Origin of the sequence: Cytobacillus firmus (assembly GCF_023715565.1) — a bacterium.
GTDB classification, from domain to species: domain Bacteria; phylum Bacillota; class Bacilli; order Bacillales; family Cytobacillaceae; genus Cytobacillus; species Cytobacillus firmus_C.
In genome coordinates this window covers 57,672-104,293 of record NZ_JAMBOJ010000007.1, presented here as the reverse complement: position 1 = coordinate 104,293, position 46,622 = coordinate 57,672, and the positions used below count along the sequence as shown (strand labels likewise).

The window sequence follows — 46,622 nt, the reverse complement described above, 5'->3', positions numbered from 1 at the left end:
CCCGTTGAATTGGATTATGTTTAGAAAGCATATTAATCACCTCAAGCATTGTATTACTTCTATTTTAAATCAAAAAAGACTCCCGACAAGTACGATTTTCATCGAGTTTGTCGACAGTCTGAAACTCTCCGTCCGGAGAGTTTTATTCCTGATCAGCAGGCTCTATCGCAAATTTTAGTTCCTCGTTCAGCTGGTTCTCAAAATTTCTTTCTTCAGCTTTATCCCATTTAAACGCATCAGCCATGTATGAAATTACTTGCCTTTGATAATTTTTTACTGTTTCGATATCAAAAAGCATCGCTCCTGTTCTGCGGTTGAAAAAGTCAACAGGAGTTGCAGCCATTTCATGTTTAATTGCATATTTCAATTTTGCCCACAATACAATCGGCAGACCATAATTCTCAGCTTCAGTTCTTTCCTCTTCAATCATATTAAAAATGATGCCAACATTAGAACCATACATATTAACAAGGTGTTTGGACTCTTCGGCTGATAAACCGATACTTGTTCCTTTTTCAGTTTGAAACCCAATGAATTCACGGAATTTGGAGGATCCCCCTACATTCCCTCCAGAAATAGGCAATGTTTTTGTAATACTGCTGCTAAATGTCCTATTCGTTTCCTGCTTGAATTTTTCAGCAAGCATATCAACAATGGTTTCGGCCATTTTCCGATAACCGGTCAGTTTCCCGCCGGCAATTGTCAGCAAACCAGTATCTGACTCCCAAATTTCATCTTTACGTGATATTTCGGAAGGGTCTTTTCCTTCTTCCCAAATAAGCGGACGAACACCGGCCCAGCTTGATTCAATATCATTCTCCGTCATTTTGACAGAAGGAAACATAAAGTTAATGGCGTTTATGATGTATGATCTGTCACTTGCAGTCATTCTTGGATTCACTGGGTCTGAATCATAGAAGGTATCGGTTGTCCCCACATATGTTTTTCCGTTTCTAGGTATGGCAAATACCATCCTTTTGTCTGGAGTATCGAAATACACAGCCTGTTTTAACGGGAATTTGGATTGGTCAATTACCAAATGAACACCTTTAGTCATACGCAGGGTCTTCCCTTTTTTAGAACCGTCTTTCTCACGAATGGAATCAACCCATGGACCAGCAGCGTTGATGACTTTTTTCGCTTTGATTTCATGAACCTCGCCAGTTAGCTGATCAGCAGCAGCTGCTCCGCATACTTTACCTTGTTCGTCATATAAAAGGTTCTCGACCTTCAAATAGTTAACTGGAAGGGCGCCTTTTTCTGCAGCAGCTTTCATTACCTCTATCGTTAGACGGGCATCATCTGTGCGGTATTCCACATAGTAGCCACCGCCTTTTAATCCATCTTTTTTTATAAGCGGTTCTTTTGATAATGTTTCCGGGACACTGAGCATACTTCTGCGTTCAGATTTTCTGACGCCTGCAAGAAAATCGTAAACTCTAAGACCGATAGATGTTGAGAACTTTCCAAAAGTGCCTCCTTTATGCATTGGAAGCAGCATCCACTCAGGTGTAGTTACATGTGGTCCATTTTCATATACAATCGCCCGCTCTTTTCCTACTTCAGCTACCATTTTAACTTCGAATTGCTTAAGATATCTTAATCCTCCGTGAACCAGTTTGGTTGAACGGCTGGAGGTACCCGCTGCAAAATCCTGCATTTCAACGAGAGCCGTTTTCATTCCCCGTGTTGCCGCATCCAATGCAATCCCGGCTCCGGTTATGCCGCCGCCAATAATCAGAACATCAAATTCTTCCGATGTAAGTGTATTTATCATGTCATTGCGATTTAAATTAGAAAATGTCATTTACTGTATCCTCCTTATTGAATAGGCTAGTAGTTGTAACCTACCCTTTTAGAGCAGGGAAATAGAAAAGCGTAAGCGCCTTTCCCACCCCTATCACCTCGAGGGGCTAAGCGCTGTAGCTAGACGTAAAAAGAGACCACAAAATACATTATCTATAAGACGATAATGATTTTGTGGTCTCTCCGCATCTCCTGCCGAACTATTAACTTAAGATCATTATAACATAAAAAATATGATTTGTGTAAAAAAACTTGCGTCTGATTATTTAAACGCAATGGCTGCCTTTACAGCCTTTTTCCATCCCTGATAAAGATTTTCACGCACTTGGTCATCCATCGATGGACAGTATGATTGGTCAATTGCCCACTGCTCAGCAATTTCCTCCTGAGATTTCCAGAATCCAACAGCCAATCCAGCAAGATAAGCTGCTCCAAGAGCGGTAGTTTCATTAATTACCGGCCTCTGAACCGGAACATCCAAAATATCTGATTGGAACTCCATCAGGAAATTATTCTTCACGGCACCCCCATCAGCTCTAAGTGTCTTAAGTTCAATGCCAGAGTCAGCTTCCATCGCAGAGAGGACATCTTTTGTCTGATATGCCAGCGCCTCGAGTGTCGCACGAATAAAATGCTCCTTGGACGTGCCGCGTGTTACACCGAATACTGCTCCCCTTACATCACTATCCCAATACGGAGTCCCAAGGCCTACGAAAGCCGGAACTACATAAACTCCATCTGTCGAGTTCACTTTTTTGGCATAGCTTTCACTATCCTTTGCATCTTTAAGCATTCTCATCCCATCTCTGAGCCATTGAATAGCAGAGCCCGCAACGAAAATGCTGCCCTCCAATGCATATTCAATTTTCCCTTCAAGTCCCCACGCAATGGTCGTTAGAAGTCCATGCTCAGACTGCACAGCTTTTTCACCCGTATTCATAAGCATGAAACAGCCGGTGCCGTAAGTGTTTTTAGCCATCCCTTTCTCAAAACATGCTTGTCCGAACAGCGCAGCCTGCTGATCCCCGGCCGCCCCGGCGATCGGTACTTCTTTCCCGAAAAAGTGATAGTCAATGGTTTTAGCATACACTTCAGAAGATGGCTTTACTTCAGGAAGCATCGTTTTCGGAACTCCAAGGATGTCCAGCAGCTCATCATCCCATTTAAGTTCGTGGATATTAAACATTAATGTGCGGGAGGCGTTTGAGTAATCGGTCACATGAGCATTCCCTCCAGATAGCTTCCAGATCAGCCATGTATCAATGGTTCCAAACAATAATTTTCCCTGTTCCGCCTTTTCCCTTGCTCCTTCCACATGATCCAAGATCCATTTAACCTTTGTTCCTGAGAAATAGGCATCAATTAATAGGCCGGTTTTTTTTCTGAACAGGCCGTTATAGCCCTTTCCCTTCAAGTCATCACAAACTTCACTGGTCTGCCTTGACTGCCATACAATCGCATTATAAATAGGTGTTCCCGTATCTTTATCCCAAACAACAGTTGTTTCCCTCTGGTTTGTGATACCAATGCCGGCAATTTGCTCAGGCTTTATGCCGGATTCTGAAAACACACCTGCAATTACCGATAAAATTGAACCCCAAATTTCATTAGCATTATGTTCAACCCAGCCAGGTTTTGGAAAATACTGTGTAAACTCTTTTTGTGCAGTGTGCACAATTTCACCTTTTTTATTAAACAGAATAGCTCGAGAACTTGTAGTCCCCTGATCTAATGATAAAATATATTTTTCCATAATGGTCTCCTCCCAATCTCGTTCAATACTCTTATTTATGCAGCCACTTTAGAAGAATCAGCTTCACCGGGCTGTTTTTTGCCAAAAATATACGAAAGAATTAATACTATTATATTAACACCCAGCACTGTCCAAACAATACCTGAATCTTTGCCATCGAACATTACTTGATAGAATGCTGAGCCCAATAATCCCCCAAGGATTGGCCCTGCTACCGGGATCCAAGCATATCCCCAGTTCGATTTCCCTTTGCCAGCAATGGGAAGAAGGAAATGAGCAATGCGCGGTCCCAAATCACGGGCCGGATTAATTGCATAGCCGGTTGTCCCTCCAAGCGACATGCCAATAACAACGATGAGAAGGCCAACAGCAATCGGATTTAGTCCTTCAGTAAATTGATTTGCTCCTATAAACATTAAACCCAATACAAGAATGAACGTCCCGATTATTTCACTCAATAAATTTGAAAAAGTATGTGGAATGGCAGGACTAGTTGAGAAAACAGCAAGCTTTGCTCCCTGGTCCTCTGTTTCTTTCCAGTGCGGCAGATAGTGAAGAAATACAATTACCCCTCCAAGGAACCCGCCGAGAACCTGGGCGAGAATATACCCGGGCACATCTTGCCATGGGAAATCACCGCTAAGCGCAAATCCTATGGTGACAGCAGGGTTCAAATGACCGCCGCTGATCGATCCTACAGCAAAAACCCCCATCGTTACAGCAAGCCCCCAGGCAATCGTAATAACAATCCACCCTCCATTGAAAGAGAAAGTCTTTTTTAAATTCGCTCCGGCAATAACTCCTCCTCCAAAAACAATCAAGATCATCGTTCCAATTGCTTCTCCCATAAATGCAGACATATGAAAATCTCCTTTCGATTTTGACTCATCGGACAAAAAAAGGAGATCCACGACAGATTAAGCCTAAAAAAGGCTAAACTGTGTGAATCTCCTAATCTCCGACACCTTGAATTAACTTGTTAGTCCTAGTATACAAATCTATGAAAACGTTGTCAAACAATACCCTAACATCTTCATGAAAACCTCTCCCATATTTCAATTTTTGAGGTTGTTATAGCAACCGCGCCTGCATCAAGTGCATTCTTCACTTCTTCTTCAGAACGGATGAGTCCTCCTGCAAAAATAGGGGTATTCAAACGCTCATTAACTTCTTTTATCATCCATGGCATGGCTCCCGGCAAAACTTCTATATAGTTAGGCCTCGTTTTCTCGATTAATTTATAACTCTTTTCAAGTGCGTGCGAATCGATTAGGAAAATCCTCTGGACTGCAATCACTCCCTTTTGCTTTGCTTTCAGGATGACGCTGGATTTAGTAGAAATTAACCCGTACGGCTTGTATTCCTGGCAGATAAATTCAACGGCATAGTCGTCGCTTTTTAAGCCATGAATCAGGTCAACATGATAAATCATTTTTTTGTTATGTGCTTTAGCCATTTGTGAAACATGTTTCAGCTGTGAAATATGCATATCGAGAAATACACCAATTTCATAAGGACTCTTCAGGAACTTTTCAAATTCTTTCATATTGGATGATGCCGGTAAGATTTTCTGTTTCATACTTCCCACTCCTGTTTCTGTTATTTCCCTATGTTATTAAGAAAGTGCATATTTCTCAATACCCATTATAAATTTTTTCGGTACTCATAATAACGGAAGCCAATAATCATGATGGTCAGCCAGGCACCCCCGGCTGCAAAACCAGCAATTACATCACTTGGAAAGTGAACACCTAAATATATGCGGCTTAGTCCAATCATCAGGATAAAGCAGCCAAGCACCACTGTCCATACAGCTTTCCAGCGCTTTCTTTTTGCCAGATGGATAATCATATAGGAAAGTGAGCCGTAAAAAATAAATGATCCCATAGAATGTCCGCTCGGAAAACTGAAGCCCTGCTCTGCAATCAGAGGTCTTATATCAGGACGTTCTCTTTTAAAAATCCACTTCAACAGCAGGTTAAAAAGTGCTCCGAGACCTGATGAAAGAACCATAAACCATGCAAGTGATCTCTTTTTAAACAGGAATAAAAGCAGCATTGCTGCAATTACGGAAAAAGCGAGCCACTTAACCGACCCCAAAAAAGTAACTACACTCATATACTCTGTGAGCCGGGGAGAAATAAATGCCTGTACATAGTGGATCACAGACTCATCAAAATGAATAAGCTCCTCTTCCTTCAGTTCATCCACTATTTCGATAAATAGCAGCAAAAATCCGCCTATAATAGTGGCCGCCAGGGCTAGGTATATTATGTTTTTACGTGTCATATTTCTCCAGTTCATTCACTCATATCCTTTTTAGTATAAGAATTACCACAAAGTATCATAAACGGAACATTTTTTTTCGGACAAGCGGGAGCCGTATCCTTCGCACAGTAAAAAACCAAACCTGCATCAGCAAATTCGGTTTCGGTTCATCAAGCTTGCTTTTTAGCCTTTGCTTTTGTTGAAGCACGTTTCTTTTTAGCTGCAGGTTTTTTCTTTGGTTCAGCATCAGCAGGCTTCGTTTTATCAATGGATGCCTGAAGGGCAGCCATAAGATCGGTAACATTTGCGGCAGGCTTTTTTTCAACAGGTGTGACGATATCTTTGCCAGTCCGTTTTGCTTCGATAAGTTCCAAAAGGGCGGTTCGGTAATCATCATTATATTTTTCAGGTTTAAATTCTGTGGTTAATTGATCAATCAGCATAATGGCCGTATCGAGTTCCTTATCTGTCACTTTGTCTTCAGCAGGCACATTTGGCACATCCGCTGCCTTGCGTACTTCATCAGGGTAATGGATTGTCTCCATGACAAGAGTGTTATCATAGACACGGACAACAGCCAGCTGTTCTTTGGAGCGGATAACGATCTTTGCCAAACCTACTTTTTCAGACGTCTCGAGCGCTTTTCTCAAAAGGGAGTAAGCTTTCCCTCCCCCGTCCCCTGGAGACATATAATAAGTGCGATTGTAATAAATCGGATCAATTTCCTGTATTTTTACAAAGTCCATAATTTCAACCGCTTTATCATCATTTTCTTGTTTAAGCTTTTCTAAATCATCATCATCTAATACGACAAATTTTCCTTTTGTGTATTCATAAGCTTTTACGATATCCTCGTTCTTAATTTCCTTTTCACAAACAGGGCATGTTTTCTCATACTTAATTGGCGAATGACATTCCTTATGAATATTTCTCAGCTTAATATCTTTATCTTCTGTCGCCGAATGCAGCTTAATTGGTATATTTACCAGCCCAAAACTGATGCTTCCTTTCCACATTGTATGCATAGTCAGACTCCCATTCTTTTTGATGTATTACTCCTAATTTGTGTATTAATAAAATCGGAAATACGCTAAAAGAATTGGAAACTGAGTAGTTTTAGCGGCAAATGCCAAAACTATAATGATGATTGCAAAGGAGGCCAAATGAATGAGACCTATGCTTCCTACATTAACTTTCGATGTTCCGAATGAGAAAGAATGGGTGTTTGAAGCAAAATATGATGGTTTTAGAGCGATTCTGCATTGGGAAAAGGAACCCAGACTGACAAGCAGAAACGATAAACCTTTATTAAATCTTTTCCCGGAGATTAAGGCTTTTATGGAAAAGCACAAAGATAAATTTGAACAATATCTTCCCCTTATATTAGATGGAGAGGTGGTCTTGCTGGAAAATGCCTATAAAGCTCATTTTGGGTCGATTCAGGTAAGGGGGAGAATGAGAGCTGAAAAAAAGATTCGTGAGAAAGCTAAAACATCTCCCTGCCGTTTTCTTGTTTTTGACATTTTGATGATTAATGGCAGAAAAATTGCCGATAAAGAGTACTCTGCCAGAAAAACAGAGCTTGAAGCGTTGTTTAAAAGCTGTGATTTGCCCTTAGAACCTGATGAGAAGGACTCCAGGCTGATACAATTAATTCCTCCATATCCAAGTTTTAAGGAGCTTTGGGAAAAAATCGTTCTTCATGATGGTGAAGGAATTGTGGCCAAGCAGATGAAGAATAAATGGGAAGAAGGAAAGAGATCCTCTTTATGGCTTAAATTCAAAAACTGGAAATACGTTTCCTGCTTTATCACCGCTTATGAAAAATCTAATGGATACTTCTATGCCGGTGTTTATCAAGGGGATGCTATCATAGGAATCGGACAGTTTCTTTTTGGCTTGAAGCCTGATGAAAAACAAGCCTTATTTCAAATTATTAAAGAAAATAAGGCTGATGAAAACAGCCAATTCATATATGTAGAACCTGCAATTTGTGTGGATGTTAAATACCTCGAGATCTATGAGGAGCAAATGCGGGAGCCGCACTTTCACAAGTTTCGTTTCGACTTGAAGCCTGATGCCTGCACATATGAACAATTTTTACAGCAGCAGAAAAACCTGCCTCGCGAGATAGAAATCACGCATCCGGAAAAACCATTATGGGAAATGCCGGCTATCCAAAAGATTGATTACATTCATTTTTTAAGAGGAATTGCACCTTATATGTTGCCTTTTTTAAAAAACAGGCTTTTAACCGTTATCCGCTACCCCCATGGGATTTTTGGCGAACCCTTCTACCAGAAAAATTGCCCGGAATACGCACCGGATTTTGTCGAAACAGAAATGTCAGAAGGTATCGATTATATAGTCTGCAATCATTTAAAAACACTGCTGTGGCTTGGCAACCAGCTTGCTTTTGAATTTCATATACCGTTCAAAACACTGGAAAGCTCCGGACCAAGTGAAATCGTTTTTGATCTGGATCCGCCATCCCGGGACGCTTTTCCCCTAGCCATTAAAGCAGCTATTTACATTAAAGAGGTGCTTGATCAGCTAAAATTAATTAGTTTCGTTAAAACATCAGGCAATAAAGGATTGCAGGTTTATATTCCTTTGCCGGAAAATACTTATACCTTTGATGATACACGGCAGTTCACAGAATTCATTGCCCAGTATCTCCTAAACAAAGACCCGGATTCCTTTACAATAGAAAGATTAAAGAAAAACCGGGGCGGAAGGCTTTATGTAGATTATATCCAACATGCAGAAGGAAAGACGATTATAGCCCCCTATTCACCCAGAGGAAATGAAACGGCTACGGTTGCTGCTCCGCTGTTTTGGGAGGAAGTTGGCGATAAGCTGTCCATGGAAAGATTTCAAATAACCAATATGGTCAAAAGAATCAACAGCGATGGCGATCCTTTTAACACGTACTTTCAAACAAAGAAAATTCAGCCTTTTTCACCAGTGCTGGACTTTTTAAAGCAGAACAATAAAAAAGGATAAGGCCCCATGCCTTATCCTACAACCACTCTTTAAGTACTGCTTGAGCATATTCCTGAAGTTTAGCATACTGCTTAATTTCTCCAGTATATTCCTCTTTAGGGGAAAGGGAAAACTCTGCAGGGTTTTCCCTGTTGATCTCTGCATCACAGCGGTAAACATAGCTGGCATTTCCAATTAAGTCAATTGTTTGCCTGCCATTCTTTTCATGGACTACACAGCGCACTTTTCCACCATTATTATAAACTTCTACAGGCTCTTCAATTTTATTCAGCCCATTCATGCAAGTGACAAGTGTCGAAGCGGACATGGCCGTGCCGCAAGCATTGGTAAATCCAACTCCCCGTTCAAATGTCCTGACATAAATTTGTCCTTTTTTTAACGGCTTCACAAAGCTGACATTAACTCCATCAGGAAAGAATTCATTCGGTCCGTTCAGAAATTCGCTAATGTTTTTTTGAAGGTCAGATGTTATTTGTTCTTTCTCCACTAAAGAAACAAAATGGGGATTAGGGACTGCTAAGGCTGTGAATTCTAATTCCTCTGATATTCCGCTTACTTTTTCATTAATGACAGTATCTTTATCAAGAACTAAAGGAAGATCCTTCAAGTCGAATGAAACAGGAGAGATTTCAACAAGATAAGTCGGAATGTCCTCAAAGATATCTTCTTGCTTTTTCACCTGTAAATCAGCTTTCATGGTCTCAATGATAGCTTCTTTCAGCCCAAGAAGTTCACAAACATAACGGGCAACGCATCGCAATCCATTCCCGCACATTGAGGCTTCGGATCCATCCGGATTAAAAACACGCATCCTGGCATCTGCTTTATCGCTTTTTAATATGAATAGAATTCCATCTGAACCCAGCTCAGTTCTGCGGTCACATATGGCTCTGGCTAGGTTCGCACGATTCTCTTCTGTAAACTGATACGTATTAGATATCTCATCTATAATAAAGAAATCATTTCCTGATCCATGACATTTCAATAGTTCAATCTTCAATGTAATACCTCCAGACCAATAGTAATTCAACATATAGATAAGAGTGCCATAAAAGCTTTTATTATTCAATAATGATTTCTTTTTATATAGACTCAAAGATTATAATACTGCACCTTTAACTTATAGTCTTTTCAGGGTTAAGCAGCTGACTGGACCAGGCTAATGCTTCAGAATAAATCTTAAAAATGTTTTTTTGATCTACTAACAGCTTATCGCACACTTCACTGATTCTGCTCCATTGTGCTTTCTCTACTGCAACAGCAAGATCAAGTATTTCTTTAAGATTATTATTTTTCCCGCGGAGCGCTTCACAAATATCATCCTGCAGGGGAAGCTCATTTATAATTTGGTTCATCGGGATCTTGAGTAATGAATCCATTAATGAAAACATTCCTGTCATAAAATAACTTGACGAAACGCTTTTCCCGGTCTTAAGTCTGCCAATTTCCTCACACATTTTTGCACGAATCATTGATAACCTGATGGTTTCTTCACCCATTTGAGAATTCCCAACGATGTTTTCCCTTACTGCCAATACATAGATCCACTTTTCGAGTTCTATCAGTCCAAGCAGAACGATGGCCTGCCGGATGGAATTTATCTTTTGCTTAGGACGGTAAGCCGGTGAGTTTATTAGTCTCAGCAATTTATAAGAAAGTGATATGTCACGTTCTATTAATTCAGTTATGCGGTCAAGACTGGGCTCCTCTTTTGACAGGTTTTGGATCATTTCATAATAGGATTGAAAATATGCCGGTACATCATGTGTAGACATAATGACAGGCTTTGAAAAAAAATAACCCTGAAAATAATCATATCCCTTGCTTTTCGCTTCCTCATATTCCTCTCTGGTCTCAACCTTTTCAGCTACTGTTTTGATCCTTAGCTGACTAACAAGAAATTCTATTTTTTCCCGCATCTCCTTTGGGGTGTTAAGAAAATCCACTTTGATGATGTCTGCATATTTCAGCAATTGCCTTGCAAAGGGATTGGTTTCATTGAAAACATAATCATCCAGCGCAATCTGATAGCCAAGCTCCTTTAAGTCTTTGCATATCCTGACAAGTTCCGCGCTCGGCTCTACCGTTTCAAGAATTTCGACAACAATTTCCCGGGGCCTAAAATAGGCAGGCACCCTCAGCTTAAGCAATTTTTCCGTAAAATTTATAAAACATGGCTTCCCATCAGATAGCTGATCAATTCCTATATTTAAGAAACTATTAATGATAACCTCAGCTGTAGCCTGATCTTCATCTATGTCTGGGAACGCGTTCACATGATTGTTTCTATAAAGAAGTTCATAAGCGAATACTTCTTCCTTTGAGTTAAAAATCGGCTGTCTTGCTACAAACACTTCCATTAACATACCTCCGAAAACACCTATTACTATAGAACTATTTTAACTCAGGAAAATTATTACGCTTGTCGAAACTTGTTGAATGATTAGAATTTTTTTATTTTTTTACAAGATTCCCCTTTTTTATAAAGCTGTTTTCGCAAAGTTTGTGCTATTCATAATATATTTACTGAGTTGATTGGAGCGGAAGGTGCGAGATCCTCGAAAATGCATTCGCATTTTCTTCGTGCGGTGTTTACTCAAGGTAGCCTATTCAACGTCCTACGGGAGTAGTGGGACAAGTGAGACCCCACAGACGCGCAGCGTCGAGGATGCTCACCGCCCGCCCCGTGGTTCGCTGAGTATCCTCTCACTGCAATCAACGGACAACATTAATAAGCGAAAAACAACAATTTATACGAAGAGAGCCTTTTATAAAGAAAAAAGATGCCCCAATATAAGGACATCCCATAATCTATATTAACTAATCACATGAAAAACAAAGTTGAATAAAAACAAAGCAGCGATGACATATAAAGCAACTGAAACTTCCCTTGCTTTGCCTATAGAAATCTTTAAGATTGGATAAAGAATAAATCCGATGGCAATTCCGTCCGCAATACTGTAAGTGAAAGGAATCATAGCAATGATAAAGATAGCCGGAAAGCTTTCGCTCATATCCTTTAAATCAAGATTGCGGATGTTTTGCAGCATCAATCCGCCAATAATGATCAAAATAGGTGCAATCGCGCTGTTGGGGATCAGCTTAATAACAGGAATAAAGAATGCGGATAGCACAAACAACATCCCGGTTGTAACTGCTGTCAATCCAGTACGTCCTCCGGCAGCTATACTCGCTGCACTTTCAACTGTTGCTACAGTTGGACTTGTCCCAAAAACACCGGACAATAATGCTGAAACAGAATTTGCCTGGAAAGCACGCTTAAACTGTTCCGGCCTGTTAATAAAACCGACATGACCATGGACTAATCCGATGTTTTCAAATACCAGAACCATTGTCAAAGAAAAAATGGCAATCCAAAAAGTGACCGAAAGCAAATTATCAAATGACATCGCTCCAAATACTTCCATATAATCAGAGAGTGCGAAAGACTTTTCATTAGTCTTCTGTATATCTATCAGCCCAAAAGCCCATGCGATTAGCGTTCCTGCCACAACTGTAATTAAAAAGTTGCCAGGTACGTTACGCATGAATAAAATGATGGCCAAGAGGAACGTCAAGATGGTTGCAAGCACTTGCGGGTCGCCAAGCTCACCTAAAGCAATAATGGAGTTTGTCCCTTTTTCAACGATTCCGCCTTTTTCAAGTCCGATCAGCATCAGGAAAAGCCCCAGTCCCACTGTAATCGCTTCTTTAAGTGAATGGGGAATCGATTCACTTAAAGTCTTTGCAAATCGTGAAAATGCCACGAAAACAAAAATCAGACCGGATATGAAGACTACAGCTAATGCTTCCTGCCAGGTTAACCCCATGGACTGGACCATAGTATAGGAGAATAAAGCATTAATTCCCATGCCAGGCACAAGGAGGATCGGTACATTCGCCCAAAAACCCATAATCAAACAGCCAACCACCGATGTTATAATGGTTGCAAAAATAGCTGCTTCCAAAGGTATTCCTGCTTCAGAGAGAATTAGAGAGTTAACTGCAATAATGTAAACAATCGTAAAAAAGCCGATTGTTCCAGCCATAACCTCCCTTTTAACAGTTGTTCCATTTGAATTCAGCTGAAAAAGCCGGTTAAACCACTTATTCATATATACTACCTATCTATTCAATTAGCCCTCTCCCTACCCGCTCTCCCCGCATATAAAATACGGGTGAGCCACAAGCAGTATTCTATCAAAAAAAATTCATTCTGCCAACAGAAAGGTCAGACGTCTGCTCAGAAAAAAATCAGCGTGAAATCTCACGCCGATTTGAAATGCCGCACCTTATTTTTCCAACAGCCATACTTAATAAGATATGAAGCCTTTATTCACCATCTGTTAACTGTCTATACAGATTGCCCATTTCAATAGCACCAACAGCTGCTTCCCATCCTTTGTTTCCTGCTTTAGTGCCAGCACGCTCAATAGCTTGTTCAATCGTGTCAGTTGTCAGAACTCCAAAGATAACTGGGACGCCGCTCTGCAATGCTATACTTGAGACCCCTTTTGCCACTTCGCCACTGACATAATCAAAATGCGGAGTTTCTCCGCGGATTACTGTGCCAAGTGTAATAACTGCATCAAATTTTCCGGATTGGGATAGCTTTTTAGCTGCAAGAGGGATTTCGAATGCTCCTGGAACCCATACAACTGTCACATCGTCTTCACTCACTCCATGGCGCTTAAGTGCATCTTCCGCACCGCTTAAAAGTTTGCCCGTAATGAATTCATTAAAACGTGACACGACAATCGCCATTTTCAATCCAGTTCCTACTAAATGTCCTTCGATAACCTTTTTCATTTTTAATCGCTCCCTAAAATTGTAATAAATGCCCAAGTTTTGTTTTCTTTGTTTTTAAGTAATTCTCATTTTCAGACTTGGAAGGCATTTGAAGAGGAACCCGTTCGGCTACCTCCAGCCCATAGCCTCCTAATCCTGCAATCTTGCGGGGATTATTGGTTAAGAGGCGCATTTTTTTTACCCCCAGATCCCTTAGGATTTGTGCCCCTACTCCATAGTCTCGAAGATCGTCCTTAAATCCGAGCTTATGATTTGCCTCAACGGTATCATATCCCTCTTCCTGCAGCTTATAGGCCTTCAATTTATTAATCAGGCCGATGCCGCGTCCTTCCTGTCTCATGTATAGAAGAATTCCCCGGCCTTCTGCCTCAATCTGTGCCAGTGCTGCTTCAAGCTGGGGTCCACAATCACAGCGGTTAGACCCGAATACATCTCCGGTCAGGCACTCAGAATGAACACGAAGCAATACGGGTTCATTTTCATCAATTTCTCCTTTTACAAGAGCAACATGGTCTTTTCCATCGACAGTGTTTGTATAGCCGACTGCTCTAAAATCTCCAAATTCTGTTGGAAGCTGAATCTCCACTTCCCTTTTTACAATGGAGTCATGTTTCAATCGATACTCAATCAATTGTTGAATCGTGATCATTTTCAAGTTAAACTTTTCTGCCACTTTTTCGAGGTCATCCACGCGCGCCATTGTTCCATCATCTTTCATGATTTCACAGATAACCCCGGCAGGCGCAGCACCGGCGAGACGAGCCAGGTCGACTGCCGCTTCAGTATGGCCTGCCCTCCTAAGGACTCCCCCTTTTTTTGCAACTAGCGGAAAAACATGTCCCGGACGGGAGAAGTCAGAGGGCTTAGCGTCATCCTCAAGCATTTCTTTTATTGTGAAAGCACGCTCAAAAGCACTGATGCCTGTAGTGCTTTTCACATGATCAATACTGACTGTGAATGCTGTACCATGGCTATCAGTATTTACTTCCGCCATCGGGTTCAGTTCCAGTTTTTCAGCCAGCTCCTCACATATGGGTGTACAAATCAGGCCTCTGCCTTCTTTGGCCATAAAGTTGATGGTTTCCGGTTTCGTATATTCCGCGATTGCCAGGAAATCCCCTTCATTTTCCCTGTCTTCATCATCACAGACTATGATGACTTTTCCTGCTCTTAAATCTTCCAAAGCCTCATTTATTTCACTGAACATGGTTTATTGCCCCTCCTTTTGCTAATTACAAAAAGCCATTCTCCTTAAGGAATCCTTCTGATATTCCTTCTTTAGGCGGTGTGGTCTCCCGATGCCTGTTCATGAAGGAATATAGGTATTTGGCAAGCATATCAAACTCGAGATTGACAATGTCTCCAACTGTTTTGAATCCTAGTACCGTTTCACTCGCTGTGTGGGGAATGATCGAGACGGTAACGGAATTGTCTTCATTGCCGAATACAGTCAGGGAAATCCCATCCACAGCGACTGAACCTTTCATAATAAGTAAATGGCTTAAGGCAGCCGGCACAGATATTTGTATATAAATAGCATTTTCACTCGATGTCTTTTTGAGGATCTGACCAGTACCATCCACATGGCCTGTCACAAAATGCCCGCCAAATCGTCCATTTGCCGACATCGCCCTTTCCAGATTGACTTTTGTTCGTTCTTTAATTGCCGATAGCGAAGTGCTATTGAATGTTTCGGGCATGACATCTGCTGAAAATTCACTTTTTGCATATTCCGTAACCGTAAGACACACACCATTAACCGAAATGCTGTCCCCCAATTGGACATCTGATAAAACTTTTGAGGCCAGTATCGTCAGTTTCATCGCCTTGCCTTGCTGAACTACTTTTTTTACTGTTCCAAGCTCCTCAATAATCCCTGTAAACATTATTCCTTGGCCTCCCTCAGCGGTTTTGCGGTAATTCTAAGGTCTCCGCCAATCCTTTTGATTTCTGTGAATTCCAATACTGGGGAGTCTTTTACATATTCGGCACCATCCCCGCCAATAAATGGAATCGCCTTATTCCCTCCAATAATTTTTGGAGCCATATAGAGAATCATCTGCTGAAAGAAACCTTCTTTAATAAACGAGGCATGGATCTCAGACCCGCCTTCAACAAATAAAGTCATTATATTTCTTTCACCTAAATTTTTTAATACTTCTTTAATCGGCACCTCATTAGCAGGAAAAGAAAAAACTTCTGCATTATACGTCCTTATTTTCTCTGCTTTTGTCGAATCTATTTCACTGCCGGTAAAGATTATGGTCTTAACAGACTGGTCTCGGATGACATTTGCGTCAGCCGGAATTCTGAGATTTGTATCTAAAACAATTCGAATGGGATTTTTTCCGCCTTGGGGCAGCCTGGCGGTTAAAAGGGGATTATCGTGAATGATCGTATTTACACCTGTAAGTATTGCGTCATGTTCATGCCGTAGACGGTGTACATCTTGTCTGGATTCTGGAGAGGTAATCCATTTGCTGTCACCGGTTTTTGCAGCTGTTTTCCCATCAAACGATGAAGCTGCTTTAATGGTTACGTATGGTGTCTTTGTTTTTATAAAATGGAAAAATGGTTCGTTTAGGGTATCTGCTTCTTCTTTCAATAGACCGGTTACCACTTCAATACCAGCGTCCTGCATCCTTTCGATTCCTTCGCCTGAAACCAGAGGATTGGGATCTGCAGAAGCAATAAAAACCCTATTAATGCCAGAATTAATAATTAAGTCTGCGCATGGTGGAGTCCTGCCAAAATGACTGCACGGTTCAAGAGTGACATAAATATCAGCGCCTTTTACCGCTTCGCCAGCCGCAGCAATCGCATGGACTTCTGCATGGGGAGTTCCCGCTTTCAAGTGAGCACCCATCCCCAGTATTTCACCATTTTTAACAACAACCGCACCCACCTGCGGGTTAGGACTGGTTTGTCCTTTGGCTGCCGCTGCCAGACTGATGGCTAACTTCATATATTCCTGGTGGTTCAAATTATATGAATCCTCCTTTCCTTACAATTTCTCCAAATTAAGTATGAAACGGCAAAACCCCGTACACCAGCTAGGCGTAACGGGGCAAAAACACATGACGAAATAAGCGTTAAAAAAAGGTTTTTTTGAACGCATTACTATACTCATTCCTTCTCCCATCCAGACTTTCACTGTCGGCTTTGGAGTTTCACCAAATCCACCGCTATTATTATGCACCTATCTCTCTTTAATAAAACCGGGTCACGGACTAAGAGGGCATACCCTCATCACCGCCGGTTGGGAATTTCACCCTGCCCCGAAGGAAATCCTATTCTATTAAAAGAATCTTACCATGAATAGTCGGAATATACAAAGAGAATTGGTTATGACAGATTTGAAACTTTTGCTTTTACCAAGCGTATAGTTAAAATATAGAAGAAGGACAGAAAGGGCGGTACTAATGATTGAGCCTAAAGAACAGCTGATAAATGAATTAAAGAAATGCGAAGAATGGGAAAAAGACCAAGGTGATTTGTGGTTTTGGGAGAAGCTCGGGAGGCTGCCTTTCAAACTTATTGATAGATTTACACCGGAGTTCATACAAAAAAAGGTTGGAGTTATTCTAGATGAGCTTGGCACGTACATTCAGTCAGGAGGAAGATATTTAAGTTCAGCAGATGCCTTAAAGAATTATTATCCTGGACAAAATATCCATACCCTGCAGGATGTAGAAGCCCTGACCATAGAAAAGATGGATGAAGCCGCGGAAAAGCTAACCTCAAATCGAAAAAGAACCGCTGCCTTGCAGGGTGCGGGTACTGGAGTCGGAGGGATTTTCACCCTGACCATCGATATCCCCCTTCTCCTCGGTATTCAATTAAAAACTCTGCAGGATATTGCGATTTGCTATGGATACGATCCCGAAGATAAAAATGAAAGAATGTTCATCGTCAAAATCCTTCAATTTGTTTCCAGTGATATTGTTGGAAAAGAAGCCATTCTGCAGCAGCTCACCAGGTTTGGCGCTATAGAAAATGAAACGAAGAGGGAAGTCGTTTCTGAGCTTCAAGGCTGGAGAGAGGTTGTTTTTTCGTACAGAGACCAAATAGGCTGGAAAAAACTTTTCCAAATGATCCCCATAGCCGGATTGCTTTTTGGTGCCTTTATAAATCGCTCAGCTGTGAATGATATTGCCGAAGCCGGCATAATGTTATACAGAAAAAGAGTAATCGTTAATCGGCTTCACAAGGATAGGATTGCAGATACAAAACCGGAGAGCTAGTATGGCTCTCCGGTTATTTTATGGAAGTTTTTTGATTTCCTTCTCCATATATTCTTCATTTAAGGCTCCCAAAACTTTTTCTCTTATAACTCCATCAGAGTCAATAAAATAGCTTGTGGGATAGGCCATAATATTATAATCCCCGCCAACAACGCCTTTGACATCCATGGGAATTGTAAAAGTCAGCCCCAGCTCTTTCACGAACTTCTCAGCATCTCCATTATTCTTTTCTGTGTTTGTGAGATTTACGGCAAGAATAACGAAGTTTTTATCTTTGTACTTTTTATACAGCTTTTCCATATGCGGCATTTCCGCTCGGCATGGAGGACACCAGCTTGCCCAGAAGTTCAGAAGCACCGCTTTGCCACTGTAGTCACTGAGCTTTACCGGATTTCCTTCCATATCTGTCAGTTGAAAGTCCGGAGCAAGGTTGCCTTTCTCCAAACCTATAGGCAAATCCTCAGGATCTTCAATTTTATCGTATTTTTTCATTTGTCCTGCTTGCTCAACTATGCCCTGTTCCTTAAGAATAGTCTTGTCAACAATGAACAGCAAAAGGACAATAACTACAGCTCCAAGTAAAAACTTTTTCATTCCAACACCTCTAAACTGATTTCCCTATACTTAAACTGAATTTATCATACTATACAGGGAATCCAGAATCTATAAATGTGCACATGGTTTTAATGATTGCGATAAAGAAACAAAGCCGCAATAATGGTATAAATACTGCGCTTTTCTTTTGCTTCCAGACTAATATCAAAAGAAAGGACAGGTGTGTTTGGATCCTTAAAGCGCTTCCCCCACTCAAATGGCATCCACCCTTTACGAAGACGGGCAATTCTATTCGATTGATCATCCAATACTTGCAGATCTGTGTGTAATAAAGTTTTAGGAACGGCATACTGCATGTCGCCATTCTGAAACAGCAGAGTGCTTCCATCCTTTTTAAATTCGATTATTTCCCTGGATTGGCTATCTGGAGACAAGACTTCGATTCCCTTGTTACGGATGATGATAGATGCCTCAAGATTTTCAGCATGGTCATAAATCCCCAGCCGTTTTGGGAAAAATCGGTCTATAAAATAAGGGAGAAACCAGCGAAGCTTACGCATTTTTATATCTCTGATTTCACCTATCATCATTCCTTCAGGATCAAAAATAACCATTCTGAGAGAAGGAGCCGGCAAAAAACCGATCAGCACACTTGACTGCTCTAGAAAAGATAGAGGGGCTTGTCCTTTATAGTAATAATTACTTACTGCCTCGGCTGCCCTTTGTTTATTCAGCAGATACATTTGATGACACAAAAAACTATAAATAACAAAAGGGATCAAAATAACAATGAAATTAACTCCTGGAAATTTGTTAAAGAATAACAATAGAAAGAAAGATGGAGGTATAAGTGCTGTAAGGCTTGCATTCAAAGAGATGTCAGCTGTTTTCAGGTAATAGTGCTGGATATTCATCAGAAAGTCTCCCCTGCATTATTTGATTCTCTCTATATTCTATTAATCAGGTCCAACAAAAATGAATTATGAGAGGAATTAATTATTGGGAGCTCTTAATGATTCATTTCAAAAATAAAGCTGACGGAAAGTTTCCGCCAGCCTGATTAACAACCGCAGGTATATTAGCTTTTTTTTCAACAAATCCTCTTATTCTTCCCAATCCTTATTGTCGAAGAGATAAGAGTTTCATCCTAATTAAAAAACCGCACCATGATAGATATGGTTAAAATTGATTGATTCTTTCAAATGAATTTCTGGCGTCATCATATCCCTGGAGATATAACTTTTCCAGTTTTTGAGGATTACGTTCCATCCGCCCCACTTGTAGTGGCTCCTGCGGCTGGACGACAAGAACTGTCCCCTTCTTTTCTTCCTGCTCTACATAGCGGAGAGTCTCGTTATAGGTCAGGTAACGTTCTGCCAGTGCTTTTTGCAGCCCGGTATAATGCGGATATTTCCTTTTTACCATAAAAGCAAATTTAGATGGTTTTTTGAAATAGCCCCGGTTTCTTGTCAGGACTACTATATTTTTTTTGAATCCATCCTGCTGTGCTTTTTTAATTGGAATGGGATCGCTTATTCCACCATCAAGGAGGATTCTTTTTTTAAAAGCAACCTCAGGTGCAATAAAAGGCAGGGAACTGGATGCTTTTAAGACCTTCAGCATATCTTTCCCATAGTCTGTTCTTTTGAAATAAACAGGCTTGCCTGTATGGCAATCTGTTGTTCCAATTACAAATTCAGACTGGTTTTTATTAAATTCTTCGTAATGATACGGGACAAGCTTATTCGGTATTTCATCAAAAATAAAATCCATTCCGAAAAACTGACGCGATTTAAAGAAATTGCGCCATGAGATATATCGGGGATCTGTTACATAATCCACGTTTACAATTCTGTTTCTGCCCTTTTGTTTGGACAAATAAGAAGCTGCATTGCAAGCCCCTGCAGAAACACCGATAACATAAGGAAAGCTGAAGTCCTGTTCAAGAAAATATTCGAGAACACCGGCGGTATACACTCCACGCATTCCTCCTCCTTCAAGCACCAAGCCCGTTTCACTGATCACCTTTCATCTTCCTTTCTATTTTCTAAAGCAATACTACCAAAATAGCACCATCCGATATACAAATATGCCCAAAGAAAGGAACTTGCATGAATTCAGGCAAGTTCCCTTCGTTTAAATATCGCAATGGATGCAAGTATGGAAAACATAATGGCAATCACAGAAACAATAATACTCGGCAATAATTCATCAGGGAAGTTACCACCGATGATAAACGTATTTGTATAAGCAGACAGAAGGGCCGGGCTCCACGCCAGCAGGTGAGAAAGCGAAGTGCTTAATAGAGTTGCTATGATTATAATGCCAATTGAGATAAATCCAACTGCCCCAGATGATTTTATAAAGGTATTTAACAGAATGACTATAGTAATTATAAGGGTAAGCCAGATGCCATAAACAAAGAAGGATTGAAGAAAATCAGCAAAAGGAATAAATTCAAATAATATGCCCACATAATACCAGGAAAGGAAGTAACCCAGAAAATATGAAAACCATATGAGCATCATCGAACTGGACCATTTAGCTGTTACAAACCCGGCGTAAGATACGGGTTTTACAAGGATTAGTTCTGTAACGCCGCTTTTCCTTTCACCAGCAATCGTTCCCATTGTAATTAAAACAATAATAAGCACACCAAGCGTATTGAACTGACTGAGACTTGCAGCAAGCGCTTCACCGGCTGAAGGAACAGGAAGCTCGATGACTGCCCCTTCTGGCAGCCCGCCAAGTGAATCAATAATTTGAGGCAAATAATATAAGACCAGAGGTTCTTTTACAGCTATCAAAACAAAAGTTAGCGGCACCCAGATCCATTTAAAGTTTCTGGCCATCTCGAGCATTTCTTTTTTAAATAACGTCACCAATTGTTTCATTTTTTCACCACCTTCATGAAAACATCCTCAAGGCTCGTTCTGCTGATTTCAAACTTAACCAGCGGCCATTTCCGTTGTGCAATTTCCGTTAAAAAAATCTTCCTGGCTTTCTCAATATCATTCACCAAAAAGCTTGCACTATCTCCATTCACTTCCATTGACGAAACTGGCGGAAGCAGAGATATCTCTTCAGCATATTCAGCAGTATTCGCTTTAAAAACCAGGTCAATCTTAGCCTGCTGATGCCTGGTTCTAAGCTCTGCCAATGTTCCGGATTCAATTAATTCGCCACCATGGAGGAATAATATTTCATCACATATTTCTTCTGCATCATTTAGAATATGGGTGGAAAACAGAATTGCCGTTTCTTTTTTCAGCCTGTTCAACAGCTCCAGCACTTCCCTGCGTCCAAATGGATCAAGCGCTGAAACCGGTTCATCAAGCATGACAAGCCTGGGGCGGTGAATGATCGCCTGTGCAATGCCAAGCCGCTGCTTCATGCCTCCTGAGTATTTTCCAATCCTGCGGTTCTTAGCTTCGGATATACCGGTAAGTTCAAGAAGATCCTTTGCTCTGTCTTTTGCTTCTGCCTTGGGAAGTCCTGCAAGCTGACCTGCGTATTCAAGAAATTCCCTGCCTGTCATCCATTCATAAAAAACAGGAAATTGAGGAAGATAGCCTATAAATCTTCGGAAATCCGCTTTTTCTCCCCCTTCATACACAATCGAACCGGAATCCGGCTTCACCAGGCCGGCAAGCATTTTGAGTGTAGTTGTTTTTCCTGCTCCATTTGCACCCAGCAGAGCAATACATTTCCCTTCATTTAATTGAAAATCCAGACCTTTTATGACCTCTTGTTCCTTAAACCGTTTTTTTAAGCCTGTTATGCTTACAACCGGCATATTCAGCTTCTCCTTCCGAAAATAAAATAAATGATTGGCCCGAGCAGATTTATAAATAAAATGACAAGAGCCCATATCCACTTCGGACCATTTGCTTTTTCTATTTTTATTAGGTCTATAATGGCAACGGCCATTAAAATAAGCTGAATGACGATAATTGGCGCAAGAATTGCCCAGTTAATGCTTTCTAATATTTCCATTTTGATGTCCTCCCTTATTGTACTGTCATTCATAAGACGTTTAAGTACAAAAATCGTTCAAAAGGATTTCAACTATTTTTCTAATGGAAAAGACACCCCATTATTGGAGTGTCTTTAAGTTCAAAAGCCGAGGTATATCCGTTTCTTTTTCATAAACAGCCATCATATTGAGGATTTCATTTGTTAGGTGATCAATGAGTGAGGATGGTGAAACGGCAACTAACCCTGGACTCTGTTCATCATTATAAAATCCTGAAAACTAAAGGTATCCGGTATTCCTTGCCTTCATATGCTTTGACAGCTGCTACTATTGTAAAGATAAAAGCAAGGATTCCCACGATCCAAATCGTAATGACCCCAATTAAAATGATCATTAGCACTACGCTGATGGCGCTGTAGATCGTATAAGAAATTAAAAAATTAAAATATTCCTTTCCATGGTAATCTACAAACTCCGAGTCGTTTTTTTTCAATAGCCAAATGATCAGCGGTCCGACAAAAGCTGTAAAAAAGCTGGTTACATAGATTGCTGCTGCTATAAGCCTTTCATCATTGGTAGGCATTTTATAATCATTCATTCTGTATCCTCCTAAGCTAACCTAAATATAAATGATGTTTCTTTTATATTATTTACGATATTCATTAAGAAAGGTTTCATGTATTTTTATATTTTTTTATATCCGCTCTGCAGCCTTAATTTCCTGTTCTCGATTGGGACAACTTGAATACACATGTTATTGACAGGCATTGCACATATACCTTTGCCTAATCTTATAGCTGCCTAGGAAGGTGATATACAGATGATGTCAAAGCTGGAGGCTTTCATCTTGGGAATCATTCAGGGGCTTACCGAGTTCCTGCCTATTTCCAGTACTGGACATTTATATTTGGGGAGACATCTATTTGGCCTTGATGAAGCAGGCCTTTTCCTTGATACAATGCTGCACATAGGAACTTTACTGGCCGTCCTGGTCGTATACAAAAATGAATTGCTTCAAATTATTAAGAAGCCCTTCGGCAAACTATCGATGCTTCTGATAATCGGAACGATTCCAGCCGTAATCGTGGGACTCCTGCTGAGTGACATGTTCGATTCAATTTCAAAATCCGGTGTTACAATCGGCTGGGAATTTCTGTTTACAGGGTTCATACTCTGGATTGCTGATGGTGTTAAAAAAGGAGCAAAAAAAATGGACAGCATCACGTACGGGGATGCCTTGTTTATCGGCTCCTTTCAGGCTGCTGCCATTTTTCCGGCAGTCTCAAGGTCCGGCTTAACCATTGCAGCAGGCCTCTTTAGGAAGCTTGACAGGGAAACTGCTGCCTATTTTTCATTTCTGTTATCCATTCCTGCCATCGCTGGCGGCATTGTCATGCAGTTTGGCGAATTAATGTCCGGTCACACAGAAGCCATAACCCTTGGCAGCATGTTAATGGCTACATTGTCATCAGCAATTTTCGGTTACGCAGCAGTTGTGTGGATGATTAATTTTCTAAAACGAAAATCCTTAAAGATATTTGCTGTATACGTTTGGATATTAGGGTTCATCATAATATTCCTTCAAATGACCGGGACTTTTTAATTTTCAAATGGGGAGGTATCCGAATGGAAGAGATAATTGCCGGCATTTTTGAATTACTCTCCCAGCTGGGTTATGCCGGCATTGCACTTGGGTTAATGGTTGAAGTGATCCCAAGCGAAATTGTCCTGAGCTATGGCGGCTTTTTAGTCAGCACCGGAAATATCCATTTTACAGGAGCCCTGCTTGCAGGGGTTGCAGGCGGAACACTTGCCCAGCTGTTTCTTTACTGGCTTGGCGCATATGGCGGAAGGCCTGTACTTGACAAATATGGAAGATATCTTTTGATTCAGAAAAAGCATTTGGATGCATCAGAGAAATGGTTCGAAAAGTATGGGACTGGGGTAATTTTTACGGCCAGATTTATACCTGTAATACGGCATGCCATCTCAATCCCAGCCGGAATTGCCAAGATGCCTTTGTCGGTCTTTACTGTGTACACACTAGCAGCTATGGTGCCTTGGACGGTTCTCTTTCTATTATTGGGGATGGAGCTTGGTGATCACTGGAGAGATATCAAAGAATATGCAAAACCATTTATCTTACCGATCATAGCTATAGCTTTGGTCTCCGGCGCTATTTACTTGTTTTATACGAAGAGGAAAAGTTAACATAGCAAATTTACCGAAAGTGTAGAATCCAATTTTACACTTTTTTTATTTAAGCAAGTGATCTTGAGAAATTTCTTCACACTTTCTATTCATTTTTGTAAAATAAAGCAAACACTTAGGATCAAAGGACGATATAGATGAAAATTTTATTGAAAAATGCAGTCATATATCCTGTGACTTCCCCCACCTTTCACGGGGACGTAATAGTAGAAAATGGCAAAATAAAGAAAATGGGCAAGAACTTAAAGTCTGATTCCAATGTGAAAATTATAGACTGTCATAGCCATCACCTGCTCCCGGGCTTTATTGATGTCCATACTCATCTTGGTCTTTATGATGAAGGCACCGGATGGGCAGGCAATGATGCCAACGAAACAATTGAACCCTTAAGCCCGCATATTAGAGCGATGGATGGCGTATACCCTCTTGACCCCGCCTTTTCCGATGCGGCGAAGTATGGTATAACAACTGCCCACATCATGCCGGGCAGCGCTAATGTAATTGGGGGTACAACCTCTGTTATTAAGACTTCCGGTAAAAATATCAGCAAGATGATTATTCAGGAGATAGCAGGGCTTAAGATTGCCCTTGGAGAAAATCCAAAACGGATTCACAGTCATGGCAACAAGGATTCGATTACAAGAATGGGAATAATGGGAATGCTGAGGGAAGCCTTTTATGAAGCTTTACAGTGCGATAATCCTGACTCTTTAAGATTTGCACCGCTTGTCAAGGCTCTTAAAAGAGAAATTCCCGTCAGAATCCATGCACACAGGGCGGATGATATCATTTCTGCCATTCGCTTTGCAGAAGAATTCAATCTGGATCTTCGAATCGAACATTGCACAGAAGGCCATTTAATTGCAGACGAATTGGAAGGACTGAATTTAAAGGTATCAGTTGGGCCCACTTTAACAAGGCGGTCCAAAATAGAGCTGAAAAACAAAACCTGGAATACCTATCAGCGGCTTACAGAGCATGGAGTTGAAGTCTCCATCACTACAGATCATCCATACACACCTGTACAATATTTGAATATGTGTGCAGCTATTGCAGTCCGAGAAGGCCTTTCCGAGCAAAAAGCCTTAGAAGGAATCACCATTTTGCCGGCCAAAAACCTCAGAATCGATCAACAGCTGGGAAGCATTGAGGAAGGAAAAGATGCTGATTTAGTTCTCTGGAATCATCATCCATTTCACTTTCTTTCCAAGCCAAAATGGACAATGATAGGCGGAAATTTTGTGTATATGGAGTCGTAGAACGGTGCCGAATATTGCTGGAGTTATTTGACATAAAATCGCAAAAAAATAATCAAAAAACCTATTTCCTTTTTTAATTTTTTTTAGTATTATACCTAAAGTAAAGTGAAAATTTTGCTTCTTACATGACAGACAATCAAATATCGGAAACGATAGTAATAGGGAAGGCAAATGGTGCGCCACCAGTTATCTGGTTCTAGTGGGTTCGATTCCCACCCCGAAATTTTTTAGCAGCATAATAAAAAATTTCGAGGGTGGACCGAAGGCTCTATTTGGCATGGAGTAGGACTGCCCTCAATTGGAGGGATAACCTATGCTCAAGAAACGTGATCTTCATGACTGCCATGCTTTGTTTGAATTAATGACGCACCCTGATGTCTTCCCTTTTGTTCGCCAAAAAGCCAATTGTTATGATGAGTTTATATTTATTACAAAGCAGACAATCGAATCAGAAGAGCGCGGTGAATTGATTTCACGTACAATTCTTGATGAATGGGGCGCTCCGATTGGGACGATTAATTTGTATGACATCCAGGAAAATGCCGGCTTTCTCGGCACATGGCTTGGCAAACCTTATCACGGCAAAGGGTATAACAAATTAGCAAAAGATGCTTTCTTTGAAGAGCTCTTTTTTGAAACAGGCATTGAAACTATTTTTATGAAGATCCGCAAGGAAAATATCCGCTCGCAAAAAGCTGCTGAAAAAATTCCATATGTCATTCTTGCAAATGAAACGAGAAAGTCTGTGTATGATCAGCTGAATGCTATTGGAGATATTTATAATTTATATGAGATCCCAAAAGATTTATATACTCTTCATGTTATGCGTCATGGAGCAGCAGTCCAAGAATCGTCCCAATTATTGGAGGCTTAAAAAACGCAAAGCACTTGCCTGCAGGCAAGTGCTTTTTTAAATTTCAGTTGATAATATCCGATTCCGATTCATCTGTTTTTTCTCTCATTCCATGCTCGGACAGCAATTCATCCAGCTCTTCATTGGTAAGTGTTTCAAAACGTCCGTCCAAGAATGAAACTTGAGTCTGATTTGGATTAATCCTATTTGTATTGAAGCTCATCATTCTGCCTCCTTCAATCCGTATTTTGGAAATGGCTGTTTTTACTATTTATACTCGCCGATTGAAGGATTTTTATTCCCATTTTGCAAAGGTTCACATAATTGAAACATTTATTAGGGAGTCACTAACTGAAGAAAATACCTGCTTGAGGCCGGCTTCTCTTTAGTATGATATAATTCTCTAGTCAAATTATAGAAAGAGGATAAATTCATGAATCAGACATACAGCAAAAAACAAAAACTGCATCAGCTGCTGGTTATTTTAGTTCCAATACTAGTAACCCAGCTGGCGATGTACTCTATGACATTTATTGATACTTTAATGACCGGCCGCTATAATTCTGAGGACCTTGCAGGTGTAGCGATTGGATCCTCGCTTTGGGTACCTGTGTTCACTGGTCTAAGCGGCATTCTCCTTGCAGTTACACCGATCGTGTCCCACCTCGTCGGTGCAAATAAACAGAGTGAGGAAGTTTCCTTTTCTGTTCTTCAGGGTGTTTATCTATCCATCATTATGGCCGTCATTGTTTTTGCCGGAGGAGCACTTTCCTTAAATCCAATCTTAAGCGGAATGAACCTGGAAAACAGGGTTCATGATACAGCTTTCAACTACCTTGCAGCCTTAAGCACAGGATTGATTCCCCTGTTTGTCTACAATGTATTAAGATCGTTTATTGATGCTCTTGGGAAGACCAGAGTCAGTATGATCATCACCGTTCTTACACTGCCAATTAATGCTTTTTTTAACTATATACTCATTTATGGCAAATTGGGATTTCCGGAACTCGGAGGTGCAGGTGCAGGCTATGCTTCCTCTATTACTTACTGGCTGATCATGGTTATTTCGATTATTATTATTCATAAAAATTCCCCGTTCTCGAAATATGGAATTTTCACAAGAATGCATGCTGCTTCTTTCGGCAAATGGAAGGAAATCCTTCTTATCGGTATCCCGATCGGCTTATCAATTTTTTTCGAAACCAGTATCTTTTCAGCCGTTACTTTATTAATGAGCACATTTGAAACTGCCGTTATCGCAGCTCATCAGATTGCCCTCAATTTCGCATCACTTCTTTATATGATCCCGCTAAGCATTTCAATGGCATTAACAATTGTTGTGGGCTTTGAAGCGGGTGCTAAGAGATTCAGGGATGCTAAAGAGTACAGCTGGATCGGTGTTGGGATTGCTGTATTTATGGCCTTAATATGTGCAGCTGTTCTTTTGGCTTTCCCAAAAGAGGTGGCATCGATTTATACAAAAGACGACCATGTACTGCAATTAACAGCCGCTTTTTTAATTTATGCCATGTTCTTTCAACTTTCAGATGCCATTCAGGCACCCGTCCAAGGAGCGCTGCGGGGATATAAGGACGTTAATGTCACCTTCATTATGTCGCTTATTTCTTATTGGATCATCGGACTGCCGTTTGGCTATTACCTGGCCAATCATACGGATTGGGGAGCCTATGGTTATTGGATTGGTTTAATTACAGGGCTTGCAGCTGGGGCCATTACTTTAACAAGCCGGCTGATCTATCTGCAAAACAGAAAATACCATGCATTTACGGAAGCGAAGTAAATATATAAAAGGCAGAAGAACACGGTTCTTCTGCCTTTCACTTTCATTCCTGATAAATTTTACCGAGGACGTCTTTTCCTCCAGTAACAGGGATTATGCTGCCAGTGATAAAGTCAGATTTTTCATCGGTCAGAAAACTGATTACACGAGCAATATCCTCACCCGTTCCCGGCCTTCCGACTGGTGATGCTTGATCATGAACCTTCGCAGCCTCTTCAATATTTCTTTCCTTCCATTCACCGATAATATCTCCCGGACAAACCATATTTGCGGTAATTCCGTTACCGGCCTCTTCAAGTGCAATGGATTTCGTTAAAGACGCAGCCCCCGTTTTTGCAGCTGCAAATGCAGAACGGTATATCCACCCAGATGCTGATTCGACACGATCAAAGCCTATCGTGATAATTCTTCCCCATCTATTTTCCCTCATTTTCGGTATAAACAATTTGGATAAATAAAAGATTGCATTTAAGTTTCCATTAATAAGGTAATTCCATTGTTCAAAAGAATAATCCAGCATCTCTTTTCTTTCGTGCACATAAGGACCGGCATTATGAATGACTATATCGATGACTTGAAATTCATCAAGCGCTTTTTTAGACATTTTAATACAGTCTGCCAATAAAGAAATATCTCCCTGCAAAGCAATGTTTTTAGTGCCAAATTTTTCGGTCAGTTCCCTGCATAATGAGACAGCTTCCTCTTGACTGCTACGGTAATTGATCACCAGATCGATGCCTTTAGCGGCAAGCATATTCGCCGTTCTTTTTCCGATCCCTGTTGCCCCTCCCGTGATTAAAGCTGCTTTATTTCTCACAAAATTACCCCTCAGTATTTAATTATTTTATATATATCGATACCAATATAGTAGTAATTACAGTGTATTAATGCAAATAATAAGAAGCTTTCGCCTATGGTGAAGCGGGTACAAGCAAGAGAATCCATTATTAACAGTTAGGCGTTTATCTGCATAGAATATATGGCTTAGTATTGAATCATTAGCCGTTGCGGCAGTTTAGCAAGGAAAGGATGAGAAGGATGTTCCCGTGGAATCTTTTTCCGTTTAATAAAGATATGAAGAATCCTCCCAGCCAAATGAAACCAGAGGAAATTGATAAATATATTAAAAATATTATGGGGCAAATGTTTCCACAGAATATGCAGGGAATGACTGGAGCACCGGATTTTATGAAAGGCTTTAATGCTGCAGCCCCCGGAACTAATCAACAATCAAATTCTGCACCACTTAATTCATCCGTCTTCGAAACCCATGATTATGTTTTTGTAAGATTTCCAATAAAAAACGAGGAATGGTTAAAAGAAATGAAGCTTTATCATACCTCCAACCAAATGATTATCGAGCATATTCCCGATAAAGACGATAAACATATTATTACCCTCCCTGCCATTGTCAGGAAAAAAGGATCATCCGCCAGTTGCAAAGAGGGCTATATGGAGATAAAAATACCTAAAAATGTCGATATGCAATATTCAGAGATAGATGTAACAGAAATATTATAAAGGAGGCCTCCTTATGGAACTGGAAAAGTGGAAAGATTTAATGAAAAAAACCGCGCAATATCAAGATCAGGATTTCTGGGAAACGCTAATTTCAACAGGAGATTTCAATCAGAATAAGAAACTTTCCTTTTCAGGTCTGGAGCAGGAAAAAATAAATCATTTTCTATCAAATCAGGATATTTTTCCGCGCTGTGACATGTATGAGAAAAATGGCAACATCAAAATTGAAGCAGAGCTCCCCGGTATAAGCAAAAGCGATATTAAAGTATCTCTTGTGCAAAATGAACTAATTATAAAAGGAAAATGTTCAGCATTTCAGCAGCACTTGCGCTACTTTCTGAAAGAAAGACATAGTAGAACTTTCGAAAAAGTTCTCACCCTCCCTATGCCTGTTGATAAATATTCGATAGAATCATCATTTGAAAACGGGATACTTTCCATTTCTCTTCCCGTCCTATTCGAAGAGAAAGAAATAATACCCATTATAGTAAAGAATGAAGAGCAGCTTTAATCAAGCAGCTTATCATAGCAGTAAAAAGGATTTTCCCGATCCATGAAGATTGTACCTGCTTTAACATATCCATTTTTCTCAAATAAACTTTGAGCCTTTTTGTTCAGCGAGTATGTATCTGTTCTCATATAGTATATCCCGTTATTCATTGCATGATCTTCAGCAAATGTAATTAACCTGCTCGCAATCCCCTCCCCTCTTATATCAGGATCCACGGCCAGACGGTGAAATACAAAGCAGGGCTCATCTTTTCTCCATGAACCATTTTTATATTCCTCCGCCTGGATTTGATCAACAGTAATGGAACCTGCAACATTTCCTTCAAAGATGGCAGTGTACAAACTGCCGGCTTGGATATCAGCTGAAAAGTCTTCCTTTCGGGGATATGTTCTGTTCCATTGATCATTCCCCTCAGATTCCATAATACTGACCGTCTTCTGGACAATTTCCATTATTTCCTTCAAATCGTCTTTAGTTCCTTTTCTAATTTCCATTTAAATCACCTGTTGTCATTCAATTTTAACAGCTATTATTAATGTTCCAATGAATGATTGAATACATACATGGTGGGAAAGCCCATACTATAAAGAATAATAGTACAAAAAAAAGACAGCCTGAAGAGGCTGCCTTTTATTCGTTCAAATATTATTTTCCGATGAACATCTGTGTCCAGTAGTTACCATCAGCAACATGGCCAACACCAAGGTGTGTAAAGTTGGCATTCATGATGTTTTTGCGGTGGCCTTCACTATTCATCCAAGCTTGTACAACTTCTTCAGGAGACTGTTGGCCCATAGCAATGTTTTCTCCTGCTGTAGTGTATGAGATGCCGAATTGCTTCATCATATCGAAAGGTGAACCGTAAGTTGGGCTGTTATGGTCAAAGTATCCTTTAGACTTCATATCACGTGATTTTTCACGAGCTACCTTGCTTAGTTCTTCGTCCAATTTAAGCGCAGGCACTCCAGCTTTTTCACGTTCCTGGTTCGTTAATTCAAGAACTTTTTTCTCGTAAGCACTTACTTCAGAAGATGCAGGTGCAGCTTCTTTTGTCTGTTCAGCAGGTGCTTTTGCTGTTTCTTGTGCTTTTACAGGCTGCTGTGCTGGAGCTTTTGCAGGCTGCTCTGCTTTTGCAGGTGCAGGTGCTGCCTGTTTTTGTGCTGCCGGTTTGTTTACTTGTACATTATCAATATTGTAGTTTTTAAGATATTTTTGAAGAATATTATTAATTTGTTCCTGGCTTAGGTTACCAGATTGAGAAACTACCATTTTCTTAGCTTGCTCAGGAGTAGGACAATTTGAAGCTGCGTCCGCCTGGTTAGCTCCCGGTGCTGATACTAGTAATGCCGCTGCCGCTGCTACTGAGTAAATAACTTTCTTATTCATGTATATAAATCCTCCCTGTGTTTGTTTTCTTTGTTGTGTGGTGCTGTGTGACTTGCACAATCATCATAACACAGGGTTTTTCGTAATATTTTTGGACAGATTTTACAAATTCTTGAATCCAGCTATTGAGATAGACTTAGGTACTGGTAGATATCAGCCTTCAAGTTTCATAAATACTTATTTTAATGGGTTTATAAACGTTTATAAACACTTAAATTGGGTAAATAGCTTTCTGTCTTTTATTGTCTTTAATGGAAGCTTCCTTATCCAGTACCATTTATATACTAAAAGATCAGTATTGACAGGTTTTTATCCTTATTCTTTTTTTTACTTTTATTACACCAATGTAACAAATGTGATGGGTATATGCACCCACAAATGGGTATATATACCCCTGAAAGAATAATTTCTGCAGAATTACTCGATTTCAAAATAAAAAATCAGCCTAATGCTGATTTTTAATGGCTGCCATGCTCATTGTCATCCATATTTTCTTCCTGGCTGCCTGAATCTATTTCAGGTGGACTGGGACTGCCGATAACAAATTCCTTTTTAGGCATATTGTGCATCCTGCGCGCCGTAACGTGTGAATATATATAATAGGTACCTTCTTCTTTAAAGCTTTTCTCCAACCGATAGATTCCGTATTCAGCATGTTCAACAAGTACTTTTTCATGTTCTTCGGCATTTGCTTTCCAGATCTCAAACTTCACTTCGTCTGCATCAGTAACCTCTTCATCCCCATAAGTAACCTTTGCTTCAAAAACAACCGGTTCATTCACTTTTGCTTTTTCAGGTTTTATAGATAACTTTACATCCAGGAATTGCGGCTCTTCTTCGGCTGCATTATTATTGCTGCAGGCAGCGAGGCTAAAAATTATCATTATCGCAAGCCAAATAAACATTAGTTTTTTCATCAGTAGATCTCCTCTATATTTACTTCAATTCAAGCAGTGGCAGCATGATTCTAACTGTAGTCCCCTTATTTAATTCACTGAACACAGTCAGCTCGCCTTGATGGAGCTTAACCAGCTTTTCTGCAATTGCCAGACCAAGACCTGTGCCTCCATCTGATCTTGTTCTGCCTTTATTCACTCTATAAAACCTTTGTTTAATTTTGCTTAAATGTTCTTCTGAAATCCCTATTCCTGTATCCTCTATTTCAATCAGGCATTGATCTCTCTCTTGAGATAAACGGATGCAGATTCTGCCATCTGCTGTATATCTGATGGAATTATCCATAATATTTTGGATAACCTGCTCAATCCTGCCTTCATCACCGTTAATGATTACTTCAGGATTCAGGCGATATTGCAGATCAACATTTTTTTCACGGAGGACCGGCTTATATTTCTCAATAGCGTCCTCTATTAACTGCGCCAATGGCAGCGGCATTTTTTCGAGTTTGTATTCGTCAGATTCAAGTTTGGATAAATCAAGTAAATCTCCAACGAGACGTTCCATCCTTCGAGATTCTCTAAGTATCAGCTGCAAGTATTTTTTTCTGTCCTCTTCGGATTTTTCCATTCCGGAAATGATCGCCTCACTGTAGCCTTTTACATAGCTGATAGGGGTTCTTAACTCATGAGATACATTCGCGAGAAATTCCCTTTTCTTTTCGTCTTCTTTTCGTATAGAGGAGGACATATAATTGAAGGCGTTGGCCAGCTGGCCAATTTCGTCCTTTGAATCAATCTTTAAATGAACATCATAGTTTCCCTGTGAGACATGTTCAGCTGCATCTTTCATATCCAGTAAAGGCCTTGTCAGTTTTTTAACAAGCATGGTACCTAAAGTGATGCTGATAACAGTAAATACCGCCGCAGCAGCGAGCCACAGATAGGCAAAATCCCGGGTAATCTCTGAAATCTTCGCGAGGGGAACATATAAATATATAATGCCTTGAAGCCGATTATCATCAAGCAGCGGAATAATGACACCCATAATATTTCGGTCAAACCTTTTTTCATAGCCCAGTTTTTCAACTGGAATGCCTTTGAGAAGCTCTTCACGCTCTGATTTACCAATTAGTGTCTGATAGTCAATTTCAAAAGGCAGACAGGCACTAAGCTCTCTGGGATTACTGACTATAAAAATCTCTGTTTCGGACTTTGAATTATACCATTCGATTTTTTTCCTGATATCCTCTGTTAAAGCACCTCCGTGGTACTCTGAAGCCAGGCTTCTCCCCTCAGTCAGCAGGGAATCCCTGACATTATCCACATAAATCTTTTCATAAAATAAGTAAGACAATAAATAGGAATATAGGATCGTAATAATAATTGCGGCTGTTACAGTCAGCCACATTTTTTTAGCCAGGCTATTGGTCAGGAATTTCATTAATCCGGCACCTCTAATTTATAGCCAACTCCCCAGACTGTTTGAATATAATCTCCAACCCCAAGCTTCATTCTAAGCGTTTTTATATGAGTATCCACTGTTCTCAAACTCCCTGTATAATCAATGCCCCATATATATTCAAGAAGCTGCTCCCTGCTTAATACCTGGCTTTTATGTTCGATTAAAAACAGAAGCAATTCATATTCTTTTAGAGTTAGCGTGACATGCTTTCCCGCAACTGAAACTTTTCTCGCCTTCATGTCAATTGCAATCTTTCCAATTTGAATAGAATCCATGTCACTTTTTAATCCGCCTGTTCTTCGAAGGACAGCATTGATTCTGGCGACAAGCTCTCCTGGACTGAAAGGTTTGACAATATAGTCATCCCCACCTAACTGCAGGGCTTTCACTTTATCCCACTCTTCCCCTTTAGCAGAGAGAAATATAATTGGCACATTTGATTTTTCCCTTATTCTGGAACAAACTTCAAATCCATCCTCCCCAGGCATCATGATATCCAAAATAATTAAGTCCATTACATTATTTTCAAGTATTCCATATGCTTCAAAGCCGCTTTCTGCTGAAAAGCATGCAAACCCTGAATTCCCAAGGTACATTTCAATTAAATGCCTCATATCTGCTTCATCATCTATAATCAGGATATTCAGCATGTTATTTCACACTCTCCCTAATGACTATTTTAAAAGGACCCTCTCCAACCTTGATACTTTTAAGCGTTTTTAAACTTTCCGGATCCAGTATATGTAAATCATTGCTGTCATAACCGGCCACTAATAGCTTATGTGCTGCAAAAGTCATTTCAAAAGGATTTGCTGCAATCGAAACAGAGGCTGTTTCTTCACCTGATTCATTAATTTTATATAACATATTTGAACCATGGCTTAGAACATATACTTGATTTTCTTGTCCCAGAAAATTTATCGGCATCGAAGCGGCTGGAATTTTCTTCTTTAACTTTCCCGTTTCTTCATCATATACGTGGATATTTTGTTCAATCTCTACACCTTCTCCATGTCCCCCGACCCAGATTTCACCGTTTTTCTCATTAAGCCACGCACCGGCTGCTGAAGGATGGATCGTAAACTCCCCGCTTTTCACTTTAGATTTAAGGTCGATAATTCCCATTTTTTTATGATTGAAGCTTAGAACAAATAACTTATTCTTTTCACGGGATTCCAGCAGGGTAAGCGGATCTATCTCAGATTCGACCTGTTTTTCTTCTTCTCCATTTAAATCAAAGAACCTGATTTTGTTTAAATGCTGATCTGCTAAAACGATTTCATTCGTATCAATTAGGATTCCATTTACGATTCCTTCTCCTGTTTCCCAGCTGTCAATCATTTTGCCTTCCTTTAAGGAATAAAGATCAGCTGTTTCAAGGTGTTTTCCATAAAGGAGAATGGAATCATTATCCGGGAGAATCAAAGCGCCAGTATACGGTTTTTCCATAGACCATTCTCCCACCAGCTCCTTTTTTTTCAGGTCGACAAAAGATATCGTCATATCCTTGATATTTACTGTGGCAGCAAAGCTTATATCCTCTGGTATTGCAGGCTGTTTCTTTTCTGAACAGGAAGTAAGGAAGGCCGCTATGATCCATAAAAAGAAAAGCCCATACATTTTTTTTGACATACGATTTCTCCTCATGTCTATCTTATCTTTATCTTACATTAATTTTGTGAGATAAATGTGAAAGGATCTTGAAATCTGCAGTAAGCCTAATAAAAAGGCTCTTCTCGCATTAAATGTTGCTTTGGCTAACAATTAACAATGTTGTCCGTTTGCAGCAATAGGATGCTCAGCGAACCGCGGAGCAGGCGGTGAGCTTCCTCAACGCTGCGCATCTGCGGGGTCTCTCACCTGTCCAGCTACTCCCGCAGGACGTTAGTTAAGCTTACCTGAGTAAACACCGTACGAAGAAAATGCGATAGCATTTTCGAGGATCTCGCACCCTCCGCTCCAATCAACTCAGCTAATAAGTAAAAAGTGACGACAAACGTTGAGAAAAAAGCGATTAATAAAAAGGAGGTTTGAACCTCCCTATTTCAAGCCTTCTGCTTCATGGATATGGATTTGGATAAGTGCTGCCTTGGATTTATCATCCAGGTCTGACTGTGCAATTCTCTTAATAGCAAGGTAAAATTTTTCATAGATAGTTTTACGGACTCTTGGATGGGAGTTTTCGTCCCTTAGTTCCCTGGAGATTGCTTCCTTCAAAATATTTTCTGCGTTAGTATCTTCTTCGAGTTTCCGGTTATTCCATAGCTTCCTGTATTCATTCAAAAGCTTTTCATAGTCTGGAACCATAGCTTGCCACATCCCTTCCAAAACAGGAAACAAATATATTTCCTTAGATGTATTTTTACATAAATAAATTTATAAATGCAAAAAATACAGCTAATATGCGAGAAAGGAGAATGAGGTATGAATTCACCTTACCGGTGCCCAAACTGTAAAACAAACAGAAGCCGATTCAATATTATTCAGCAGGTGCCTCAATCAATTAAGATGGATCCTCAGACAGGAAATGTTTTGGAAGAGTACAGCAGTGAACAGTTGTCCCCCTTCCATATGCCTTACAAAGGTCCTGATAAAAGGGTTCAATGTGCAGCTTGCGGCCTTGTTGAAGACGAGCGGACATTCATCAAATTTGGCGAAAAACAGTAAAACGAATAAAGGTCTGAGAGTCTATTCTCAGGCTTTTATTCGTTCACTAACTTATTTTCCTTTAAGAACCTTTTATTATCCACTTTCCATGGATCAGCCTGTGAAAAGCGCACAAGATATATGCTTCCTCGAAAATGCTGTCTGCCGAGGTTTTTTATAAGCCAATCTGCTTCCACCGGCACCTCCATGCTCAGCTCATCTGTCAAATCCTCAGCCGGAAGGACGGGCATCGCACTTAGCCTTACCTTCTCAATTCTGGGCAGGACTTTATTCCATGCTAAAGGCTGGAGGGAAATTGACTGGACAATCCTGGTATCCTGCTGTTTTAGTCCTGCCATGAATGCACTGATTACTTCATATGGATTGGCATTATTGAGATATCCATCAAGCTTTCCTGCCGCTTTCAAAATCATTAGCTTGTGTGATAAGTCCATAAAGTTTGTCCGATGTGTAGTACTCCCAAAGAAATGAATGCAAAAGTGCCCTGGAAAATTATTTTTCAGTGCACCTCCTCCGTGGGGCATACCATGCATGGAAGCCGCTATCCATTGATTTCCATTAATAACTATGATGGCGCGCCGTTTCCAGCTCCATTTTCCGCCGTAAATGCTTTTCATGATTTTTGTTTCTTCAGCATTTAATGGCTGAACATCTGCATGATGGCTTCCGGCACGCCGCTGAACCTTAAACTTCTTGCCTGTTTCAACATCCAGAACGGTAAATTTACTGTATTTCGGCAATATCCTATTCACTTTCTCCCATGGCAGCATCTCAATCCGCCAGCTAATCCCCTCTTCTTCTGCAGAAGTATGTGTGCCGCCTGCAAAAAGAAGAAAGATGAATACCATGATGATGTGTAAAGTTTTCATAAATTCCACTCATTTATAGGTTTTTTCGGTGAGGCATTATATAATGAGTTTCCCAAAAAAAGGTTTTCTTCATTCACTCAGACAATAAAAAAATCGCACCATATGAGTGCGATTTACTTTAACTATCCTGATTAATTAGTTGCTTCCAGAATTTTTAACCTTTGTTCGATTTCTGCCCAATCAAGATTCTCCCCAATAAACACCATATTCAGGGGCATATTAATGTTTTCCTGCATATAAAGCGGCATTCCATAAGAAAACTGAAAAAGATACGGATACTGTGAAGAGTTCAGCTTCATATACCCTTTTATTCTATACACAGTGTCTGGAAGTCCTCTAAGAAAATCCTCAAAATCAGTCTGATTGACAGCTTTTTGAAACCTATAAACGAACGTGCTAAGCTTTAAATCAGAATAAACATGTGTCCTGGATACCTTGGTCCTTTTCCCTGAGGACATACCTCTTACCTGCTTCACAGAAATCTTTGAGTATGAAGTTAAGATGGTGGACGCCTGGCTGTTTAGACCCTGAATCTCCATAGTAAGCCGCGCTTGTTCCGCATCAGAAAGTTCATCTGCTTTATTCAAAATTATTAAGTCTGCATGCCTTACCTGCTCAATTAAAAGCTGCTGCACCTGAGGGCTTAACATATTTCTATTAAGCCATCTTGGACTGTCAACAACAGAAATAATGCCTTTTACCTGCATCCTGTCTGCAAAGAGCGGGGAAAGAATGCTATCCAGAACTTCAATGGGATGAGCAGCACCTGTAGTTTCAATATAGATCGCTTCCGGCTTTTCAACCATCAGTAGTTCCTGAAGCTGGGCCTCAAGTTTATCTGAAATCGTACAGCATATACAGCCGTCAAGCAGCTCTTTTAAAGGCACTCCATCATCAACTGCGTCCGAATCAATTGAAACTTTCCCAAGCTCGTTCATCATGACTGCCACTTTTCTGCCTTGCTTTTTTTCATCCTGGAGCAGCTGCTTTAGCAGCGTCGTTTTCCCGCTCCCAAGAAAACCTGATAGTATATATATTTCTGTTTTATTCATAGTTTTCCCCTTCTATACGATCTGCCAGCATTTCTTCAATCATAAGCAGCAGTTTCTTCTCTATTGAATCAATATCCAGGTTGGTTAAATACCCAACTGAATGAAACATTTCCTGTTTGCATTTCCAGATGGGAATATAAGCATTCGGAAAAAATTCCTCCTCCGTCTCAATTCCCAGTTCCATAATGGATTCATAATCATTTTCAAACACATCGTTTTCTGAAGCATGCCTGCCTTTAATCGTTCTGACCAGGTCTACTACCAGATTTTCCTCTTCAGTTTGAAAGTCTGTTTTATACTTATTAAGAAGTTCTTCTGAAAGCTTTTCACATTTTTTTTCAATATCCGATATTTGCCTGCGGGTCTCTTCATTAAGGTTTACTACCTGCTTCAAAGGATCACCTCATTATAGCTATCCTGTCTAATGACCCATTTTATATGATTTTAGCAGTCCATACAAACCATAAGACATATTTGCTATAATTTCTATTAAGGATGGTGGACAAAAATGCTCGATAATACTGGAGAAAGAATCATACTGGAGGAAATGCCGGTTACTAATGGAATGCTTCTGGAACATTTGGCACGTTACTATTTTTCCCTTTATTACGCTAAAGGAAGAGTGCTTGATATTGCCTGCGGAACGGGGTACGGTTCAAAAATCATGGCTAAAGCCAAGAAAAACGAAATTAGTGAAATTGTAGCAGTGGACATTGATGACGATACACTGAAATATGCCAGACAGCATCATTATCACCCTCTCGTGCAATACATTAAAGGCAACGCGGAAGATGATTCCCTCCAAGAACAATTAGGATTCTTTGATGTGATAACGAGTTTTGAAACGCTTGAACACCTGCCATCAGAAGAAATATTCCTTAACAGTCTTTTTAAGATGCTAAAACCGGGCGGGACTCTCATTTTATCCACGCCCTTTGGTGCCGGGCGGGGGAAGCCAACTAATGAACCCTTCCATTTTCACCAGCTGACTGAAGATGAATTTATTGAACTGTTCAAGTCATACGGAGAGACGGAATTTTATTATCAGCGAAGTGTTCTCATTGAACCGAAAAGAGAAGGCAAACACTACCCTTTTGGGATTGCAGTCTGCAGAAAAAGTAAATGAGGAGCCCGCGGGCCCCTCATTTACTTTTAAAAACGCCTTTTTAATTCCGCTATTTCTTTTCATCATCCAAAAACTGCTTAAGCGCTTCTGAATTTTCTTCAAAATCAAGCTGGAGAACCGAACCCGCATGTTCATATGTTTTATTTTCATAACTATCTTCAACAGGTACCCTGAGTGTTTCAATATCAGTAACAGGGTTCATTAAAAACTTCACACCAAGTGATAAAGCTTCATTAAGTTTTAGGTCAGTCTCAACGTACTTCATTGCCTGGCTGATAACTTCCGGAAACCTAGCTAAACCGGCAGGTGATGAGAATTGGTTCATCACTTCATCTTTAAGAGCAATCAAAATTTCCTGCTGTCGGCCTACTCTGCCAAAATCATTTTGTCCATCATGGCGAAATCTTACATATGATAATAAGTCGCTTCCTTTAAGCTTTTGTTTTCCCGGCTCCAGATTAAGTCCCATATCTTCAATCATGGCGGAACTGACTTCAGCTTCGATTCCGTCCGGTGCTATAGCATCAAGCATTGCAGTAAATCCCTTAAAATCAATTATAGCAGTATGATCGATATGAACTCCGAAGTTTTGTTCTATTGTATTCTTTAACAAATCCTTTCCGCCTATATAATAAGCATGATTCAATTTGCTGTACATATATTGATAATCCGGTATTTTTACATAGCTGTCCCTCATTAGAGAAACCAATTTAATGGATTCTCCTAAAGGGTCATAGCTGGCCAGCAGAATGGCATCCGATCGTGATTCCTTTTCACCTCTGCTGTCAACACCAATCAGCAAAAAGTTTTTCGTTGCATTTTCACTCGCCGATGGCTCTTTATTCTCCTTGTCGGACTGACCGATTTCTGTCTCCTGCCCTGCATTCCTGTTATCTTTTTGCTGAAAAGACGTGCAGCTGGAAAGTATAGCTGCAGCAAGTAAAAATAATATGATTATTTTTTTCAAGAAAAATCACCCCTGCGCTGCTTTATAGAAAAGTTTACTACCATTGTGGGAAAGAGGAACGCTTTATATACCCTTTCTGTAACAGTGTCACTTAAACTATCCCCCACCTGCTATGCGCACCTGAAGAAGGGGTTTCCCCGATTGACAAAGACTAAAAAAGCTCTCCGAATCGGAGAGCTTTTGAAATTAAGACCCTATTTCTTTCTTCAGCACTTCAGCTGCTTTTTGAATTTGCGTGTCATTTTGATCAATTTTTTCACGAAGTTTCTCCATCAGCCTAAGAGTAGACTGCCCTGATAATACTCCATTTTGATCAAGCTTTTCAGCAGCCTGGAATTCCTTGACAGCTGCTTCCGTTTTTTCATCAAAGAAACCGTCTTCTCTTCCAGGATTATATCCCAAAGCTTTCAGCATAGCTTGAGCTGCTTTAACCTGAGCTGAAGAAGCAGAAAGCTTTAATTCAGTGTCTGGATTAATAAATGGCAGCGAAGCGTATTCCGGTAAGGCCACTTTGTGGTCAGGTGTTATCCCCTTTTTATGAATCCAATTTCCCTCCGGTGTCAGCCATTTTTCAGTCGTGAATTTCATGTTTGACCCATCGGAGAAGTCCTGTGCACGCTGGACGGTGCCTTTCCCAAATGATTTTTCACCAACAAGCGGCACATCTGCGGATTCGTGTACTGCCGCGGCAAGAATTTCTGAAGCACTGGCGCTTCCTTTATCAATCACAACGACTAATGGAATATTCGGATTTTCTGCTTTCTTTGCTTTAATTTCTTCTCTGTTTCCATTGCGGTCTTCAATTTGGAATAATATCTCGCCATCCGGGACAAACAGGCTGGAGATTTCCACTGCCTGATCGAGAAGGCCGCCTGGATTCTGGCGAAGATCCAGAACTAAACCTTTCATGCCCTGTTTTTGCAGTTCATTTAAAGTTTCCACCAGTTCTTTAGAAGTATTTTCAGAGAAAGTAGTAATCTGTACTTTAGCAATACCGTCTTCAAGCATTTCCCCATAAACGGTTTCAAGCGGGATAGTATCACGTGTAATGGAAATATTCATAGGCTCATCTGTGCCGGGACGCTGAATTGCAAGTTTTACTTTAGTCCCTTTTTCGCCTCTGATCAGCATAACGGCCTCTGTAGAGCTCATCCCCTGAAGGCTTTTCCCATCAACAGAGAGCACCTTGTCATTTGGCTTAAGCCCAGCCTTTTCAGCAGGTGAGCCTTTCAATGGGGACACAATGACTATGTTGCCTTCCTGTTCCTGAATTTCAGCTCCGATTCCTTCAAAAGAAGAAGAAATACTCTGGTGGAAGCTTTTGGCTTCTTCTTCATTCATATAGTCCGAATATGGATCATCCAGCGCCTCAAGCATACCATTAATAGCGCCATTAATAAGATTATTCTCATCCACTTCCTGGAAATAGTTTGCTTTAAGGGTATCATAAGCTGTATATAGCTTATCAAATTCCCTTCTTTCGCTTGTTCCCACATCTACCGCCTTTTCATCTCCAAAAGCAAGTGCAAAGGTAGTAATTCCAGCTGACAGGAACACAATAAAAAACAGCAGCATAACAAAATGAAACTTTTTCATGCGGATAAAACCTGGATGGTTATTATCTGGTGCTTCAGAAGTTTCCTTGTTTAAATCTTCATTTTGCAAACTCTTCACCACTTTCGTCACCGTAAAATAACTATGTACAATCCTTAATGATTAGAATAACATTTATCGAAAAAATAACAAAGAAAAATGTGTGTAAAGCTTTGAAAGAGCGCCAGCAGAATATGCTTGGCGCTCTTTCTTTTATCAGGCAACTCCATAGCCCTGGTCTTCTATCACTTTTATCAAATGTTCCTTATCAGTTTTTTCAGGTTCGTAGACGATTTCTGCATGTTCATCATGAAAGGCAATCGCGATGCTTGCCACACCATCGATGGAGAGAATGGCATTTTTGACTGCCTCTTCACAATGTCCGCAGGTCATGCCTGCAACTTTAAACGAAACTTTTTCCAAAGCATGTGCCTCCTTTTTACAAGTAACCTTACTTTTATAATTACCTCATTATGGGAGGTTTATAAACATCAGGAGAACAGACAGCCGGCCAGGCCATATTACACTTGAATTAAAACGGCTATTACATCAGAAAAATAAAACATTAATGTTTTACCGATTTAAACATATTTTATTATAAAGCCATTCTTAAACCCTCTATCAAGCCTTTTCATCTTCCCGCCAGCAGCTCTCCCAGCACTTTCTTAAGGGGTGAATTTATGTTGTTAACCGTAATATTATGGATAAGCTTTGCACTTTCCCTAATCAGCCTAATTGCCGGAATCATGAATCAGTCATGGAAATTTGCACTAATAAGCTTCTTTCTTCTGCTGCCATTAGGTTATTCCCTAACAGGGACAGAAAATGTGCTCCGCTTTCTATCAGGCCTCCCCGCTGTTCCCTTCATTTTAGCGGTGATATTCTATTTCCAACCAGGAAAAAGCAGTCTGAAGCAGAAAAACAAATAAAAGAGGCCTTTTGGGCCTCTTAGATTTTTTTAACCATATCAAAGTACTCTTCCAAAGTACATTTCTTTTCATAAATGACTTTCGCAGCTTCAACGCCTACATAACGGAAGTGCCAAGGTTCATATTTATAACCCGTTATGGTTTCTTTTCCTTTTGGATAGCGTAGAATAAAACCATAGCGATGCGCATTTTCAGCAAGCCACTTTCCTTCCTTTGTTTCCCCAAATTTTTCAGAAAGCTCAAGGCCTGCACTTCTGCTCGAAATATCCATGGTAAGCCCTGTCTGATGTTCACTGCTTCCGGGAATTGCAACAGCCTGTACCGCTTTTTCTTTACCAACTCTATTTACTTCTGCATCAAAAACTTCCGATTGCCGTGTAAATGAGCGATAACCGGATACAGCAAATAATTCCACACCTTCATTCATTGCACCTGCAAACAGCTTCTCCAGCCCTTCAGCAGCATCCTTTCGCATATAGCTTTTTTCCAAATCTAATTTCCCGTAAGAAAATGCTACATCCGGAATCACTAGCTTGGGGGGCTCATAACCATCCGGAAGGCTGAATTGTTTATTCACCAGGACCATCACATTATCAGGGTTTTGGATAATATTTCTTCCATCCACAGCTTTTATATCATTAAAATATGCAGCTTCTAATGAAAGGGGATCCTTTTGAATGTCTTCTTTGACTTCATTGCCTGCTTCTCCAGCACTGTCTTCTTCTTTTTTTAGTGATTCTTCTTCCTTAGGGGGTTCATCAACGCTTTGCTCTTCCCCAAGGAACGGAATCTTTTCAATAAAAGGCTTTGCTTTATCCAAATACGGATCTAGCTGGCTGCAGCCGGAAAGCAGGAGGCTCAGGGTCCCTGCCATAATTAAGATCTTCTTCATTCAAACTCACCTGTCTTTTTATTTCTTTGCAACATTACTATTTTAACACTACACGTCAACTAGTCCATAATCGTATTAAAAACAGGACAAACGCCACAAATATCCTTTTTAATGATTTCAACACACACTCCTCAAAAAAAATAAAACTGGCTCATGTAAACCAGTTTCATTCTATATTATTCCTTAGTAGCAGCCTCAAGTGCAACTTCGATCATTTCATTAAAGGTGGTTTGTCTTTCTTCAGCAGTCGTTTCTTCACCTGTCAGGATGTGATCACTGACTGTTAAAACAGATAATGCTTTGCGGTCAAACTTCGCAGCAAGCGTATATAAAGCAGCGGTTTCCATCTCAATTGCCAGGATCTGATATTTTGCCCATTTTTCAAGTTCAGAATTGTCATTATAGAACATGTCTGCTGTAAAGACATTTCCGACTTTAAGGTTTAATCCTTTTTCAACACCTGCATCATAAGCTTTTTTCAATAGATCAAAATTAGCTGTCGGAGCAAAGTCAACTCCTCCGAAAGTGAGCCTGTTCATTTGGGAATCTGTAGAAGAGCTCATCGCAAGGATTACATCGCGAACCTTTACATCTTTTTGAATCGCACCACACGTTCCGACTCTAATCAGGTTTTGAACATTATAGCTTTGCATCAGTTCATTGATATAGATGGAAATGGATGGAACACCCATACCTGTACCCTGAACTGATATGCGCTTCCCTTTATACGTTCCTGTGTAGCCAAACATGTTGCGGACTTCATTATAGCACTCCGCATTTTCTAAAAATGTTTCTGCAATATATTTTGCACGCAAAGGATCTCCAGGAAGCAGAACCGTTTCCGCAATTTCATTTTCTTTAGCAGCAATATGTACGCTCATTAATCTAACCTCCAAATTAATTCTGAAGCTGATGTAAATGCTTCCAAGTCAAACTATACCATATGTGACACCAGTTAGAAACAAATAAGACAGGGATGTTTTTTGCCTGTGCGGGAAAGCTAATTTTAGCTTTTCCAAAGGAGGTTGTAATCATGCCGCAAAAAGGAATGAGCAAAAAACTCAGACAGGCAGTCCAGCATGCCATTGAGACAAATCCATCTTCGAGGGCTAATACTGAGCCTAATACGTCAAAAACAGTCAAAACAAAAAGCAATCGATAACCGGAGGGACTTAATATGGGTAAAAAGCACCGCAACCGTATAAATTCACCCAAGAAAAATAATCATATTCCTGCTGAAGCCATTGTTGCAGAGCAGGAAGCACATGGCAAGGAATTCACAGCCAACAAACGCAAAAACAGTCCGGGATCTAACATAACAGAATAAACTATTTAATAAATAAGAAAACAGGAGAGCTATTATGCCCTCCTGTTTCTTTATTTATCTAATATGTATCCGGTTTACTTCTTCCCAGCCGCCCGGCTTCAGCTGATAATAAAATTGCCCTCTTCTGCCTTCATCAATATAGAGTATATCTCCTGTGGAAATAAACCGGCCATCAAAATCTCCGGGAATCCGGTCATGCACATTAAACTTGCTAAAAACTGATTCAAGGCATTCATCATGAGTCAAAGCTTCGACATTTAGACGATATACTTGCTGAAAGCCTTTTTTGCCTCTGAATTCAGGTGTTTGAAAGATGGTAACATCATATTCTCTTCTTCTGATTCTTGTTAATTCCTTCAGCATATGGCATCCCCCTCTTATTCCAGCATCCGCTATTTTTCGCTGTTTTAATACACCAAGTGACCCATCAAGTATCGATTAAGGTCCTCAAAAGCATTTTTATGACGTTTTCCTGCCAAATGCCTAAATTTCCGTGAACAATTTTTATTACTGTTTAATTAGCCATTTTTGTTGTCGTTTCCTTCATCAAAAAAATTCTATTTTTGTCGATTAACTGTTTTTTTCTCCAAGTAAACGCTTTCAAAAATATTTATTCTGCATATTATGTATAAAAATCTTATCTGGAGGTGATGAAATTGCTGGTATCGAAAAAGCCTGTCTTGCTTTCAGTCGTGATTGGAATGATATTAATGACTATATCTTATTTTTTTCAGCCTCTCATGCCGTTTAAGTCCATCGCACACAGAGGCGCATCGGCACTTGCACCCGAGAATACACTTGCATCGTTTGAAAAAGCTATAGAAATGGGCTTTGACTATATCGAGTTAGATGTAAGGCTGAGCAAGGATAAACAGCTGGT

The 46,622-nt window shown here is 40.2% G+C and carries 52 protein-coding genes and 1 riboswitch (1 of these 53 only partly in view); of the genes, 14 read left to right on the top strand and 38 right to left on the bottom strand.

The annotated features are described in order from the left end of the window. Nucleotides 1-142: 142 nt before the first annotated feature. From M3205_RS04425 to ku, 6 genes are all read right to left on the bottom strand, one after another. Nucleotides 143-1,807: a glycerol-3-phosphate dehydrogenase/oxidase gene (locus M3205_RS04425; protein ID WP_251168828.1), complete on the bottom strand. Its 1,665-nt coding sequence runs from the start codon at nucleotides 1,805-1,807 to the stop codon at nucleotides 143-145. Between the two features lie 261 nt (nucleotides 1,808-2,068). Further along, nucleotides 2,069-3,559 carry a glycerol kinase GlpK gene (glpK, locus tag M3205_RS04420; RefSeq protein ID WP_251168827.1) on the bottom strand — a complete coding sequence of 497 codons (1,491 nt, stop codon included), beginning with the start codon at nucleotides 3,557-3,559 and terminating at the stop codon, nucleotides 2,069-2,071. Nucleotides 3,560-3,594: 35 nt separating this feature from the next. Next, nucleotides 3,595-4,419: an MIP/aquaporin family protein gene (locus M3205_RS04415; protein ID WP_251168826.1), complete on the bottom strand. Its 825-nt coding sequence runs from the start codon at nucleotides 4,417-4,419 to the stop codon at nucleotides 3,595-3,597. Nucleotides 4,420-4,592: 173 nt separating this feature from the next. After that, nucleotides 4,593-5,138 carry a glycerol-3-phosphate responsive antiterminator gene (locus tag M3205_RS04410; protein ID WP_251168825.1) on the bottom strand — a complete coding sequence of 182 codons (546 nt, stop codon included), beginning with the start codon at nucleotides 5,136-5,138 and terminating at the stop codon, nucleotides 4,593-4,595. A 65-nt stretch (nucleotides 5,139-5,203) separates the two neighbouring features. Then, entirely contained in the window at nucleotides 5,204-5,863 is a 660-nt protein-coding gene (locus tag M3205_RS04405; protein ID WP_251168824.1) for a phosphatase PAP2 family protein, read from the bottom strand. Nucleotides 5,864-5,997: 134 nt separating this feature from the next. Continuing rightward, complete coding sequence (ku, locus tag M3205_RS04400) at nucleotides 5,998-6,852, bottom strand: non-homologous end joining protein Ku (RefSeq protein ID WP_251168823.1); 855 nt, start codon at nucleotides 6,850-6,852, stop codon at nucleotides 5,998-6,000. Nucleotides 6,853-6,994: 142 nt separating this feature from the next. On the opposite strand from ku, the gene M3205_RS04395 reads away from it, so the two are divergent. Continuing rightward, complete coding sequence (locus M3205_RS04395; protein WP_251168822.1) at nucleotides 6,995-8,833, top strand: DNA ligase D; 1,839 nt, start codon at nucleotides 6,995-6,997, stop codon at nucleotides 8,831-8,833. 16 nt (nucleotides 8,834-8,849) lie between these two features. On the opposite strand, the gene dapF is transcribed toward M3205_RS04395, so the two are convergent. The 7 genes from dapF to ribD all read right to left on the bottom strand — a co-directional run bounded on the left by dapF (nucleotide 8,850) and on the right by ribD (nucleotide 16,625). Further along, nucleotides 8,850-9,833, bottom strand: a complete 984-nt coding sequence (dapF, locus tag M3205_RS04390) for a diaminopimelate epimerase (protein ID WP_251168821.1) — start codon at nucleotides 9,831-9,833, stop codon at nucleotides 8,850-8,852. 115 nt (nucleotides 9,834-9,948) lie between these two features. After that, complete coding sequence (locus M3205_RS04385) at nucleotides 9,949-11,193, bottom strand: EAL and HDOD domain-containing protein (protein ID WP_251168820.1); 1,245 nt, start codon at nucleotides 11,191-11,193, stop codon at nucleotides 9,949-9,951. 456 nt (nucleotides 11,194-11,649) lie between these two features. Further along, nucleotides 11,650-12,948 (bottom strand): NCS2 family permease, encoded by a 1,299-nt coding sequence (locus tag M3205_RS04380; RefSeq protein WP_251168819.1) that lies wholly within the window; start codon nucleotides 12,946-12,948, stop codon nucleotides 11,650-11,652. A gap of 217 nt (nucleotides 12,949-13,165) precedes the next feature. Then, nucleotides 13,166-13,642, bottom strand: coding sequence for a 6,7-dimethyl-8-ribityllumazine synthase (ribH, locus tag M3205_RS04375; protein WP_251168818.1), 477 nt, complete (start codon nucleotides 13,640-13,642; stop codon nucleotides 13,166-13,168). A 13-nt stretch (nucleotides 13,643-13,655) separates the two neighbouring features. Beyond that, nucleotides 13,656-14,849, bottom strand: coding sequence for a bifunctional 3,4-dihydroxy-2-butanone-4-phosphate synthase/GTP cyclohydrolase II (locus M3205_RS04370; RefSeq protein ID WP_251168817.1), 1,194 nt, complete (start codon nucleotides 14,847-14,849; stop codon nucleotides 13,656-13,658). Nucleotides 14,850-14,874: 25 nt separating this feature from the next. Beyond that, entirely contained in the window at nucleotides 14,875-15,528 is a 654-nt protein-coding gene (gene ribE, locus M3205_RS04365; RefSeq protein WP_251168816.1) for a riboflavin synthase, read from the bottom strand. Beyond that, complete coding sequence (gene ribD, locus M3205_RS04360; RefSeq protein WP_251168815.1) at nucleotides 15,528-16,625, bottom strand: bifunctional diaminohydroxyphosphoribosylaminopyrimidine deaminase/5-amino-6-(5-phosphoribosylamino)uracil reductase RibD; 1,098 nt, start codon at nucleotides 16,623-16,625, stop codon at nucleotides 15,528-15,530. Before ribD ends, ribE begins: the two co-directional genes overlap by 1 nt. A gap of 143 nt (nucleotides 16,626-16,768) precedes the next feature. Further along, a riboswitch (FMN riboswitch) is annotated at nucleotides 16,769-16,932 on the bottom strand. Between the two features lie 132 nt (nucleotides 16,933-17,064). On the opposite strand from ribD, the gene M3205_RS04355 reads away from it, so the two are divergent. Further along, nucleotides 17,065-17,886: an EcsC family protein gene (locus tag M3205_RS04355; protein WP_251168814.1), complete on the top strand. Its 822-nt coding sequence runs from the start codon at nucleotides 17,065-17,067 to the stop codon at nucleotides 17,884-17,886. A gap of 18 nt (nucleotides 17,887-17,904) precedes the next feature. Here the strand turns inward: M3205_RS04355 and M3205_RS04350 are convergent, their stop codons facing one another. The 7 genes from M3205_RS04350 to M3205_RS04320 form a co-directional block, all read right to left on the bottom strand. Beyond that, nucleotides 17,905-18,480 carry a TlpA disulfide reductase family protein gene (locus tag M3205_RS04350; RefSeq protein WP_251168813.1) on the bottom strand — a complete coding sequence of 192 codons (576 nt, stop codon included), beginning with the start codon at nucleotides 18,478-18,480 and terminating at the stop codon, nucleotides 17,905-17,907. Nucleotides 18,481-18,569: 89 nt separating this feature from the next. After that, a complete protein-coding gene (locus M3205_RS04345) occupies nucleotides 18,570-19,355 on the bottom strand; it encodes a hypothetical protein (RefSeq protein WP_251168812.1) in 786 nt (261 codons plus the stop codon). Between the two features lie 265 nt (nucleotides 19,356-19,620). After that, nucleotides 19,621-20,466 (bottom strand): patatin-like phospholipase family protein, encoded by an 846-nt coding sequence (locus M3205_RS04340; RefSeq protein ID WP_251168811.1) that lies wholly within the window; start codon nucleotides 20,464-20,466, stop codon nucleotides 19,621-19,623. A 92-nt stretch (nucleotides 20,467-20,558) separates the two neighbouring features. After that, a complete protein-coding gene (locus tag M3205_RS04335; RefSeq protein WP_251168810.1) occupies nucleotides 20,559-21,335 on the bottom strand; it encodes an ABC transporter permease subunit in 777 nt (258 codons plus the stop codon). Then, nucleotides 21,332-22,237 (bottom strand): ABC transporter ATP-binding protein, encoded by a 906-nt coding sequence (locus tag M3205_RS04330; protein WP_251168809.1) that lies wholly within the window; start codon nucleotides 22,235-22,237, stop codon nucleotides 21,332-21,334. Before M3205_RS04330 ends, M3205_RS04335 begins: the two co-directional genes overlap by 4 nt. Before the next feature lie 2 nt (nucleotides 22,238-22,239). Then, complete coding sequence (locus tag M3205_RS04325; protein WP_251168808.1) at nucleotides 22,240-22,437, bottom strand: PLD nuclease N-terminal domain-containing protein; 198 nt, start codon at nucleotides 22,435-22,437, stop codon at nucleotides 22,240-22,242. A 242-nt stretch (nucleotides 22,438-22,679) separates the two neighbouring features. Then, complete coding sequence (locus tag M3205_RS04320; RefSeq protein WP_251168807.1) at nucleotides 22,680-23,015, bottom strand: DUF4870 domain-containing protein; 336 nt, start codon at nucleotides 23,013-23,015, stop codon at nucleotides 22,680-22,682. A 225-nt stretch (nucleotides 23,016-23,240) separates the two neighbouring features. Between M3205_RS04320 and M3205_RS04315 the strand changes: the two genes are divergently transcribed. The 4 genes from M3205_RS04315 to M3205_RS04300 all read left to right on the top strand — a co-directional run bounded on the left by M3205_RS04315 (nucleotide 23,241) and on the right by M3205_RS04300 (nucleotide 26,761). Beyond that, entirely contained in the window at nucleotides 23,241-24,020 is a 780-nt protein-coding gene (locus M3205_RS04315; protein ID WP_251168832.1) for an undecaprenyl-diphosphate phosphatase, read from the top strand. Nucleotides 24,021-24,043: 23 nt separating this feature from the next. Then, nucleotides 24,044-24,628 carry an undecaprenyl phosphate transporter UptA gene (gene uptA / locus M3205_RS04310; protein WP_251168806.1) on the top strand — a complete coding sequence of 195 codons (585 nt, stop codon included), beginning with the start codon at nucleotides 24,044-24,046 and terminating at the stop codon, nucleotides 24,626-24,628. Between the two features lie 137 nt (nucleotides 24,629-24,765). Further along, nucleotides 24,766-25,887 (top strand): amidohydrolase, encoded by a 1,122-nt coding sequence (locus M3205_RS04305; protein ID WP_251168805.1) that lies wholly within the window; start codon nucleotides 24,766-24,768, stop codon nucleotides 25,885-25,887. A gap of 313 nt (nucleotides 25,888-26,200) precedes the next feature. Next, nucleotides 26,201-26,761, top strand: a complete 561-nt coding sequence (locus M3205_RS04300; protein ID WP_251168804.1) for a GNAT family N-acetyltransferase — start codon at nucleotides 26,201-26,203, stop codon at nucleotides 26,759-26,761. A 43-nt stretch (nucleotides 26,762-26,804) separates the two neighbouring features. Here the strand turns inward: M3205_RS04300 and M3205_RS04295 are convergent, their stop codons facing one another. Next, nucleotides 26,805-26,966: a hypothetical protein gene (locus M3205_RS04295; RefSeq protein WP_251168803.1), complete on the bottom strand. Its 162-nt coding sequence runs from the start codon at nucleotides 26,964-26,966 to the stop codon at nucleotides 26,805-26,807. Nucleotides 26,967-27,173: 207 nt separating this feature from the next. Here M3205_RS04295 and M3205_RS04290 point away from each other — a divergent pair, with 207 nt between their 5' ends. Further along, on the top strand, nucleotides 27,174-28,541 hold the full coding sequence (locus M3205_RS04290; RefSeq protein ID WP_251168802.1) for an MATE family efflux transporter: 1,368 nt from the start codon (nucleotides 27,174-27,176) through the stop codon (nucleotides 28,539-28,541). Nucleotides 28,542-28,584: 43 nt separating this feature from the next. Here the strand turns inward: M3205_RS04290 and M3205_RS04285 are convergent, their stop codons facing one another. Further along, complete coding sequence (locus M3205_RS04285; protein ID WP_251168801.1) at nucleotides 28,585-29,358, bottom strand: SDR family oxidoreductase; 774 nt, start codon at nucleotides 29,356-29,358, stop codon at nucleotides 28,585-28,587. A gap of 221 nt (nucleotides 29,359-29,579) precedes the next feature. Here M3205_RS04285 and M3205_RS04280 point away from each other — a divergent pair, with 221 nt between their 5' ends. After that, entirely contained in the window at nucleotides 29,580-30,062 is a 483-nt protein-coding gene (locus M3205_RS04280) for a spore coat protein (RefSeq protein ID WP_095246094.1), read from the top strand. A 13-nt stretch (nucleotides 30,063-30,075) separates the two neighbouring features. Beyond that, a complete protein-coding gene (locus tag M3205_RS04275) occupies nucleotides 30,076-30,573 on the top strand; it encodes an Hsp20/alpha crystallin family protein (RefSeq protein ID WP_251168800.1) in 498 nt (165 codons plus the stop codon). Here the strand turns inward: M3205_RS04275 and M3205_RS04270 are convergent. The 7 genes from M3205_RS04270 to M3205_RS04240 all read right to left on the bottom strand — a co-directional run bounded on the left by M3205_RS04270 (nucleotide 30,570) and on the right by M3205_RS04240 (nucleotide 36,627). Next, the gene (locus tag M3205_RS04270) at nucleotides 30,570-31,067 is read right to left on the bottom strand and encodes a GNAT family N-acetyltransferase (protein ID WP_251168799.1); all 498 of its coding nucleotides are present in this window, start codon (nucleotides 31,065-31,067) and stop codon (nucleotides 30,570-30,572) included. The two genes, M3205_RS04275 and M3205_RS04270, sit on opposite strands and share 4 nt — an antisense overlap. Before the next feature lie 151 nt (nucleotides 31,068-31,218). Continuing rightward, nucleotides 31,219-31,959, bottom strand: coding sequence for a CAP domain-containing protein (locus tag M3205_RS04265; protein ID WP_251168798.1), 741 nt, complete (start codon nucleotides 31,957-31,959; stop codon nucleotides 31,219-31,221). 458 nt (nucleotides 31,960-32,417) lie between these two features. After that, a complete protein-coding gene (locus M3205_RS04260; protein WP_251168797.1) occupies nucleotides 32,418-32,876 on the bottom strand; it encodes a FixH family protein in 459 nt (152 codons plus the stop codon). Between the two features lie 19 nt (nucleotides 32,877-32,895). Next, the gene (locus tag M3205_RS04255) at nucleotides 32,896-34,299 is read right to left on the bottom strand and encodes a sensor histidine kinase (protein WP_251168796.1); all 1,404 of its coding nucleotides are present in this window, start codon (nucleotides 34,297-34,299) and stop codon (nucleotides 32,896-32,898) included. After that, entirely contained in the window at nucleotides 34,299-34,970 is a 672-nt protein-coding gene (locus tag M3205_RS04250; RefSeq protein WP_251168795.1) for a response regulator transcription factor, read from the bottom strand. Before M3205_RS04250 ends, M3205_RS04255 begins: the two co-directional genes overlap by 1 nt. Before the next feature lies 1 nt (nucleotide 34,971). Beyond that, nucleotides 34,972-35,952, bottom strand: a complete 981-nt coding sequence (locus tag M3205_RS04245; protein ID WP_251168794.1) for a YncE family protein — start codon at nucleotides 35,950-35,952, stop codon at nucleotides 34,972-34,974. 408 nt (nucleotides 35,953-36,360) lie between these two features. After that, entirely contained in the window at nucleotides 36,361-36,627 is a 267-nt protein-coding gene (locus M3205_RS04240; RefSeq protein WP_251168793.1) for a hypothetical protein, read from the bottom strand. Nucleotides 36,628-36,744: 117 nt separating this feature from the next. Between M3205_RS04240 and M3205_RS04235 the strand changes: the two genes are divergently transcribed. Then, nucleotides 36,745-36,987 (top strand): hypothetical protein, encoded by a 243-nt coding sequence (locus tag M3205_RS04235; RefSeq protein WP_009332565.1) that lies wholly within the window; start codon nucleotides 36,745-36,747, stop codon nucleotides 36,985-36,987. 35 nt (nucleotides 36,988-37,022) lie between these two features. Here the strand turns inward: M3205_RS04235 and M3205_RS04230 are convergent, their stop codons facing one another. The 3 genes from M3205_RS04230 to M3205_RS04220 form a co-directional block, all read right to left on the bottom strand. After that, on the bottom strand, nucleotides 37,023-37,856 hold the full coding sequence (locus M3205_RS04230) for a hypothetical protein (protein ID WP_251168792.1): 834 nt from the start codon (nucleotides 37,854-37,856) through the stop codon (nucleotides 37,023-37,025). Nucleotides 37,857-37,987: 131 nt separating this feature from the next. Then, entirely contained in the window at nucleotides 37,988-38,908 is a 921-nt protein-coding gene (locus tag M3205_RS04225; RefSeq protein ID WP_251168791.1) for a CobW family GTP-binding protein, read from the bottom strand. Then, nucleotides 38,901-39,302, bottom strand: a complete 402-nt coding sequence (locus M3205_RS04220; RefSeq protein ID WP_251168790.1) for a hypothetical protein — start codon at nucleotides 39,300-39,302, stop codon at nucleotides 38,901-38,903. The genes M3205_RS04225 and M3205_RS04220 overlap by 8 nt, the downstream gene beginning before the upstream one ends. Before the next feature lie 114 nt (nucleotides 39,303-39,416). Between M3205_RS04220 and M3205_RS04215 the strand changes: the two genes are divergently transcribed. After that, on the top strand, nucleotides 39,417-40,034 hold the full coding sequence (locus M3205_RS04215; protein ID WP_251168789.1) for a class I SAM-dependent methyltransferase: 618 nt from the start codon (nucleotides 39,417-39,419) through the stop codon (nucleotides 40,032-40,034). Between the two features lie 49 nt (nucleotides 40,035-40,083). Here M3205_RS04215 and M3205_RS04210 read toward each other — a convergent pair whose 3' ends face one another. From M3205_RS04210 to deoD, 5 genes are all read right to left on the bottom strand, one after another. Further along, entirely contained in the window at nucleotides 40,084-41,001 is a 918-nt protein-coding gene (locus M3205_RS04210) for an LCP family protein (RefSeq protein WP_251168788.1), read from the bottom strand. Between the two features lie 186 nt (nucleotides 41,002-41,187). Further along, nucleotides 41,188-42,666, bottom strand: a complete 1,479-nt coding sequence (locus M3205_RS04205; protein ID WP_285886083.1) for a lmo1851 family serine protease — start codon at nucleotides 42,664-42,666, stop codon at nucleotides 41,188-41,190. A 144-nt stretch (nucleotides 42,667-42,810) separates the two neighbouring features. Next, nucleotides 42,811-43,017, bottom strand: coding sequence for a heavy-metal-associated domain-containing protein (locus M3205_RS04200; protein WP_251168787.1), 207 nt, complete (start codon nucleotides 43,015-43,017; stop codon nucleotides 42,811-42,813). A gap of 525 nt (nucleotides 43,018-43,542) precedes the next feature. After that, entirely contained in the window at nucleotides 43,543-44,415 is an 873-nt protein-coding gene (locus M3205_RS04195) for a M15 family metallopeptidase (RefSeq protein ID WP_251168786.1), read from the bottom strand. A gap of 176 nt (nucleotides 44,416-44,591) precedes the next feature. Next, nucleotides 44,592-45,296 (bottom strand): purine-nucleoside phosphorylase, encoded by a 705-nt coding sequence (gene deoD / locus M3205_RS04190; protein ID WP_251168785.1) that lies wholly within the window; start codon nucleotides 45,294-45,296, stop codon nucleotides 44,592-44,594. A 152-nt stretch (nucleotides 45,297-45,448) separates the two neighbouring features. Between deoD and M3205_RS25540 the strand changes: the two genes are divergently transcribed. Together M3205_RS25540 and M3205_RS04185 are read left to right on the top strand one after the other, a co-directional pair. Further along, nucleotides 45,449-45,577, top strand: coding sequence for a hypothetical protein (locus M3205_RS25540; protein ID WP_285886078.1), 129 nt, complete (start codon nucleotides 45,449-45,451; stop codon nucleotides 45,575-45,577). 15 nt (nucleotides 45,578-45,592) lie between these two features. Then, nucleotides 45,593-45,742: a hypothetical protein gene (locus M3205_RS04185; RefSeq protein ID WP_169799738.1), complete on the top strand. Its 150-nt coding sequence runs from the start codon at nucleotides 45,593-45,595 to the stop codon at nucleotides 45,740-45,742. 54 nt (nucleotides 45,743-45,796) lie between these two features. Here the strand turns inward: M3205_RS04185 and M3205_RS04180 are convergent, their stop codons facing one another. Further along, a complete protein-coding gene (locus M3205_RS04180) occupies nucleotides 45,797-46,105 on the bottom strand; it encodes a YodL domain-containing protein (protein WP_095244547.1) in 309 nt (102 codons plus the stop codon). 293 nt (nucleotides 46,106-46,398) lie between these two features. Here M3205_RS04180 and M3205_RS04175 point away from each other — a divergent pair, with 293 nt between their 5' ends. Further along, nucleotides 46,399-46,622 carry the 5' end (the start) of a glycerophosphodiester phosphodiesterase gene (locus M3205_RS04175; protein ID WP_251168784.1) on the top strand. Its footprint extends 634 nt past the window's final position, so 224 of the gene's 858 nt are visible here — the first part of the coding sequence; the start codon lies at nucleotides 46,399-46,401; its stop codon lies off the right edge, out of view.

Excerpts from the sequence above, each read along its gene's own strand:
- M3205_RS04315 (WP_251168832.1), top strand. The coding sequence starts at position 23,241 with ATGTCAAAGCTGGAGGCTTTCATCTTGGGAATCATTCAGGGGCTTACC.
- M3205_RS04245 (WP_251168794.1), bottom strand. The coding sequence starts at position 35,952 with ATGTCAAAAAAAATGTATGGGCTTTTCTTTTTATGGATCATAGCGGCC.
- M3205_RS04290 (WP_251168802.1), top strand. The coding sequence starts at position 27,174 with ATGAATCAGACATACAGCAAAAAACAAAAACTGCATCAGCTGCTGGTT.
- M3205_RS04405 (WP_251168824.1), bottom strand. The coding sequence starts at position 5,863 with ATGAACTGGAGAAATATGACACGTAAAAACATAATATACCTAGCCCTG.
- M3205_RS04215 (WP_251168789.1), top strand. The coding sequence starts at position 39,417 with ATGCTCGATAATACTGGAGAAAGAATCATACTGGAGGAAATGCCGGTT.
- M3205_RS04305 (WP_251168805.1), top strand. The coding sequence starts at position 24,766 with ATGAAAATTTTATTGAAAAATGCAGTCATATATCCTGTGACTTCCCCC.
- M3205_RS04185 (WP_169799738.1), top strand. The coding sequence starts at position 45,593 with ATGGGTAAAAAGCACCGCAACCGTATAAATTCACCCAAGAAAAATAAT.
- M3205_RS04300 (WP_251168804.1), top strand. The coding sequence starts at position 26,201 with ATGCTCAAGAAACGTGATCTTCATGACTGCCATGCTTTGTTTGAATTA.
- M3205_RS04180 (WP_095244547.1), bottom strand. The coding sequence starts at position 46,105 with ATGCTGAAGGAATTAACAAGAATCAGAAGAAGAGAATATGATGTTACC.
- M3205_RS04355 (WP_251168814.1), top strand. The coding sequence starts at position 17,065 with ATGATTGAGCCTAAAGAACAGCTGATAAATGAATTAAAGAAATGCGAA.
- M3205_RS04270 (WP_251168799.1), bottom strand. The coding sequence starts at position 31,067 with ATGGAAATTAGAAAAGGAACTAAAGACGATTTGAAGGAAATAATGGAA.
- M3205_RS04225 (WP_251168791.1), bottom strand. The coding sequence starts at position 38,908 with ATGAATAAAACAGAAATATATATACTATCAGGTTTTCTTGGGAGCGGG.
- ribE (WP_251168816.1), bottom strand. The coding sequence starts at position 15,528 with ATGTTTACAGGGATTATTGAGGAGCTTGGAACAGTAAAAAAAGTAGTT.
- ku (WP_251168823.1), bottom strand. The coding sequence starts at position 6,852 with ATGCATACAATGTGGAAAGGAAGCATCAGTTTTGGGCTGGTAAATATA.
- M3205_RS04370 (WP_251168817.1), bottom strand. The coding sequence starts at position 14,849 with ATGTTCAGTGAAATAAATGAGGCTTTGGAAGATTTAAGAGCAGGAAAA.
- deoD (WP_251168785.1), bottom strand. The coding sequence starts at position 45,296 with ATGAGCGTACATATTGCTGCTAAAGAAAATGAAATTGCGGAAACGGTT.
- M3205_RS04295 (WP_251168803.1), bottom strand. The coding sequence starts at position 26,966 with ATGATGAGCTTCAATACAAATAGGATTAATCCAAATCAGACTCAAGTT.
- M3205_RS04250 (WP_251168795.1), bottom strand. The coding sequence starts at position 34,970 with ATGCTGAATATCCTGATTATAGATGATGAAGCAGATATGAGGCATTTA.
- M3205_RS04240 (WP_251168793.1), bottom strand. The coding sequence starts at position 36,627 with ATGGTTCCAGACTATGAAAAGCTTTTGAATGAATACAGGAAGCTATGG.
- M3205_RS04415 (WP_251168826.1), bottom strand. The coding sequence starts at position 4,419 with ATGTCTGCATTTATGGGAGAAGCAATTGGAACGATGATCTTGATTGTT.
- M3205_RS04330 (WP_251168809.1), bottom strand. The coding sequence starts at position 22,237 with ATGCCGGTTGTAAGCATAACAGGCTTAAAAAAACGGTTTAAGGAACAA.
- M3205_RS04255 (WP_251168796.1), bottom strand. The coding sequence starts at position 34,299 with ATGAAATTCCTGACCAATAGCCTGGCTAAAAAAATGTGGCTGACTGTA.
- M3205_RS04350 (WP_251168813.1), bottom strand. The coding sequence starts at position 18,480 with ATGAAAAAGTTTTTACTTGGAGCTGTAGTTATTGTCCTTTTGCTGTTC.
- uptA (WP_251168806.1), top strand. The coding sequence starts at position 24,044 with ATGGAAGAGATAATTGCCGGCATTTTTGAATTACTCTCCCAGCTGGGT.
- M3205_RS04410 (WP_251168825.1), bottom strand. The coding sequence starts at position 5,138 with ATGAAACAGAAAATCTTACCGGCATCATCCAATATGAAAGAATTTGAA.
- M3205_RS04325 (WP_251168808.1), bottom strand. The coding sequence starts at position 22,437 with ATGGAAATATTAGAAAGCATTAACTGGGCAATTCTTGCGCCAATTATC.
- M3205_RS04235 (WP_009332565.1), top strand. The coding sequence starts at position 36,745 with ATGAATTCACCTTACCGGTGCCCAAACTGTAAAACAAACAGAAGCCGA.
- M3205_RS25540 (WP_285886078.1), top strand. The coding sequence starts at position 45,449 with ATGCCGCAAAAAGGAATGAGCAAAAAACTCAGACAGGCAGTCCAGCAT.
- M3205_RS04345 (WP_251168812.1), bottom strand. The coding sequence starts at position 19,355 with ATGAATATCCAGCACTATTACCTGAAAACAGCTGACATCTCTTTGAAT.
- M3205_RS04320 (WP_251168807.1), bottom strand. The coding sequence starts at position 23,015 with ATGAATGATTATAAAATGCCTACCAATGATGAAAGGCTTATAGCAGCA.
- M3205_RS04280 (WP_095246094.1), top strand. The coding sequence starts at position 29,580 with ATGTTCCCGTGGAATCTTTTTCCGTTTAATAAAGATATGAAGAATCCT.
- M3205_RS04395 (WP_251168822.1), top strand. The coding sequence starts at position 6,995 with ATGAGACCTATGCTTCCTACATTAACTTTCGATGTTCCGAATGAGAAA.
- ribH (WP_251168818.1), bottom strand. The coding sequence starts at position 13,642 with ATGAAAAAGGTTATCGAAGGACATTTAGTAGGAACTGGATTGAAAATG.
- M3205_RS04275 (WP_251168800.1), top strand. The coding sequence starts at position 30,076 with ATGGAACTGGAAAAGTGGAAAGATTTAATGAAAAAAACCGCGCAATAT.
- M3205_RS04380 (WP_251168819.1), bottom strand. The coding sequence starts at position 12,948 with ATGAATAAGTGGTTTAACCGGCTTTTTCAGCTGAATTCAAATGGAACA.
- M3205_RS04425 (WP_251168828.1), bottom strand. The coding sequence starts at position 1,807 with ATGACATTTTCTAATTTAAATCGCAATGACATGATAAATACACTTACA.
- M3205_RS04230 (WP_251168792.1), bottom strand. The coding sequence starts at position 37,856 with ATGAAAACTTTACACATCATCATGGTATTCATCTTTCTTCTTTTTGCA.
- M3205_RS04335 (WP_251168810.1), bottom strand. The coding sequence starts at position 21,335 with ATGAAACAATTGGTGACGTTATTTAAAAAAGAAATGCTCGAGATGGCC.
- M3205_RS04385 (WP_251168820.1), bottom strand. The coding sequence starts at position 11,193 with ATGGAAGTGTTTGTAGCAAGACAGCCGATTTTTAACTCAAAGGAAGAA.
- glpK (WP_251168827.1), bottom strand. The coding sequence starts at position 3,559 with ATGGAAAAATATATTTTATCATTAGATCAGGGGACTACAAGTTCTCGA.
- M3205_RS04265 (WP_251168798.1), bottom strand. The coding sequence starts at position 31,959 with ATGAATAAGAAAGTTATTTACTCAGTAGCAGCGGCAGCGGCATTACTA.
- M3205_RS04260 (WP_251168797.1), bottom strand. The coding sequence starts at position 32,876 with ATGAAAAAACTAATGTTTATTTGGCTTGCGATAATGATAATTTTTAGC.
- M3205_RS04195 (WP_251168786.1), bottom strand. The coding sequence starts at position 44,415 with ATGAAGAAGATCTTAATTATGGCAGGGACCCTGAGCCTCCTGCTTTCC.